Source organism: Pseudoalteromonas sp. XMcav11-Q (assembly GCF_040104525.1).
Lineage (GTDB): Bacteria > Pseudomonadota > Gammaproteobacteria > Enterobacterales > Alteromonadaceae > Pseudoalteromonas.
On record NZ_JBECOX010000005.1, the window covers coordinates 346,029 to 403,699 of the forward strand.

At 44.9% G+C, this 57,671-nt stretch carries 48 protein-coding genes (2 of these 48 cut by a window edge); 20 read left to right on the top strand and 28 right to left on the bottom strand.

Annotated elements, in window-relative coordinates:
* Positions 1 to 32, bottom strand: partial view of a methyl-accepting chemotaxis protein gene (locus ABMY45_RS10865; protein ID WP_010604080.1) — the start only. It extends 1,993 nt beyond the left edge of the window; 32 of the gene's 2,025 nt are visible here — the first part of the coding sequence; its start codon is at positions 30 to 32; its stop codon lies off the left edge, out of view.
* Between the two features lie 198 nt (positions 33 to 230).
* Between ABMY45_RS10865 and ABMY45_RS10870 the strand changes: the two genes are divergently transcribed.
* Positions 231 to 683 (top strand): pyridoxamine 5'-phosphate oxidase family protein, encoded by a 453-nt coding sequence (locus ABMY45_RS10870; protein WP_010604081.1) that lies wholly within the window; start codon positions 231 to 233, stop codon positions 681 to 683.
* 8 nt (positions 684 to 691) lie between these two features.
* On the opposite strand, the gene ABMY45_RS10875 is transcribed toward ABMY45_RS10870, so the two are convergent.
* The 17 genes from ABMY45_RS10875 to metA form a co-directional block, all read right to left on the bottom strand.
* Positions 692 to 1,108, bottom strand: coding sequence for a GNAT family N-acetyltransferase (locus tag ABMY45_RS10875; RefSeq protein WP_010604082.1), 417 nt, complete (start codon positions 1,106 to 1,108; stop codon positions 692 to 694).
* Positions 1,109 to 1,174: 66 nt separating this feature from the next.
* Entirely contained in the window at positions 1,175 to 2,149 is a 975-nt protein-coding gene (locus tag ABMY45_RS10880; RefSeq protein ID WP_010604083.1) for a helix-turn-helix domain-containing protein, read from the bottom strand.
* Positions 2,133 to 3,506: an MATE family efflux transporter gene (locus ABMY45_RS10885; RefSeq protein WP_349288881.1), complete on the bottom strand. Its 1,374-nt coding sequence runs from the start codon at positions 3,504 to 3,506 to the stop codon at positions 2,133 to 2,135. Before ABMY45_RS10885 ends, ABMY45_RS10880 begins: the two co-directional genes overlap by 17 nt.
* Positions 3,507 to 3,619: 113 nt before the next feature.
* Positions 3,620 to 4,888 carry an ATP-binding protein gene (locus tag ABMY45_RS10890; RefSeq protein ID WP_349288882.1) on the bottom strand — a complete coding sequence of 423 codons (1,269 nt, stop codon included), beginning with the start codon at positions 4,886 to 4,888 and terminating at the stop codon, positions 3,620 to 3,622.
* Positions 4,881 to 6,215 (bottom strand): sigma-54 dependent transcriptional regulator, encoded by a 1,335-nt coding sequence (locus tag ABMY45_RS10895; protein WP_349288883.1) that lies wholly within the window; start codon positions 6,213 to 6,215, stop codon positions 4,881 to 4,883. Before ABMY45_RS10895 ends, ABMY45_RS10890 begins: the two co-directional genes overlap by 8 nt.
* Before the next feature lie 40 nt (positions 6,216 to 6,255).
* The gene (locus ABMY45_RS10900; protein ID WP_349288884.1) at positions 6,256 to 8,682 is read right to left on the bottom strand and encodes an ABC transporter permease; all 2,427 of its coding nucleotides are present in this window, start codon (positions 8,680 to 8,682) and stop codon (positions 6,256 to 6,258) included.
* On the bottom strand, positions 8,682 to 9,404 hold the full coding sequence (locus tag ABMY45_RS10905; protein WP_010604088.1) for an ABC transporter ATP-binding protein: 723 nt from the start codon (positions 9,402 to 9,404) through the stop codon (positions 8,682 to 8,684). Before ABMY45_RS10905 ends, ABMY45_RS10900 begins: the two co-directional genes overlap by 1 nt.
* 11 nt (positions 9,405 to 9,415) lie before the next feature.
* Positions 9,416 to 10,609: a biotin/lipoyl-binding protein gene (locus ABMY45_RS10910; RefSeq protein ID WP_349288885.1), complete on the bottom strand. Its 1,194-nt coding sequence runs from the start codon at positions 10,607 to 10,609 to the stop codon at positions 9,416 to 9,418.
* A 324-nt stretch (positions 10,610 to 10,933) separates the two neighbouring features.
* A complete protein-coding gene (locus ABMY45_RS10915; protein WP_010604090.1) occupies positions 10,934 to 11,161 on the bottom strand; it encodes a DUF1496 domain-containing protein in 228 nt (75 codons plus the stop codon).
* 318 nt (positions 11,162 to 11,479) lie between these two features.
* Entirely contained in the window at positions 11,480 to 12,580 is a 1,101-nt protein-coding gene (locus tag ABMY45_RS10920; protein WP_174168490.1) for a hypothetical protein, read from the bottom strand.
* Positions 12,581 to 12,644: 64 nt separating this feature from the next.
* Positions 12,645 to 13,448, bottom strand: coding sequence for an MBL fold metallo-hydrolase (locus ABMY45_RS10925; RefSeq protein WP_174168489.1), 804 nt, complete (start codon positions 13,446 to 13,448; stop codon positions 12,645 to 12,647).
* 76 nt (positions 13,449 to 13,524) lie between these two features.
* A complete protein-coding gene (gene hrpB, locus ABMY45_RS10930) occupies positions 13,525 to 16,035 on the bottom strand; it encodes an ATP-dependent helicase HrpB (protein ID WP_174168488.1) in 2,511 nt (836 codons plus the stop codon).
* A gap of 76 nt (positions 16,036 to 16,111) precedes the next feature.
* Positions 16,112 to 17,980: a GGDEF domain-containing protein gene (locus tag ABMY45_RS10935; protein ID WP_174168487.1), complete on the bottom strand. Its 1,869-nt coding sequence runs from the start codon at positions 17,978 to 17,980 to the stop codon at positions 16,112 to 16,114.
* Positions 17,980 to 18,864, bottom strand: coding sequence for a hypothetical protein (locus ABMY45_RS10940; protein WP_102056404.1), 885 nt, complete (start codon positions 18,862 to 18,864; stop codon positions 17,980 to 17,982). Before ABMY45_RS10940 ends, ABMY45_RS10935 begins: the two co-directional genes overlap by 1 nt.
* Positions 18,865 to 19,074: 210 nt before the next feature.
* On the bottom strand, positions 19,075 to 21,702 hold the full coding sequence (gene metH / locus ABMY45_RS10945; RefSeq protein ID WP_349288886.1) for a methionine synthase: 2,628 nt from the start codon (positions 21,700 to 21,702) through the stop codon (positions 19,075 to 19,077).
* Positions 21,703 to 21,711: 9 nt separating this feature from the next.
* Positions 21,712 to 22,791 carry a homocysteine S-methyltransferase family protein gene (locus tag ABMY45_RS10950; RefSeq protein ID WP_174168486.1) on the bottom strand — a complete coding sequence of 360 codons (1,080 nt, stop codon included), beginning with the start codon at positions 22,789 to 22,791 and terminating at the stop codon, positions 21,712 to 21,714.
* Positions 22,781 to 23,728, bottom strand: a complete 948-nt coding sequence (metA, locus tag ABMY45_RS10955) for a homoserine O-succinyltransferase (RefSeq protein WP_130126639.1) — start codon at positions 23,726 to 23,728, stop codon at positions 22,781 to 22,783. Before metA ends, ABMY45_RS10950 begins: the two co-directional genes overlap by 11 nt.
* Positions 23,729 to 23,905: 177 nt before the next feature.
* Here metA and ABMY45_RS10960 point away from each other — a divergent pair, with 177 nt between their 5' ends.
* Together ABMY45_RS10960 and ABMY45_RS10965 are read left to right on the top strand one after the other, a co-directional pair.
* Entirely contained in the window at positions 23,906 to 24,796 is an 891-nt protein-coding gene (locus ABMY45_RS10960) for a DMT family transporter (RefSeq protein WP_174168485.1), read from the top strand.
* A gap of 170 nt (positions 24,797 to 24,966) precedes the next feature.
* On the top strand, positions 24,967 to 26,583 hold the full coding sequence (locus ABMY45_RS10965) for a tetratricopeptide repeat protein (RefSeq protein ID WP_349288887.1): 1,617 nt from the start codon (positions 24,967 to 24,969) through the stop codon (positions 26,581 to 26,583).
* Positions 26,584 to 26,614: 31 nt separating this feature from the next.
* On the opposite strand, the gene ABMY45_RS10970 is transcribed toward ABMY45_RS10965, so the two are convergent.
* Complete coding sequence (locus ABMY45_RS10970; RefSeq protein WP_174168483.1) at positions 26,615 to 27,085, bottom strand: hypothetical protein; 471 nt, start codon at positions 27,083 to 27,085, stop codon at positions 26,615 to 26,617.
* A gap of 368 nt (positions 27,086 to 27,453) precedes the next feature.
* On the opposite strand from ABMY45_RS10970, the gene ABMY45_RS10975 reads away from it, so the two are divergent.
* From ABMY45_RS10975 to ABMY45_RS10985, 3 genes are all read left to right on the top strand, one after another.
* Positions 27,454 to 29,055, top strand: a complete 1,602-nt coding sequence (locus ABMY45_RS10975) for a hypothetical protein (RefSeq protein WP_174168482.1) — start codon at positions 27,454 to 27,456, stop codon at positions 29,053 to 29,055.
* Between the two features lie 49 nt (positions 29,056 to 29,104).
* Entirely contained in the window at positions 29,105 to 31,093 is a 1,989-nt protein-coding gene (locus ABMY45_RS10980) for a hypothetical protein (protein WP_349288888.1), read from the top strand.
* An 89-nt stretch (positions 31,094 to 31,182) separates the two neighbouring features.
* Complete coding sequence (locus ABMY45_RS10985) at positions 31,183 to 32,628, top strand: metallophosphoesterase (RefSeq protein ID WP_349288889.1); 1,446 nt, start codon at positions 31,183 to 31,185, stop codon at positions 32,626 to 32,628.
* 16 nt (positions 32,629 to 32,644) lie between these two features.
* Here ABMY45_RS10985 and ABMY45_RS10990 read toward each other — a convergent pair whose 3' ends face one another.
* Positions 32,645 to 33,844, bottom strand: a complete 1,200-nt coding sequence (locus tag ABMY45_RS10990) for an MFS transporter (protein ID WP_174168479.1) — start codon at positions 33,842 to 33,844, stop codon at positions 32,645 to 32,647.
* A 107-nt stretch (positions 33,845 to 33,951) separates the two neighbouring features.
* Here ABMY45_RS10990 and ABMY45_RS10995 point away from each other — a divergent pair, with 107 nt between their 5' ends.
* Complete coding sequence (locus ABMY45_RS10995) at positions 33,952 to 34,530, top strand: TetR/AcrR family transcriptional regulator (protein ID WP_174168478.1); 579 nt, start codon at positions 33,952 to 33,954, stop codon at positions 34,528 to 34,530.
* Between the two features lie 30 nt (positions 34,531 to 34,560).
* Here the strand turns inward: ABMY45_RS10995 and ABMY45_RS11000 are convergent, their stop codons facing one another.
* The 3 genes from ABMY45_RS11000 to ABMY45_RS11010 form a co-directional block, all read right to left on the bottom strand.
* Positions 34,561 to 35,097 (bottom strand): hypothetical protein, encoded by a 537-nt coding sequence (locus ABMY45_RS11000; RefSeq protein ID WP_174168477.1) that lies wholly within the window; start codon positions 35,095 to 35,097, stop codon positions 34,561 to 34,563.
* A gap of 14 nt (positions 35,098 to 35,111) precedes the next feature.
* Positions 35,112 to 35,693, bottom strand: coding sequence for a hypothetical protein (locus ABMY45_RS11005; RefSeq protein WP_174168476.1), 582 nt, complete (start codon positions 35,691 to 35,693; stop codon positions 35,112 to 35,114).
* Positions 35,694 to 35,802: 109 nt separating this feature from the next.
* On the bottom strand, positions 35,803 to 37,929 hold the full coding sequence (locus ABMY45_RS11010) for a TonB-dependent siderophore receptor (protein WP_211868296.1): 2,127 nt from the start codon (positions 37,927 to 37,929) through the stop codon (positions 35,803 to 35,805).
* 327 nt (positions 37,930 to 38,256) lie between these two features.
* Between ABMY45_RS11010 and ABMY45_RS11015 the strand changes: the two genes are divergently transcribed.
* Complete coding sequence (locus ABMY45_RS11015; protein WP_174168475.1) at positions 38,257 to 39,411, top strand: PepSY-associated TM helix domain-containing protein; 1,155 nt, start codon at positions 38,257 to 38,259, stop codon at positions 39,409 to 39,411.
* A gap of 6 nt (positions 39,412 to 39,417) precedes the next feature.
* The gene (locus ABMY45_RS11020; protein WP_174168474.1) at positions 39,418 to 39,891 is read left to right on the top strand and encodes a hypothetical protein; all 474 of its coding nucleotides are present in this window, start codon (positions 39,418 to 39,420) and stop codon (positions 39,889 to 39,891) included.
* Between the two features lie 274 nt (positions 39,892 to 40,165).
* Here the strand turns inward: ABMY45_RS11020 and ggt are convergent, their stop codons facing one another.
* On the bottom strand, positions 40,166 to 41,908 hold the full coding sequence (gene ggt / locus ABMY45_RS11025; protein ID WP_349288890.1) for a gamma-glutamyltransferase: 1,743 nt from the start codon (positions 41,906 to 41,908) through the stop codon (positions 40,166 to 40,168).
* 303 nt (positions 41,909 to 42,211) lie between these two features.
* Here ggt and ABMY45_RS11030 point away from each other — a divergent pair, with 303 nt between their 5' ends.
* Together ABMY45_RS11030 and ABMY45_RS11035 are read left to right on the top strand one after the other, a co-directional pair.
* Positions 42,212 to 42,394 carry a hypothetical protein gene (locus tag ABMY45_RS11030; RefSeq protein ID WP_174168472.1) on the top strand — a complete coding sequence of 61 codons (183 nt, stop codon included), beginning with the start codon at positions 42,212 to 42,214 and terminating at the stop codon, positions 42,392 to 42,394.
* Between the two features lie 32 nt (positions 42,395 to 42,426).
* Positions 42,427 to 42,639, top strand: a complete 213-nt coding sequence (locus ABMY45_RS11035) for a hypothetical protein (protein WP_010604115.1) — start codon at positions 42,427 to 42,429, stop codon at positions 42,637 to 42,639.
* 46 nt (positions 42,640 to 42,685) lie between these two features.
* Here the strand turns inward: ABMY45_RS11035 and ABMY45_RS11040 are convergent, their stop codons facing one another.
* Positions 42,686 to 43,303 carry an HAD family phosphatase gene (locus ABMY45_RS11040; protein WP_206471248.1) on the bottom strand — a complete coding sequence of 206 codons (618 nt, stop codon included), beginning with the start codon at positions 43,301 to 43,303 and terminating at the stop codon, positions 42,686 to 42,688.
* A 96-nt stretch (positions 43,304 to 43,399) separates the two neighbouring features.
* Entirely contained in the window at positions 43,400 to 44,326 is a 927-nt protein-coding gene (locus tag ABMY45_RS11045) for a LysR family transcriptional regulator (protein WP_349288891.1), read from the bottom strand.
* 112 nt (positions 44,327 to 44,438) lie between these two features.
* Here ABMY45_RS11045 and ABMY45_RS11050 point away from each other — a divergent pair, with 112 nt between their 5' ends.
* From ABMY45_RS11050 to ABMY45_RS11090, 9 genes are all read left to right on the top strand, one after another.
* A complete protein-coding gene (locus ABMY45_RS11050) occupies positions 44,439 to 44,858 on the top strand; it encodes a lactoylglutathione lyase (RefSeq protein ID WP_227387299.1) in 420 nt (139 codons plus the stop codon).
* Positions 44,859 to 44,871: 13 nt separating this feature from the next.
* The gene (locus ABMY45_RS11055; protein WP_349288892.1) at positions 44,872 to 45,993 is read left to right on the top strand and encodes an alkene reductase; all 1,122 of its coding nucleotides are present in this window, start codon (positions 44,872 to 44,874) and stop codon (positions 45,991 to 45,993) included.
* Entirely contained in the window at positions 45,990 to 46,541 is a 552-nt protein-coding gene (locus tag ABMY45_RS11060) for a YbhB/YbcL family Raf kinase inhibitor-like protein (RefSeq protein ID WP_211868282.1), read from the top strand. The genes ABMY45_RS11055 and ABMY45_RS11060 overlap by 4 nt, the downstream gene beginning before the upstream one ends.
* A gap of 2 nt (positions 46,542 to 46,543) precedes the next feature.
* Positions 46,544 to 47,482, top strand: coding sequence for a polysaccharide deacetylase family protein (locus ABMY45_RS11065; protein ID WP_102056382.1), 939 nt, complete (start codon positions 46,544 to 46,546; stop codon positions 47,480 to 47,482).
* A 235-nt stretch (positions 47,483 to 47,717) separates the two neighbouring features.
* The gene (locus ABMY45_RS11070; protein WP_349288893.1) at positions 47,718 to 48,965 is read left to right on the top strand and encodes an HlyD family efflux transporter periplasmic adaptor subunit; all 1,248 of its coding nucleotides are present in this window, start codon (positions 47,718 to 47,720) and stop codon (positions 48,963 to 48,965) included.
* 18 nt (positions 48,966 to 48,983) lie between these two features.
* Positions 48,984 to 49,691 (top strand): ABC transporter ATP-binding protein, encoded by a 708-nt coding sequence (locus ABMY45_RS11075; protein ID WP_235368983.1) that lies wholly within the window; start codon positions 48,984 to 48,986, stop codon positions 49,689 to 49,691.
* Positions 49,688 to 52,075: an FtsX-like permease family protein gene (locus tag ABMY45_RS11080; protein ID WP_349288894.1), complete on the top strand. Its 2,388-nt coding sequence runs from the start codon at positions 49,688 to 49,690 to the stop codon at positions 52,073 to 52,075. The genes ABMY45_RS11075 and ABMY45_RS11080 overlap by 4 nt, the downstream gene beginning before the upstream one ends.
* A gap of 68 nt (positions 52,076 to 52,143) precedes the next feature.
* Positions 52,144 to 53,514: a sigma-54 dependent transcriptional regulator gene (locus tag ABMY45_RS11085; protein ID WP_349288895.1), complete on the top strand. Its 1,371-nt coding sequence runs from the start codon at positions 52,144 to 52,146 to the stop codon at positions 53,512 to 53,514.
* Between the two features lie 8 nt (positions 53,515 to 53,522).
* A complete protein-coding gene (locus tag ABMY45_RS11090; RefSeq protein ID WP_349288896.1) occupies positions 53,523 to 54,818 on the top strand; it encodes an ATP-binding protein in 1,296 nt (431 codons plus the stop codon).
* A 156-nt stretch (positions 54,819 to 54,974) separates the two neighbouring features.
* On the opposite strand, the gene ABMY45_RS11095 is transcribed toward ABMY45_RS11090, so the two are convergent.
* Positions 54,975 to 56,054: a tryptophan 7-halogenase gene (locus ABMY45_RS11095; protein ID WP_174168461.1), complete on the bottom strand. Its 1,080-nt coding sequence runs from the start codon at positions 56,052 to 56,054 to the stop codon at positions 54,975 to 54,977.
* An 11-nt stretch (positions 56,055 to 56,065) separates the two neighbouring features.
* Positions 56,066 to 57,671 carry the 3' portion of a LodA/GoxA family CTQ-dependent oxidase gene (locus tag ABMY45_RS11100; RefSeq protein WP_349288897.1) on the bottom strand. The gene runs 335 nt beyond the window's last position, so only the last 1,606 of its 1,941 coding nucleotides appear in the window; its start codon lies off the right edge, out of view; the stop codon is at positions 56,066 to 56,068.

Genomic DNA, 57,671 nt, shown 5'->3' on the forward strand with positions numbered 1-57,671 from the left:
ATTTTTTGTTTTATTGTTAGTTTACTTAGCATAATGTCATTGCTCTATTTTGAGTAAACAAACTATGTTACAAATGGGATAAAAAACCAAGTAAATACTCTAAAAATTACCAACATACCTTTTAAAAATGTAGCTTCAAATTTGCGGTTTTGCTTACTTAGTTTTTGATTTTATTTTTAGTTTTAGCGATCATTGCAGTTAGGTCTTTTATTATTTAAGAGCATAACAAGATGAGAGAAACCGCAATCAACGAAGCAAAGGCCTTATGCCAAAACCATAAGAGCGCATTTTTATCTACCTTCTCTAACAACCAAAAGGGCTTTCCTTTTTCTTCTATCGCTCAATATGTTTTTCTTGAAGATAATCACTTTTACTTCTTTATTAGTGATATCGCCCAGCACACCAAGAATTTAGCCAAGCACCCGGCACTTTCGTTTATGGTGCTCGGTGATGGTGCGGTTGAAGACGTTGAAAATGCGCGAGTTACTATTCTTGGGCATGCACACAAACTACCAAGAGCGGATAGCGAAAGCCTGATTGCACAATTCGTAATAAAGCACGAAAAAGCTCAGCAATATGCCATGCTCGGTGACTTTCACCTATGGCGAATTGAAGTGGCGAGGGTTCGATATGTAGGCGGTTTTGGCCGTGCATTTTGGCTAGAAAAACAGGAATGGTACTAACGTAGGTGCTACACTGCAAAAGCGTGTTCAAACTCGCTTTCTCGTCTATGCGATTGCGGTTGATTGGTCATCTCAGCCAAGGTTTTGCGCCAAAAACCGCACGAGCTTTCAAGCTTATCTTGCATACGCACTTTCCAACGACCTTTGTATACTGACCAAATGTGTGCCATAAACTCGGTGGCGTAACGCTTTCTGCGCTCGGCAGGAGTAATATAAAGCGCACAGACTTCAAACTCTCGGCGGTTTGAAATACCTATTACGGTAAAGCCAACCAACTTACCATCTGCATAAAAAAGATAAGCGATATTGGTTGCGCTACACAGTTCAAACGAGCCCACTTGCTTTTGATAATGGCTCGCTTCTAGCAAATGTGTAAAAGTCTGCTCGCTGTATTTATCAACTCGAATTAACTCTAGTTCAACCACTTTTTTAATCTCCCGCTTGGTGTACGGTTGATCATGCTTAAAGTTTGTGGGCGAATTGTGAAGTTTTTAGATTGATTTAGTAAATTTTAGCGGCTTGACCTTTAACCAAATTTCCAGCGCAATCACCTTTTCACTTGGCGAGCCTCCATTTTCTTGTGAAATTACTTCAGGATAATGTTCAATTAAGGGCGCATCTTCTGGCTCGTATCCGCTTTGTGGCAGCCACTTTGCGAAAATATCTAATTGGAAACTCAACAAGTCTTTAATTGCTCCACGGTAATCAAAAATTGCGTATATTCCCGCGCTGAGCACATTGAGTTGATATGGCCGAGTCACCGCAGATTTTAACTCGTCGTTAATCACAATTGCGCCATCGTAACGCGCTTTATCTAGTGGTGTAAAAACGGGATTATCATGACCAAAACCAAACTTTTGTACTTGGCTATAATCCAGTCCATGTGCACTAGCCCACGCTGCAAGCTGCTGCCAACAGGCGCTAATTCCTTGCAATTGGTAGCCTTGTGACGCGCGTAATGTACATAAAGGTAGCTGTGAAATGGAGTGTAGTTTAACCGGCTGGATAACACTGTGTCGCTCAGCTCTTAATGCGTGTATTCGGGTAAGTTGTGTCGTGTTAAGGGCCGGCTCAATGTTATTTTTTGTCACCAATTTACGTAGTTGTTCTGTTTTTCGCACACTTGAAGGAGTCACACCAAAATGCTCTTTAAACGCTCGCGAAAAGTTTGCGCTACCAGAAAAACCAAACTGTAGCGCAATATCTGTCACATTGTACTCTTCGGCTAGCAACAACATATTGGCCGCGCGCTCCAACCTCACGCGATTAGTGTACTGGCTCAAAGATTCACCAATCACAGCTGCAAAAATGCGCTGGAAATGAAACTTAGAAAAATGGCTCAGGCTCGCCGCTTGCTGTAACGAAAGCGGCGACTCTGGATTACTATGCACCCACTCAATGACAGGTTGTAACCGCCCTAAATATATCTCTTCAGCGCTTAACTTTTGCTCAGTTGATTGATGCAAGCTGTATCTCTCCCGATTGGCTCTTAGCCTGTTGATAGTGCCGCCAACACAGTATAAGTGTTAACCCTGCCGCTATAAAATCAGCCCCTACAAGTGCCATAAATACACCATTTAAGCCAAAGTAGTGCGGTGCAATAACGATTAATGGAACTAGAATAAACATCACCTTCAAGGCGCTGTAAAAACAAGCGCGTTTGGCATCACCTTTTGCTTGATAAAATCCAGATGCTAAAATTACCACGCCAAATAGCGGCATCCCCCAAAGGGCTGAGCGAAAAACGCGCTCTCCTATTTCGAGAAATTCACTCGCTTCGGTAAACAGGCTCAGCCATAGCCTCGGCAATCCCATCAACCCTAGCGTCAATAACAGTGCAAATCCTGTCATACCCAAAAAAGCAACTCGCGTACACGCTCTTACTCGCCCACTATGTCCTGCCGCTAAGTTATAGCCGACGATAGTTTGAAATGCGATCAACATTGCAATCGCGGGTAGAATTGCAAAATTAATGATACGTCCCAGCATGCCGTGGGCGACTACCCAATTTTCGTTTGCAAAAGACAACAGCTGCCAGTTAACCACCGCAGTTTGCACGCCAAGGCAAAATTGCGTGATCAAGATAGGCATCCCGATTGCGAGGATCGGTAGCCAAGCACGAGGTTTCCAACACACCTTAACCGCAAGCAAGTCAGTACGCTTTCTTTTTAGCTGAAGCGCAATAATCAATGCCCCCAATTGCGCTGCGATTGTCGCATATGCCGCACCTGCAACCCCCAAACCAAATTGCGCGATAAATAGATAATCAAGCAGTATATTGAGCACAGCCGAGACTAATAACAACAGCATCATCAACTGCGGTTTACCCTGACCACGGAACATATCAGCCACGATAGGTAATAAAACTCCGGTAATGGCACAAAGATATAACGGCTGTATGTAGCTAAGCGCATCCTTTACAAAAACCGCTTCCACTTGCAAAAGTGATAAGAGCTCAAGTGGATAAAGCCAACCAAGTACCAAGAATGCCACGCTAACTATACCGCCAATGATCAGTCCATGACCGATAACCTCTGCGGCTTTACCTACTTGCTTTGCTCCGATTAATCTTGTCATTGTGGCCGCCATACCTGCAGATACCATAGCGGTTAGCGCTATCATTAACACCTGCAGCGGGTAAACCATAGCCACGGCACCAAATGCCATCTCTGACACGTAGCGACTAATAAACCAGCCGTCAACCAAGGCATATAAACCCACAACGAGTAAACCGATACAAATGGGAATACAGGTTCGAATAAACAGCACTAATATGGGCATCTCGGCGAGCTGCACGAGCCCTAATTGATTTTTATCTTTCATGTAAACTACTCCTCAGTTGCCATAACATGGCAAAGTAAAACTACTTATCTGGAGAGGTTACAAATTCCAAAGAAAGATAAATATTCAAATATTGCGAAGTTGTTCAAAATTTACTAGAAAAGCAAAGTAACCACAGCTTGAGCCCCTTTATTGTCCGGCAAATTCGCTAAATGCAACTCCCCTTGCTGATTACGAATAAGCTCCCTGCTCAATACCAAGCCGATACCCGATCCCTTTGGTTTAGTAGAATAAAATGGTACAAAAAGGTTATCTGGATTGGCGATACCAGCGCCGTTATCTTCTAGGGTAAAGCGCCAATTTTTTGGTCTATCTATAGTTAGTGTTATGCCATCATTCCCCGCAGATTGATTTGCTTGCTCAGCATTATTGACAAGGTTGATCATAGCCTGCGTTAGCTGAGCTTCATCACAATAAACCAAGCCCTTATTAAGCGCCTTTATCTCAACACTGGGAAATAAAGCTTGCCAGCGCGATACCAGCAACTCTACCTCAATGTTTTGCATATCAACGGGTGGAAGCTGCGCTACTTGTGCGTAGTTTGCAACAAATTGCTGTAAATGTGCGGCACGACTTTCTATTACACCGAGCATAGTTTGCTGCATCTCAGGTGAAATGATATTGCCATCTTGTTGTAGGGATTGCGCCATTGAGTACACCGGAGTTAAGGCGTTTCGCACTTCATGATTGAGTACCGATAGTAGCTTTTTCCATACCTGCTTTTCATTATCTCGCAGCGCTTGCTCCACCGAGAAAAACACCAATAATTGATAGGCTCGCTGCCCCCGATATAGTTTATGAGCCGCAATGCTAAATCGAGAGATGTGCTGCGTATGCTGCCATTGTTCATCCACATACTGAAGCGCCAGAGCTTTAGCATGTGCACCATGTAACACCTGTTCTGGATACACTGTATTCATGGCATGATTGGCAAAATACACATGATGATGCGCATCAAGTACCACAATTGGCAGGGTGAGTTCGCTCATAAAATTAAATACAAAAGCTTCATTCTGACCATATTCTTGACGCTTTTGCTGTAATCGCTTGGCAGCTTCTTTGAGCTCAGCCTTGAGCAATTCAACCCGACCCTTGCGGTATTGCGCTAACTGCCATACACCAAACTCTTCATTGGTTACACCGTCCAACTGGACCGCCAAACTTTCAAGCACCTGCATTACTGATTGATAGCCGTAACTCAGTGCTAATACAGAGGGGATCATCACACCGAGCAACAAAGTGATTGCACTTAACAACGTAAGCTCAAAATAGCAGATCAACCCAAGCGCGAGCATAGCAAGTGTGATTATAGGTATCGCAATGCCAACAAGTAACTTGTGCTCAAGTGATGCCAGCTTAGCCATCAAGCTCTGCCTTTGGGCTAATATCGTACTTTTCTAGGCGTCGATAAATTGCAGATTTACTCAAACCTAAAAATTCTCCAGCGGCCACTACATTGCCATCGAAATGGCGGATCGCTCTTGCAATCATGCGTTTTTCGGCTTCTTCTAGGCTCAAAAGTGGGAGCTCTTGCTCTAGTACACCTTCCTCAAGCTCGATATCATCCGCGGTTACCTCAGGCTGAAGTCCTAAGATCACGGCCCGTTCAATGACATGAGATAGCTCACGAATATTCCCAGGCCAACTGTAACTCAATAATTTGTCTAGCGCCGCAGCAGTTAGCGAGCGCTCCCGTCCAGTATCATTACCATGGCGCTGGGTGTGCTTTGTTAAAAAATGGGCTGCTAAGCTTGGAAGCTCTGCTAATCTCGCTCTGAGTGGTGGCACCCTTAGCACCACCGTATTTAAGCGATAGAGTAAGTCCTGACGAAACTGCCCGGCGTTAATCGCTTCTGACAAATCCGTATTAGTGGCAGAAACAATCCGCGCGTTACTGCGGCGCGTTTCAGAATCTCCCACGACTTCATATTCACCCGTTTCGAGCACGCGTAATAGCTTGCCCTGAAGTGACAACGGCAAACTGCCGATTTCATCTAAAAACAACGTGCCATTTTCAGCCATTTCAAACCGTCCAGTGCGGTTTGCTTTTGCATCGGTAAATGCGCCTTTGCGATGGCCAAATAACTCACTTTCAAATAATTCCGTTGGAATAGCGGCCATATTCACGCTCACAAAAGCGTGCTCAGAGCGACCGCTATTATCATGAATATATTTAGCCAACTGACTTTTTCCGCAGCCATTTTCTCCCAAAATAAGTACGTTGGCATTGGTTTTTGCAACGCGCTGAACTTGCTGAAACAACTGAGTGGTTGCGTTATTGTCTGTGTGTGGTTCATGTGATGACGATAGCGCTTCATCACTTTTGGTGTAACGTCTAACGGTGTTCAGCAGTCGCTGGTTGTGCCAAGGTTTTTCAATGAGGTCACATGCGCCCAACTGCATTGCTTGGACCGCAAGTTCAACTTTGGCCCACGCGGTAATAACAACCACAGGCACACTTATTTGCGCTTGTCTCAGCCAACTAAGAAATTGCAGCCCTTCTTTTCCTGAGGTTGTATCTCTATTGAAGTTCATATCAAGCAAAATAAGCGCAACGGGCTGCTGCGATAAAATAGCTTTAGCTTCATCAGGGTGTGCGGCTTCGAGACTCATAAAACCATGACTTTGTAGCACTATGGTGGCTGACATTCGCACGTCAGGGTTGTCGTCGATGATTAAAACTGGCGTCATCACTTCCTACTTATATTCTGTTTGGGCTTACGCCCAAACTTTAATGTTTTAATGCTCGCATTGGTGTCGAGTTTATTAACTGCCTCATTGGGTAAATCGCCGTGGCTAACGCAAAAGCCAACATGGTAACAATCACTACAAACAACCAGCTGGATTTTGCCAACAACCAATCTGACGAAACACTCATATAAAATCCCGCAACAACCATAATGGCAGCTAACATCGCCACTAGCATGGGTGCGATGGTATCTGACAATAACAACCGATATAAGCGGTGTCGTTTGGCACCAAGTGCCATTCGCATCCCAAACTCGTAGCGTCTTTGTTGAAAGCTATAGTTAAGCACACCGTAAATACCCACCCCAGATAACAACAAACAAAAACCACAAAGCGCAAAGCTTAGCAGTAAAGTCAGGCGCTCCAAATAGGTAATGCTCTGATATGTCTTTGTTAAGTCTAAAAAACGCCATATTCCCGCCTGACCATTCACGACGCTGATGGCATTTTGGATCTGAGCGCGAGTAAGTGATGCTCCCGGTTCCATTTCTATCATAAATGGATAACCCAAAGGCAGCGCGGGTAGCCAAACGGTTTTACCTTGAAGTTCATGATGACGTTTAGGGTAATTGAAGTTTTTTGAAATACCTACGATTTCAGCAGGTACATCTGGGTTAAAAATAAAATACGTTTCACCAATCACATCCCCATCTGGTTTTAACGCCTGTGCCGCAGCCCAAGAAACAATAGCCTCTTCCTTTTCGCCTCGAATTGCAGCTTCGCTAAAAGTGCGCCCGGCAACGAGCTCAAGCCCAGTTAATGCAAAATAATCCGGCCCAACGTTACCTCTAACCATGCTCGGTGTCCATTCACCCGCCATATCTTGCATAGCAACCACAGGGACATCGCTTTGTAATGGACTTTCTCCATGGGCTACGCCTAACACGCCCGGAATGTTAGTCAGCGCGAGTTTGAATCTTTCAATATTGGCGTAACGCGCGGGAAATGGAGTGGGATCTGCGGGAATATGTAGCATCACGCTATACATATTGTCCAACTTTGTTCCGAGCGGTCTAAGCAAGGTATCGGCGCTTTTACACAACACTAAGGTCGCCCCAAGCACCAACACAGTGGTAAAAAACAGCTGTACCGCAACCAGTGTTTTTGTCGTCGCTATGCGTACCGCTTTTACGCTGCCTTTACCTGACGACTGCATGCTTTGCTTAAGCTGGCTAAAATCAATCATGCGTGAAGTTACAAACGCAAACAATAAAGCCAATAACAGTACGGTTAGGATAGCACTGAGCAGTACAGTGGTATCTAAGGTTAAGGTATCAATCAGCGGCAAATAACCACTGGTGAGCGATTTAACTAACCTCAGCTCCCACGCCGCAATAAATAACCCCACCAGCACAGCGCCTGACACCAATAACAGCGCTTCTAGCAAAATTCCACGAAACAACAGCTTACGCTTCGCACCGAGCATAGCTTGTAAGGCCAGTTGCTGCTGGATGGTGTGAGCTCGAGAGATAAACAAATTACTCACATTAAAAATTGCAATGAGTACCAAGCATGACACACTCAACAACACGATAATGGCAAGCTTGTCATGTCCCGCCAGTTCTACGTCACGGTACGAACGTACTATAGGTTCAATATCAAGTAACGCTTCGTCGGCCGATTTCCATTCGCTTTGGTGCAGTTGAGCATTTTGATATAGCTGCTCTACGAGGATATCCTGACCACTATTGACTGGTAATATCGCCAGTAACTTCAAGTTGTTTAGTCTGCTACTCCACGGATGATACTCGCCGCGCTGATCACCAAAAAATCGCTCATCTTCAGAAAAACTAAGCCACAGCGCCCCATTTCCTTCACTTAAAAAGTAAGGATCAATATGCGTACGCGCAGCAACACCGACGATGGTGTACAGTCTGCCAACAATCCGCAAACTCTCCCCAAGCACATTGTCATCACCATTGAAGTATTGTTGCCAAAGTTTATAGGAAATAATGACCTCTGGATTTTTCTGGCTAATGCTTTTCGTCGGCGTTAGGTATCGCCCCAGTGCTAGCGGCATTTTCACCATACTAAAATAATCCGAACTTGCAAAAGTCAGCGTAAGCTTTGGCTTGCCAGCTAGATTTTCAACCACATCGGAAAAGCTACTGATCAAAGCTCGTTTTTCAAATATGGAGGGGATCTGATACCAGTTCAGCATATTTTGAAAGCTTTGCAGCCCTTCAGACGCCCTGTCTTGGTATACGTTTTTTTGTTCGACCACCACAAATCGTGATTCATTTTCAATCTCAAGCGGCTTAATAAAAAAGCCACTAAACAGACTCAATGCGACAAAAAAGCAGCTTAACGCGAGTGCCAACGTCAGTACTAGCGTGATACAAAAATTCGGTACTTGAAGCAAACTTTTGATTGCCAGCCCTAGTTGACGCCGAAGTTGCAAAAACCCCATTACACCACCTCCGCAGTACAAATATCGCGTTTTGCAACGCTTGATGAAACCTGTACACCATCTAAAAGCTGAATTTGCCGCTTGGCATAACCTGCATAGCGAATATCGTGCGTCACCATGCAAATGGTTGTGCCTTGCCTATTCAACTCTCCCAGCAACGCCATTACCGCATCCCCATTTTTAGAATCGAGGTTTCCAGTTGGTTCATCAACTAATAAGATACTTGGCTCGCCTGCAAGCGCACGCGCAATAGCCACTCGCTGCTGCTGTCCACCAGATAGTTGGTTTGGTTTATGTTTTGCTCGGTGAGACATTTCAACTTGCTTAAGCGCGCCCATCACACGGCGCTCAATTTCGTCAGTCACAAGCGCAGGCTCTCGATACTGAAGCGGTAAAGCCACATTATCAAATACCGTTAACCCATCCAGTAGATTAAATGACTGAAAGACAAAACCGATATGCAAATTACGCAGCTCTGCTTGCGTGTCTGCGTCTAGCGTACTGGTTTCTATATCTTGGATGCGATAGCTGCCCGACGTGATGTCATCTAATAGTCCAAGAATGCTCAATAGAGTGGATTTTCCCGATCCTGACGGGCCAGTTATCGCAACATAATCGCCCATTTCAATTTCAAGGTTAATGTTGCTAATGGCGTGAGTTTCAACATCCTCGCCAAAGAACACTTTGCTCACTTGATGTAATGCCAAAATTGTCTTGTCCATTTGTTCTTCCTTTACCGATTGAGTGATTTAATTGTTATTTTTTCTAGGTGCTGGTAGTCAGACATTTCTGACACCACCACTTGCTCACCGGATACACCGCCTTCGAGTACTTCTATGGCATTGCCGGCTAGTTTACCAAACTTGAAACTTTTTTTGATAAGCATGTTGTTTTGTTTATCTAAAACAAATAACTGACTCTGAGATTGTGGAGTTGCACGCGGTGGCTTAATAAGTGAAAGTGCGGCGGTCTTTTTTGCTGTAAAAATTTGCCCTTCAACAGTCAAAAGTGGGCGAGCATTGCTTGGCAGTTCCCCAAGTAATGCCAGCTCTATCGCAATACGCCCGTCTTGTACGATGGGCACAATGCGGCTAACCTTTGCCTCAACCTGACCAACAAAGGTGTCTACTACTGCTCGTTGACCTAAGATAATCTCGCTTGCTTCTCGCTCTGGCACCAGTAAGTCGGCTACCAAAGTTCGCTCACTGCCCACCACGGCTAGCGCCTGCCCGCGTGTAATTGCTTGACCTTGACTAACATGTACTTGCTGCAACATGCCGCTGATCCCCGCAGTGACTTGTAATTGCTCCACCGTCTGAAGCGCGACCTGATAGCTCAGCTCATATTCTTTTAATAGTTCTAGCTCAATCTCAATTCTTTGCTTGTGTAATGCACTGGTTTGGCTAAGTTGCAGCTGAGCGAGCTTTACTCGCTCGCTTAACTGAGCAACAGTTAAGATTGAGCGCTGATGATCTAAGCTTGAAACTATGCCTTGAGTAACTAATTGGCGCTCAGCCTGCTCTCGCAATTTGGCATTTTCAAGCTCACTGCTGAGTAGGGTATTTTGTCCTTTCAATACTAGTCGCTCACTTTCTTGGCTTAGCCTTAACGCTTCAACATTGGCTTTTTGCCTAGCGAGTACTAGTCTTTCTCGGTGGAGCTGCTGAGTTAACTCAGGATTGGTTAACTGTAAAATAACGGTGTCTGGCTCTACCCTACTGCCTGGAAGATGCAGTATGGTTTCAACTTGAGCTGCAAATGCGGTCGTGATCTCTCTACTGATCTTTGAGCGTAACCTTCCATAGCCTTTAACACTAAATTCTATTGGCCCGGATTGAATAGAGGCAAACTTGAGTGTTTCTACATCTAGCTGGTGCTTGTCCGGTAAGAACAACATACCAAAGAGTATAATTAGGGTGACAGTCACAATTAATCGCCACCTAAAAGCCTTGACAGGTGGTTTTGTCAGAGTCGTTTTAATATCCATCGCTTCACTGTATTAATTTTTTATACGTAAAAGCGACATCCATGCCAAAGTTAAGCCATTGAATTATTGTGCTTTTTTATTTTTTGTTTGTGTTTCTTTCCCAACAGTGGGACTGTGGCAGAGCTTTTCTGGGAATTTTTGAAGTAAATAATGAATTGGAAGTCTAGAAAGTAACTCTTAGTTACGCTTTAACTTGGTCATAGTTAGAGGTGTATAACCGATGTAAGCTACACACCTATGATAGGTCGCGAAGTTTACAGCAAACTAGAGTGTCTTCCAGACCAAGATATTGTCCCCACGTCTAACACAACGCTGCACGACATCGCCGATATAGTGTTTTGCGCCTTCAGAGAATTGTTTATCTGCGTAGTAGCAAAACTTTGTTGAGTCGTAAGTTTTTGCTTGTTTGTTATTTACTTCAACATTATTCGCTTCAGCAGCAATTGAAAAAACAGGTGCTAATAGCAAAACTGAAAAAATATATTTTATCATTTTAATTTCCTTTTTATTCAGCCCACAAAGCCTATGGGGTGTTTCATTTACATGTTAAGACGGGTATATCAACCGCAACAGCCAAGCTCTTATTACATTTCAACCTGCGCAGAAATTACCTAAAACAACTTAAAAGCAATAAAAACTGACTAATTTTAAATCGTACCTATTTCAATTCCAATGTCAATTATTTAACACCGACCACCGAATTCTAAAACTCTATAGAAGTCTTTAAGAATGATGCTAATCATATTAACACTGGCCCTATTGAACTATATTTTATGTCTATATACGTGGAGGTATTCTTAGACTCTAATACTATAATCGCCAAATCGCTTTAAAGGTTTTGCTCGCCAAATAGAAAAATAACAGCGGCATCAATACTAACTTCAGTAGCAAAAGCGATACCACGTTTAAGAAGTCGATAAAGAGTGACTCAGCAGCGTCGAGCATATCGTTAATACCACTAGAAACGGCTTTAATTGCTCGACTTAACGTCCCCTCATTACTACCGTGTAGCTGCTCATTGAGCCTTTCTATTTGTTGTTGATGTTGATCTTTCTCTCTATTAATAAGTGCAATTTGAGTATCAATTTTAGCCTTATCACTAGCCAATCGTTGTTGCTTTTCAATCAGTGGTTTTGCCTCTTCACTTTTGGTAAATGTTAACCATTCGGATAAACTTCGGTTCGCTTGAACCGCTTCAATATCACCTTCCAACGCGGTAATTTCAGCATGTAGCTCGGTAGCTTCACCATGAAGACGGATCTGTTGTTTTGTCAATAACGCTATTTGTTCACTATGGCTTTGCTTTTGACCGGTGATTTGGGCCTTTATTTTTGCACTTTGCGCACTGGTCTTTGTTGCTTGAGATTGGAAGAGATCAACACTGCTCGACACAACTTCACTTTGTTTATTTATTTCTTGGTCCAGTAAGAGTTGGCTAGTGAGACCTGTCGATAGAATTACAAAGGGAACCACAAAACGGATCAATAGCATCGTGGCTAATATTTTAGTTCTAACCGTTTGCCAAAACCCTAGATAGCAGCACACGAAATATCCAATGACAGTGACAGTAAAAGCAACACTAAACAATACATGAGTAGAAATGGTGTAGAGAATTCGTTGTATAAACAAAGAGCCAATGGCTAGTTGCATCACATCAGAAATGTATTCAGCTAAATCATTGATAGGATCGAGTAGCTGCGCAGGTTGAATGCTTGCAACACCAATCCCAACCTCGGCAGATTGCAGCAAAGAAATAGCGCCATTTACTGTACGTGCTGAAGCATAGACGAGCGAGGATTGTAGCAGCGCTCCATCAATGAACTCCGTCATGGTGAGATTGAAAGCTGATGACCAACTTAATACCACCAAGATAGTAAGTAATACAAATTTACCTATTTTAGCCCAGACCATCTACATACACACCTAGAATGCTAAAGGTTTAGTATTGATGAACAAAGCTTAACTAAAACTGATCTTACTTGTGATTTTCTGGATAATTGGCTACCACAGATAATGTCCGCTTTACAAATGTATTCAGCGCCCGCTCTGGAAGAAAAGGTTGTCGCCCTTCAAGATTAAACTGTGATAATAAGCGCTTAATCTCTTCATCGTTCTTTATTTGCTCAACCGACTTACCCGCCTGATTCAAAATCTTCACCCGCTCAACCAAAGCGAATGTTTGAATTCTATGTTCTTCGAGTTCTCTTTTCGATGTAGGTTTGCCATGACCTGGCACAATCAACGTATTTTGATCGCCAATCGATAAAAGTAAGTCTACCGCTTTATTAAAACCCGTTAAGCCCCCAGCATAAAATGTTGGATGCCAGTTTGTGGTGTAAATGTCCCCGGTGAACAAAATATTGCTCGTAGGATGATAGAGAATGTTGTCATTGGCGGTATGTGAAACTGCTTGAGTATGCTTTATCACCCCAAGCTCCTTTAACCCTTGTGGGCTGTCAATAAGTGTAAAACCTTGTTGTTGGAAAAAAGCATTACCACTGGTGTGATCCGAATGACTATGCGTATTTAGCAGGTATTTTTTCTCGGTCTGAAAGCTATTCTGTATCAAATCATTGAGCTTTGGCAAATCCGCATCTTCAGCTGTGGGGTCAATGATCACCACTCCCCTTTTCGTTGCAAAGATCCCAATGTTTGTGCCATAACTTTTATCTCTAACGACTTTTGCTGTGTCAGATTGATAAAGCACTTCAAACTCACCGCTATAAGTTGGCTGAGCAACAATTAAGCCCAATAAGACGAACCCCGTAATAGACCGCATTTCACACTCCTTTCTACATTAGACTGTTCACGTTATAGCCATTATGACTTCTTTACAAGCCTATTGCTCCACCAGCCTACTTTCCTCTCGGTTTTATGGAGCGGCCAGGCTTTTCCTCAAGCGGTTTATCTGGCCATCGGTGTTTTGGATATCGACCACGCATTTCTTTGGCCACCTCAAAATAAGAAGTTTGCCAAAAGTTGCTTAAATCACTGGTGGTTTGGATTGGCCTTTTCGCTGGAGATAACAGCTCAAATCGCACTGCGACTTGACCATTGGCGAGCGTTGGCGACGTCAATTGACCAAACATTTCTTGTAACACCACAGAAACGGTTGGCCCTTGGTGCTCATCGTAGCGGATCGCGACTCGCTTATCGCTTGGCGTAACATAAAACTCAGGTGCTTGCGCTTCGAGTTGCTGTTGCTGCTCCCAAGTGAGTGTCGCTTGAAGCAGGTTAAAAATATCCAGTTGCTTCAGTTGTTTGATAGTGTTTACGCCCGTCAAATAGGGCAATAACCAAGTATCAAGCTGCGCTATCAAACTTGACTCAGATATCTGTGGGAAGGTATTCAATTGTTCACTTAACCATTTAGCTCGAGCGAGCCAAGCGTGACTTTTTACCGACCAATTGAGCAAACCAAGTCCTTCCGATGTGAGAATATCCTTCACACATTGGGCAAACGCTTCTTTGGGGATCTGACTCAGGTTTTGCTCTTTTAATACCAGAGCATGATATTTAACTTGTTGCCGGCCCTGAATCGCCTCTTTTTTACTATCCAGTTGATACTGCACCACCTCACTCAAATATGGCGCTAGCTGCTCAAGTAATGTGCTCTTTTCGATTGCGCAGCTTAGAAATACCAAGCCATCCTTATTTTTGCCATCCACATCACAAACAATCAAATAAGCCTGACCTTGCAGCGGATCGCCGTCACGTAATGTCACCCCCCGACCATTCGCAAGTAAGTAGCGATTGTCCCCTAAAGGACGTTTTTGTGCAGCTCTGTCAGGAAAGGCATGGAGCAATAAAGTAGGTGCTAAGGTTTGAATATCTACAAGGGCGATTGCTTCACTCTTGAGACTAATTCCCAGTTTGTGTGCAAATGATTTGGCCAATTTTACGGCCTGCTCTGCGGCAGCTCTGTGCAAGCGATATGCTTTGGCGGCACGGGTACGGTCTTGCACAAACTCTACCAATGCCAATACTCGTTCACATACATCACTTGTGTTAGCTTGTACTACAATATCTCGCTCGCTCAATATTGCCGCCAAAAAACAAGCAAGTTGTTGCGAAATTAGCGTCTCACATCGCAGTAGCATGCTGGCAAGACGAGGCGAAACCCCCAGTTGTAGTGCACGCTGCCCAGCAGTTAACACTTTATTATGCGCATCGACCAAGCCAAGCGACTGATTCAATTGACAGGCCACCGAAAAATGTTGCACCGGTGGCGATGTTAGCCAATTCGCGTCCTTGTATTGTGTCACGCCCCACGCGCTGAGCTCTAACGCTAAGTCAGAAAGGTCAGTGGTGGTTATTTCTTCTGGCTGAAAGTCACTTAAGTTATTATGCTCGCTTTCGCGCCAAAGACGTAAACAATGGCCCGCTTGTAGACGACCCGCACGCCCTGCACGTTGTGTTGCTGATGCCTTTGAGATCATCACCGTATCGAGCCGCGAGAGACCGCTTCTAACGTCATAGGTTAAGCGTTTTTCAAGGCCAGAATCTATAACCATAGTGATCCCGGTTATAGTCAAACTGGTTTCAGCAATATTGGTCGAAAAAATAATACGTCTTGATGCGCTGGCGCTTTTACTGAGTACTTTCTCTTGCTCAGATAAGGGTAACCCGCCGTACAAAGGCAGAAGCTCAATATTACTTTGGTCAAGCACTTGGCACGCCTCAATGCAGCGCTGAATATCAGCCTGTCCGGGAAGAAAAACCAATACATCACCATCGCTTTGTAGAGTGAAAGCGTGACGCAGCACACTTAACACATGATCTGCCAAGTAACGACTCGCTTTACCGACATATTCAATTTCAACAGGATAGGTTTTACCAGGGCAAGATAACCTTGGTGCACCATCCAGATAATTCGATAAAAGCTCGGAGTCTATCGTTGCAGACATCACCAGTAATTTGAGGTCGTCGCGATACGCTTGTTGCACTTCAAACGCGAGCATTAAAGCTAGATCCGCATGAATAGAACGCTCATGGAATTCATCGAAGATAATAAGTGCAACATCACTGAGTTCGGGATCCGCTTGAAGACGGCGAGTCAATACGCCTTCGGTGACGATTTCCAAGCGGGTGTTGGATGAAACACGTTGCTCGTTTCGGATTTGATAACCGACTCGCTCACCGACCGATTCCCCCAGCTGTTTGGCTAAATAAGTCGCGATAGATTTTGCAGCCACACGACGTGGCTCAAGCATAATAATTTTTTTACCGGAAAAAATATCAGCTTGCAGTAAACGCAGCGGCACTAAGGTCGATTTACCTGCGCCGGGCTCGGCTTGTAATACCAGACGGTTATCATTGTTTAAGGTGGAAATAATCTCGGGGATGAAGGCTTCAATCGGCAGCAAAACTATAGCGCTTTATTATTCTATCTTGTTCAATATGATACACCTAAACTGGATGTCTCCAAACAGCAGAATTCGCTTAACGAGTATTACAAGCATAAATAAGATCGGATAGATTTGACCACGTTTTTAGTTTGCCTGCTTGTAAATATGAGCGTAGATTTTGCACCATGTGCTCTGCCGGACTCTGTACTTCCTCGTCTCCAGTGTGCACGCCAACCCAGGCATTACGATGAGATTCTTTCGCAAGATATAAGCCACCGTCGGCTAACTCTAACACATGTTCCCAGTTAAGCTTGTCTGGTTGTGTTGGGTCAAACGGGAATGGAGCAAAGCCAATTGAGCAAGTACAGTTGATAGTTTGATCGTTCACCACAAATGGATAGCTCTCCACTTGGCGACGGATCCGTTCTGTCACTTCGTGCGCAGCCGCTCTGTCCATATCCGGCATCACCAACAAAAACTCTTCCCCACCCCAGCGCACTAATATATCTGACTCTCGTGTGCATTGCTTGAGGATTTCAGCAAAGTCTTGCAACACGATATCTCCTGCGGCATGGCCAAAACTATCATTGATATTTTTAAAGTGGTCGATATCAATAATCACAAAAATTAGATCGGCATTCTGTTGTGTTTGCGGAATTTGCCACTTTTGCCTGTACACTTCAATGGTGCCATCGATCACGCTAAAAAAATGATGCCGATTACTCAGACCGGTCAAGCTATCGGTGAAACTAAGGGTTTGTAACCGCTTATTTCGCTCTGCGAGTTCCTCAGTACGCTGCGCAACCTGACTTTCTAACAGCTTGGTGTAACGGCGATTTTGCCAACGCCAATAAAAGACCAGCGCTAAGGTAAATACAAGCAGGACTATCAATAACCAACGCTGCTGGCTTAATCTTGCATTTTCTATCTGTTGCTGATGCGCCATAATCTGCTTTGCCTGCTGGGCATTGTCTCGCTCAAGCTCATTAAGTGCCTGCTTTTGTTGGGCAAGAGAATATTGCGCTTCTAGCTTAAGTAGTTTGTTATTACGCTTTTGCAAATTCAGTGACTGCTCGGTAACGGCATAGCGTTTTAAATAACGATGCGCTTGCTGATAGTCTCCAAGCTGAGCATAGGCTGAGGCCAGTATCCACTGCAACTGAGATTGAAAAAGTAAAAAACGAGTGCCGAGTGTATCTCTCAGCCCAGCCTGAGCTAAATCAATTGAAGTTGCAAAATCGCCACTTTGTAAAGCCACTCTGGCACGCTGCACTGCCGACATAATCCGCATTCTTTGGTTTTGAACCAAATAATCCGCATTGTCTAACTCATCTAGAATTTGCTTGGCTGGTAAATATTCACCGAGCTGTAAATGAGCCCAAGAACGCGTCAGCTTTAACTGCGCAAGCGTCTCCTGCCGAATGCCTGAAATCTCTGGTACGAAAGAGGACTTAAGCGCTAAACGATAAGCGCCCTTATCCATATTCAAGCGCGACTGCCATAAACTGATATCGGCTTTTACCTGGGCATTATCATCAATTTGCTCAGCCAGCAATGAGGCTTTATCTAAATAGCGCTGCGCTAACTCATAGCTCTCTAAGTCAATATCAAGGTGAGCGATGGCGAGATAGGTGTTTGCCTTTAAAAATGTATTGTTATCGGCTTCGGCCAACTGCAACGCTTGTTGGTGCAAGTCGAGACCATCCTCAAACTCACCAAAGTGTTGAACTATACCACCCTCTAACAGTAATGCTTTGATTTGCAACGGCTTATTACCTTGCGCACGCGCTTGCTCTCGAAGTGCTCTGATGTCCGGTAATAAAGACAAGTCATAATCTTGTTCAGCCGACATTTGTAGCGCATTTAAGTTGCGCTGTATTTGTTCTGATGATTCGTAAGCAAAACCACAAAATGTAATTAGCGCACTTACCAATATGCAAAGCGATACCACAGCTGGCTGCATTAGTCTCCTCCCACCAGCATTTCAGCGTTAGCCACCTGCCAATTCGCCACTTTTTTGTTGATAAAACCAGATTCTGTCAACGCCCGTTTGATCACGCCTCGTCGTTTAAGTATTTTTAACCCACGATTGAGTGCCGCAAATATTTGCACGCCTTCAGGATGATTTTTACTGACGACAAAATGCCGAGAGTCTGGCAAGACAACCTTAATATTTTCGATTGGGACATATTCTTTACCTTCAAAATTTAAAGTTAAAGAATCACTCACGCTAAAATTAATCAACATAGTGTCGACGACATCACTTTCTACCATTGCCAACATGGTTTCCCACGGGCCAATAAAGCTCACCATGTGTAAATCTGTATTCATCAAAGCACGCCAATCCACTTCCCATTGCGGGTTAGATACCACATTCAGCTGCCGAAGCTGTGAAAGCGGCGTTTGCTGCAGTGCGACATTACGCTTGGTGACGTAAAGCCCAGCTTCGTAATCTCCTACTTCAACAAGCGGATCTGAGATAAATAATGAGCCGCGATAGTCCACGATATTTTCATGCCAAACACTGCGAGCAAGGATTAAACTTTCCCCAGCGATCAGATCGGAAAACTCTAAAATATTCACCGAAGGTTTTGGATTAAATACAACTTTGCGCGTCTCACCACCAAGAAACAAGGCCTGCTGTAGTAACACCATTTCGATGATTTCAATATGAGAACCTTTGGTGGTTGGAAAAAAAGAATCAACGTCTAAAACGTCACGACCAGCAAGAAAGTGCTCATAACGCTGACTGAAATTTTCACTACTGATAATGTCAACAACCAGCTGATTGCTCCCCCAACAGAGATTGGAAATAAAAAGGAGTGAAAACAGCCACTTCATCTTCATTGTTGAGTAAAGCCTTATTATTAACAGTTATTCAACTCAGTATACTTGAATTTAGCGTGCTCTGTTAACTACTAAACAACATATTCTAATGAATTTGGATTTGAAATTTATCAGCCCGCCAATAAACGTTAAAACTCAAGAAATGAAAGCAATAAAAAGCCCAGCTAAACTTAATCTCAGATTAGGTTTAGCTGGATGCCAATTCAGCTATTATGCGGTTTCATATCCTAAGTTAGGACCAAGCCAACGCTCCGCTTCTTCCAGCGACATCGCTTGACGCGCAGCATAGTCTTCTACTTGATCTCTTTGAATACTGGCAACGGCAAAGTACTTAGAATCTGGATGTGAGAAATACCAACCCGACACCGCTGCTCCCGGCCACATGGCGTATGAGCTAGTCAGCTTCATACCGATACGGTTTTCGACATCTAACAACTGCCAAATTTTTTGTTTCTCGGTGTGTTCAGGGCACGCTGGATACCCTGGCGCAGGACGGATCCCTTGATAGTTTTCACGGATAAGTTCTTCGTTACTTAGCGCTTCATCCGCTGCAAATCCCCAGTACACTTTACGCACTTGCTCATGTAAATATTCAGCAAATGCCTCGGCTAAGCGATCTGCGACCGCTTTAATCATGATCTTGTTGTAGTCATCTTGCTTGGCATCAAATGCATCTGCTAAGTCATCTTCTTCAAGACCACCAGTGACGGCAAATGCACCGAAATAATCAGGTGTGCCTTTAGGTGCAATATAATCCGACAAACAATAGTTAGGGAAATCGGTTTTTTCGGTTTGCTGACGCAGCTGACATGACGTAACCAAGACTTCGCTGCGCGACTCATCGGTATAAATTTCAATATCATCACCCACGCGGTTAGCAGGGAACAATCCAATCACACCCAGTGGCTGTAAAGTGCCCGCTTGTTCTAACTGATCTAACATGGCATTGGCATCATGAAACAGTTTTTGCGCCTCTTCACCAACCACTTCGTCTTGTAGAATACGTGGATATTTACCGGCCAATGACCAGGTCATAAAAAATGGCGTCCAGTCGATATAATCGCGTAGCGTTTTAATGCTCACGTCTTTAAACTCGGTGATCCCCAACTTATTTGGCACCGGTGGCGTGTAGCTTTGCCAATCAAGTTTTACCGCATTATCGCGCGCACGCGCCAAAGTAACCGGTTTTGAACGTGGTTTTTTACGCGCCTGCTGCTCCCGTACTTTGACGTATTCGTCCGCGGTTTTTGCTAAAAACTCTGGCTTTTGGGTTTTACTTAGCAGGCTAGATACCACACCAACCGCCCGACTGGCGTTATTGACGTAGATCACACCTTTATCGTACTGAGGTTCAATTTTAACCGCAGTATGCGCTTTCGATGTGGTTGCACCACCAATGAGTAGAGGAATATCGAAGCCGCGACGCGTCATTTCTTTCGCAACATGCACCATTTCATCAAGGGATGGCGTAATAAGGCCAGACAGACCAATGACATCAGCGTTTTCGTCAATGGCCGTTTGCAGAATTTTCTCTGCTGGCACCATCACACCCAAGTCCACGACTTCGTAGTTGTTACATTGCAGTACCACGCCCACAATGTTTTTGCCAATGTCGTGTACATCGCCCTTAACCGTGGCCATGATCACTTTACCGTTACTAGAGCCTTCTTCTTTTTCAGCCTCAATGTAAGGGTCAAGATAGGCAACCGCGCGCTTCATCACTCGAGCAGATTTCACCACTTGAGGCAGGAACATTTTGCCCGCGCCAAACAAGTCGCCAACCACGTTCATACCATCCATCAGTGGCCCTTCAATCACTTGAATTGGCTTATCAAACTGTTGCCGACAGGCCTCGGTATCCTCGTCGATAAACTCGGTGATCCCTTTAACTAAGTCGTGCTCCAAGCGTTTTTCAACTGGCCAAGAACGCCACTCTAAATCTTCCTGCTTTTCGGCTTGCGCCATGCCCGAGTATTTAGGCGCGATCTCAACCAATCGTTCGCCAGCACCGGCGTCGGTATTGAGGATCACATCCTCAACGGCATCACGGAGCTCTTTTGGAATATCGTCATACACGGCTAACTGACCGGCATTGACGATCCCCATATCCATGCCTGCTTTAATCGCATGGTAAAGAAACACAGAGTGGATCGCTTCACGCACCGGGTTGTTACCACGGAATGAGAAGGATACGTTAGATACCCCCCCTGACACTTTACAGTGCGGCAGGTTTTGCTTAATTCTGCGCGTGCCCTCTATAAATTCTACGGCATAGTTATCATGCTCTTCGATACCCGTAGCGACCGCAAAAATATTAGGGTCAAAAATAATGTCTTCTGGCGGAAACCCAAGCTCGTCAACCAAGATTTTGTAAGAACGCTGACAGATCTCAAACTTTCGCTCTGCGGTTTCCGCTTGACCAACTTCATCAAATGCCATCACCACCACAGCAGCACCAAAGCGCTTGATGATTTTGGCTTGGTGGATAAATGGTGCCTCACCCTCTTTTAAGGAGATTGAGTTTACAATGGCTTTACCTTGAATACATTTCAGACCCGCTTCAATGACTTCCCATTTAGACGAGTCGACCATGATGGGGACTTTAGAAATATCCGGCTCTGACGCTATCAGATTAAGAAACTTCACCATCGCAGCTTTTGAGTCCAACATGGCTTCATCCATGTTGATATCGATCACTTGCGCGCCGCTTTCAACCTGCTCTCTGGCAACATCCAGCGCGGTTTCGTAATCTTCTTCTAAAATTAAGCGCTTAAATTTTGCCGATCCCGTTACATTGGTACGTTCACCGACATTGGTAAATACTGCTGTTTGTGTCATGGTGAATTCCTAATTTAAGTTACAGGCTTCAAGACCTGCCAAACGCATCCGCACTTCGATGTTAGGCAAGCTACGCGGCTGGGTTTGCTCAAGGCCTCTCGCGAAGGCGCGAATATGTTCGGGCGTGGTGCCACAGCAGCCGCCAACAATATTGATAAACCCTTCATTGCCCCAATCGATAATCTCTTTTGCCATGTCATCGGCTTCTAGGTCGTATTCACCAAACTCGTTAGGAAGCCCTGCGTTTGGATGTACAGAGGTAAAGGTCTCACAAACCCGTGACAGCTCTTCTACATACTGTCTTAATAAATCTGGGCCTAGCGCGCAGTTGAGGCCAATAGAGATTGGCTTAATATGACGAATGGAGTTATAAAACGCCTCGGTGGTTTGCCCTGATAGCGTGCGACCGGAAGCGTCGGTGATCGTGCCCGAGATCATAACAGGCAGAGTGAGGCCCGCTTGCTCGAACGCTTCTTCTACACCGTAAGACGCGGCTTTGGCGTTGAGCGTATCAAAAATAGTCTCAATCAAAATAAGGTGAGCACCGCCTTCAATAAGGGCAAGCGTTGATTCGACATAGGCTGCAACCAACTTGTCAAAAGTGATATTGCGAAAACCAGGGTCGTTTACATCAGGAGAAATCGAACAGGTTTTTGACGTTGGGCCAAGTACACCTGCCACATAGCGAGGCTTGCTGGGATCTTTGGCGGTAAATTCATCACATACCGCACGTGCAAGCTTCGCCGATTCAAGATTAATCTCGCGGCTTAGGCTTGCCATGTCATAATCTTCCATCGAGATGGTGGTGGCGTTAAAAGTATTGGTTTCAATGATATCTGCGCCAGCAGCTAGATAATCGCGATGGATCTGTTTGATTATCTCAGGCTGCGTCAAACTTAGCAGATCGTTGTTGCCTTTGATAAGGACATGCCAATCTTTAAAGCGCTCACCACGATAGTCTTGTTCTTCTAATTTGTGCTTTTGGATCATGGTTCCCATTGCACCATCTAAGATCAGAATACGTTGCTGCATTGCTTGCTTAAGCTGCTCTGCTATTTGCTCACCGTTTACGGCTACATTATTCGGCATAATTGTTAGTCCTTACATCTTGGCTAACTAAGTTAATATCATAAGGTGTGGTTTGGTAAACATAGTAGTTTAACCAATTTGAGAATAACAAGAATGCATGGCTTTGCCATGTCTTAGATGGACGTTTGCTGGTGTCATTCTCAGGAAAATAGTTCTCAGGCTGCGGTGCGTTGGCCATTTTTTCACAATCGCGAAGATATTCTTTTTGTAGCGTATCGGCGTCGTATTCAGGATGACCGGTAATGTATACTTGGCTACCTGAGTGATTTTTAATTAAGTAAGCGCCCACTTTTTCAGAGCCTGCTAACACCACTAGGTCTTTACACGCATTAATTTTATCGATGTCGATGTGGCCATAACGTGAGTGTGGCACCAAAAACTCATCATCAAAACCGCGAGTGAGCGCCCCGTGGTCAAAATAACAGTGGTGCTTAAATACGCCACACAGTTTGTCATTTTTGAGTGCTCGCTTTAACCCATAATGGTGATACAAACCGGCATGTGCGGCCCAACAAGAAAACAGGGTTGAAGTAACATGGTGCTCAGCCCAATCAAAAAACGCCTGTAATTCCTGCCAATACACCACATCGTCATATTCAAGATGCGCCAGCGGCGCACCGGTGACTATCAAAGCATCATAGTTTTGATCTTTCACATCCGAAAAATAGCGGTAAAACATATCTAGATGTTGCTCTGAGTTTTCAGAGCTACGGTGGGTGTCCAGTCGCAACAAATCAACATTCACCTGCAAAGGGGTATTTGCCAGTAATCGGATAAATTGCACCTCAGTCTCCACCTTATTCGGCATCAAGTTTAATATCGCGAGCCGCATTGGGCGGATCTCTTGCGTTGATGCACGACTTTGTGGCATCACGAACACATTTTCATGACGCAATTGGGCAATGGCTGGGAGTTCGTCGGTGACGGTGATTGGCATGCGCTGCTCCAGACTAATCGAATGGCATTATTATGGACAAAAACTGGAAAAATTCAACCTCTAGATGTGTGGACGTCTAAACATTTGTGATAATAATTTGATGCCTAACCTCTCACTGATTATTTCAATTTATGTATACTTGCCATCATATAAATAAACACAAGAAACTTGATATTTATGATTGGTATTGGCGAAGCGGCAGCGATTGCGGCGGCTGGGGTATGGGCTGGCTCAACCATACTGTATAAACGATTTAGCCATCACCTTAGTCCATTTGAGTTGAACGTTAGCAAAGGCGTCATCGCTTCTGCTTTGATGATCTTGTGTTTGCTCATCGCAGGTGATGCTATGTATCCGACCTTACTCTCGAGCTGGGGCTGGCTGATAGCCAGTGGGATACTGGGCATAGCGATTGGTGACAGCGCTTACTTTGCCGCACTCAGAAATATAGGCCCTGCTCGCACTTTGGTTATTGAAAGTCTTGCACCTGCCATCGCGGGGATCTTAAACATTGTGCTCCTTGGTGTTTATCTCAGCGCATCCGCTTGGCTCGGCATTGCAGTGACAACCGTTGGTGTGATGTTGGCGATTAAGCCAAGTAGAAGCCAGCCGGTATTAGACAAAAAACATTATCTCTTGGGAGTCTGTTTTGCACTCACGGCTGCCATTTGCCAAGCTGCGGGTATGGTGCTTTCCAAAGGTGCGCTAAATAACGAAAGCATTAGTAGTTTGTGGGCGGCACTTATTCGCTTGGGATCCGGCACCCTATTTGTGGCCTTTATTGTTGTTTGTTTGAAATCACAAAGCCTGTTTAAAGCACTCACACTTAAACAAATCGACGGTAAAAACTGGTTATTCGTTGCAGTGTTTTTTGGCACCTTTATTGGGCTTTGGCTACAGTTAATTTCCGTTAATCATACTGATCCCGCTATCGCACAAACCATCTTTGCAACGGCACCGCTTATGGTGATGACAATTGGACTACTGCGCAGAGAAGCTATTACTAAGTCTATGATGTTTGGAGGCCTAATTGCTTTAGCTGGGGTGTTTTTATTGCTAAAGGGATAGCCAATATCACACTTAATATGTGTGCATATTGGCCTGAATTTGGGGTTAATTTACCACCGAAACAGAGGCAAAATACAAAAAGTAGTCAACCTAAGATTTATTAAAGGCAGACACGACTTTTTGTTACCACTATATTAATATGTAAAAACAATGTATATAGACTAATATTTATGCCTTTGCTTGCTTTGTTTTTCGCATTACTGCTCGTTGTGTTACCGGCGCATGGTTCAGAATGCCCAGGTGCCAATAATGCTAATCTCACAAGCCAGATTTTGTCTTGTAAGCAACATCTTGAAACGCTTGAACCCAACGGTGCTCAAGCTTTTGATGCACATCTTGAGCTTGTTAGCTTGTATCGTCGAGCGGGTGACATAAAGCTCAGCAATCAAATACTGGATGAGTTGATGGCATGGAAGTTAACCACACTCCAACGCTTTCAGGTGTTAAGACAAAGTGGTATTAATCGTTATCGCCAGCGCAATTATATTCAAGCGCTGGAGAGCTTCCACGAAGCGCAAACGCTTGCGGCTAAGTTGCAACAAAACGAACTCCTGGGTAAATCGGCAAACGATTTAGCTAATGCCTATCAGGCACTCGGAGATTTAGACACCGCCCTTACTTTATTTTTAGAAAGCTACCAAATAGCGAAAGCAACAAATGACCTACAGAGACAAGCGATCACGCTTAACAATTTAGGGAATGTATCGAGGGATATTAATCAGTTGGATGATGCCATCCTCTCGTTTCGTCAAGCCCACGCGCTCCACCAGCAAGCTGGCGACCAAACTAAAGCGAATCACACCTTGCTAAGCATCGCGGAGGTATTTTACAAAAAGCGCGACTACAACAAAGCAACTGAAATAATTGAAGATTTACTTCAACCTTTGACACAAAGCGGTGCCTATACCCAATTGTCTCGAGCCTATTTATTATTGGCCGAAATTGCCATTGCTCAAAATCATATCACTCAGGCACAACAGCAACTTGCTTCATTTAAACGTACTCGGCAACTAATTCAACACGGTAAAGTGGATCAGCGAGCACTGCTTATTGAGGCCAAACTCAAGCAGCTTGAGGGCGATAACCTAACAGCACAAACGATACTTAAACAGGGGCTTGAAGCACATAATCAGCAAAATAGTCAGCTTACGGAGTTATTTTACATTGCCTTATTGCAGTCCCAACTACAAACACACGCTTATAAAGAAGCGGTAGAGACCGCACAGCGTTATAATGACACGCTTAAAACTAGTCGTGTACAAAGTGAAAACCTTTATCAATTTCGCCTTCAAAGCGCTAACGTCTTGACCGCGCCTAAGCGCCAAACAGAGACAAGCATGTTGTCTCATGTACTCGTCGGGTTTATCACATTTTTAGCAGGTGTTTTGGTTACTTACTGCTTTATTCGCAATACCGCCCGCGCCGATACTCATGGCGTGCACAGTAAACATACGAGCATTGATGAACAGGCCGCTAGACAATTAATGGTTGAGGTAATGACACTCACTTTGACGCTTTGGGAGCAAAGTAGTGGCAAAACTCGTGTCGAATTAGCGGAAGAAAGCAAAGTGTGGAAAGTGAATATCGATGATGGTCGCTTACGAGTGCGCACTCTTGAACGCTATCTTAATATCAAAACGCTGCCCAAAAAGCCGCGTATTCGAAATATTGTTACCACGGCACAATATGTACTCACTCAATGCCAAGACGCTAATTTCGATACTGCGCCCCTTTCTCAAAAAGTTGCACAACTGGAGCTAATCATAGCGTGCTCCAACGCTACTTGATGTTTACAACAAAGGGGCTTTTGCCCCTTCTCTAGTTATCCGTCGCGGTCTCACATAAATAGCATGCTAAAGTCACGCCCATACCGGCCTCATACTCTTGGTGATGACGGTCTCCTTTGAATTCAAAAGGTCCTTCAAAGCGAGGATACACTGTCATATCAGGCTTTAGGCTATTACTAAAGCCTTTCATATTTTGATGTAGAGATTGACACATTTTATTACCCATATCATAAGCAAGTCGCCAATCATCAAACTGGCCACAATCTAGTCGTGGTGTAATACGACCAGGAATACTCTGCTTAGGACTGGTACAAACGTTACTTCCTTCACTATGTAAATATTTAAAGGTTCCAGCAGTTAATGTCATTTTACCTAGCAGAATCGTTTGCCGCTTTGGACATTTCGCCCCATCAGCAACTTCGAGCTGCGCTATCATTTCTGGGCTATGGGCTTGTACAAAGCTCGCAATCAAAGTTGCTCCCAACACTATTACTCGTCTCATAACTGTCTCCTTATTGGTTATGACACCGTTACTCGATTGCGAATGTACTCACGCTGAGACTCCAATAACGGCGATAGCAAAATCCTGCCTCAAGCGAATATTGATTGCAGCAAAAGTTACGGGGCAATTGGGTAAATTCGGGTAAAAATATAAGCAGACCTTTGATATTTAAGTTTTTATTTACCACAGCTTGATATCAAAACTTACCTAACCCAACGCGTCCGTTTAATATCAAAGGTTTTACCCAAGTTGACCCTAACTGGCCCTACAACCTCCTATTCAATCGCTGAAAAAGTTTCCAACATCACAAGGCAAGTTAACAATGCATGAGGCATGTTGACTCTGCACAACGATGAAGGAATAGAAAAATGAAACAGAGAAATTTCACCCCCAAATTAGTCAGCCTAGTTACCAGCACGTTGTTACTGGGTAGTATTTCGCTACAAGCCGCAGAAGAATATGGAGAAATGGCCCCCTCTCAAGTAAGCCCAGAAGCGTGGCAAGCCATTTCAAACTGGTCTCAAGACCGTGTTTCCTTGCTTGAATATATCTCCGACAACGACGAAGAATATGAATTAGACCGCTATGTCGATAGCTTGATCCGCGACTATCGAGATGGAGAGATGCTAAGCCAAGCAAAAGCTTTAGATCAAAACGTATTATCAGCATGGGAAAATGCTTTTACCGAACAAACGCCTGAAGATAACTTTTTCTTTACTCGATATCTTATTCAATTTAAACCGACGGTATTCGAAAAATGGACACAACAGCAAAAAGTGCCAACGCTCAGCCAACATTTAGAGCGAAATGCATCGCAGCTTTACAGCACTTGGCACATGGAGTACGCAGCTCCTAAACGTAAAGGGCTCTCGGTACTTGAATACGATAGGACGCTACCGTCAGATATTCTTGCCGAATTAAAAGAATTGCTGACTAAAAAACCCATCTTCGGGCCTAAGTCACAATGCTCATGTCAGATGGTGACCCCTTCAACCAGCACAGGCCAAGTAGTCACTAACTACCCATCAACCCAAACGCCTTGGAGCACATCCACCAGCGATGGTAGTGGTTTTTCTAAGCACCATGCTTATGTCAATACCTCAGCCTACGGCGCCTTTCACTCAGCTAAGGGGAAACGTTGGTCAAAAAATAAAGCGCTCAGTTTCGATAACACCTCAGCCCATAACTCGACAGAGTTCCACGTCAAAATGTTGTGTGCAGACACCGGGGGATTTGCATGTAATCAAAGCAATGCCTGTTCGGGCAATTTAGAAGTCAGAGGCACTTATTCAGCTCGCTACCATGTAACTGGGCAAGCTAAAAAAATCTGGTCAAAAGGTACCAACTCACACGCAACCGACGGCGCAAAATTTGCGGTCGATTTGCCAGGAGCTGCACCTGAAGTCATCTTGTTTAATAAAGCCGGTGGCGCAGCCATGGGATATAACACCACATGGAATTTAAACTCCACCATTGGAGTCGTTAAAGCCGCACTTGGCATTACTTCTGCAATCGTCAATGGCAACCCTGGCAGCTTGCTTGATGGTCAATTGGCCGATGCGCTCATCACCAACTTGGCAGGCATGATCACGCGTTCGGGTAATCAAGCCAGTGTTACCACCACAATGCGCGCGCGCTTTGATTCGTCCGACGTCAGCCCTTTCTTGTTGCAACCCAATGAGGTGTATCACTTTACCCTTGATTCAAAAGGTCGGGTGCAAGCCAGAGGCTACGGTGGTTATTCGGACAGTCATTACGAATATGGTAGCTCAGGCGCGGTGATGTATGCGGCAAATCACTTTACCTGCGGCAGCAATGTCAATGCCCCAGCACCAACAGGGTTATGGTTCTATTCGTCACAATCCGGTCCAGATAGCGACGCATCATTACGTAGTGACGTTGAAAACTGGCTCTCTGTGCAGCTCAACAAACCCGTTAATGCAGGCCAACGCCAAGGCATCATTCACTAGGTTTTGCTAAGGGTGGCCATGCGCTGCCCTACTCCAATAAGGAAAGATTATGAATAAGTTCATCGCCACTACGCTTACCTGCTGGGTTTTGTCTTTAAGCGTTAACGCCTCAGCAGAGTCAGGGCACTACGATACATCAACCCTACCGCTATTATTTCACGCAGGACAACAAGGTTATCAAGCCCTTTCACCTTGGTATTCTTTTCAGTATCAGAACCAACGGATCACCTTACAAACATGCGCAGAAGATGCCTGCAAACAAACGCTGCAATTTCCCCAATTAGAGCAAACTGCACCATTCAATAGCGAGACGTATGAGCCCAGCTATCAAGGTGAAGCTGGAAACATGAAAAAGTTAGAGAGTTACTCTCAACTCCAGCTCGGTTATCTAAAAGAAAACAGACTCTATGCCAGCGGCAATCAACGGCGCTTACTGTTCACGTTACAACTCGCGTCGGGTAAAGCTGAGTTACCCTTTGTATTTAATGATAACTATGACGAATCTCTGGCAAAAGATAAGTCATCCCTTACTCGAAGTTTCTCCTCCTGCGCCAAAGCCTGTAATACCACTTGGCAAGCATTTAGCGTGGATAAATCTGGTCAATATAGTCCGGCTATTTTTGTTCGAGATGAAACCGGAAATTGGCTTATTCAAAGTACTCGCGACGCAATTCGCATTGAACTTACCACCTTAATCGGACAATATCAGCCACCGGCGCTGCGTCATCACCACAATGACACCACACAGTCTAGCTATTCGTTGAATGACGATAGTTTAATTGTTACTCGCCAAGCTGATAGCGTATCTCGTCACATACTTAACCAAACTCAGGTTGTGGGTCTAAGTGATAAGCATTGGTTGCTGCTTCAAAATACCGACCTCACCCTCACGGATAACAACTCAAATATACAAGCCAAGCGTCCAATCGCGCAACTTGAGCTATCACGCTTACTGGCAAGCTATCTTGATAATGATCGCTTATATTTATTAGGGTTATCACCAAGAGACGCTGTGATTAAACCATCGCAGCAAACGATTATGACGCAGTATCCAAAGCTTCATGAAGACGCCCTCGTTGCCACCTCTCTACTGGAACTAGATTTAGGACTACAGGTTATTTCGGCCACAACGGTATTTATTCCTGACACCGAGTTTGCTGATATTCGCATTACTCGCAAGGCGTGGGGAATATTGGTTAGCTCCGGCGAAGTTTCGGCACGTTCAACAACACATACATATGAAAGCAACCAATCGGCATCGGCAATGTCTGGCTGCCCGATGATAGCCAGTGGCTATGGTTATGGCTTGCTATGCTGGAAGGCATTAAATAACCCAACACTCGCCTATACTCCCAATGCCGCAAGCACAATGATCCCAACGACGGTGGTTGACAACACAACGCCAAATCTAATGAATCAATTAGAAAACAATCAATATGGGATTATTTTTAAAAATGGGGCAACGCCAACCGATCCGGGTGGAGTGTGGACTCATCCAGATAATGTTGCCACCAGTAAGGAAGATTTAGGATTGGCTGTGGCCATGTACCATTATCGCTGGGGATCACCTGTCGCGGCAAATATCGTCTACCCATCAGGAAGCCCCGCACATCCTGTGATGTTTAGAAAGGCGGAGTATCAAGCGGCGAATAGCAGTAATTTGCCACATAATGTTTGTAATCATTTTGCTGCCAGCTCAGGTTACCCTGAGTATCAGGCGGCTGATGCTTGTATGACACAGCCAGGTTTTGGCCTATTTAGCCTCGAAGATCTTACCTTCGACCGTTGGCAAGGAGGGAATTATTATCCGAACCAAACAGTCAGTGGGCAGGATAATTCTTGGTTTCCTTGGTATACCAACTTTGTTGGCGATCCACCGGTAACAGAAATCTTTGAGCAGGCCTCGAGTGCTGAAATGCTTGCACGATTGCAATATAACCTAGCGCAGTTTGGTAAAATCAACCAAGACACCTATGTTAACGGCACACGCTTTAGCCAAGACACAGTCACCGGCTTCTACCGCTGCAGCCACCAATAACCAGCAGAAGCAAGATATTCGTATTCGAAACTCGCAAATTGTTAACAATGCATTAAACTTCATTCAACTGTTCAAAAAGGAATGAAGTCATGCGCATCATCATCGCCATTGCGACGCTCAATTTAATTGCTTGTAGCAGCACGTTTGCAGTCCAACAAGCGAATACCAAAGTATTAGGCGCTTACTCAATGTTCGCGCCTTCCACTACAGAAGCCCCAAATATCTACGCGCGCGTCGTTGTTGACGGCGTGCTCAGCGACGCCAACCAATGCCCAAGCTTGCTCTTTGGTAAAAAATCCATGCCGATGCAGTTGCGAGCAATGCGTCCAGACCAAACACATTTTCCAGTCTCTGTATGCGAAGCGAAAATCTCCCCAAACACGGCTTATACCGTCAGTGATAGTCAATTCTCGTTAGCGCCCGTGACATTCGATCCGAATAAAATTGCGGTTTTTGGCGACACTGGCTGTAAGTCATCAGTTTGCGAAAACAACACTGCTGCCGAGCCGTTTAAAACCCTCGCAGAGCAAGGGGCAAAGCAACAACCACAATTGTTGCTCCATATGGGGGATTTCAACTATCGAGGTACCGGAGGTGCGATTTCCGGTGATACCTATGCTTATGACGCTGGCGATGGTGGATATGGTGGTACTAGCTGCGGTCTCAACGATACCTACTACAGTCAAAACGCGATAAATAGCCCAAGACCAGATACATGGAGCAACTGGCAAGCCGACTTTTTTGCCGCAACAACCGATCTTTCAGCAACCGCACCATGGATTTTTGCACGAGGCAATCATGAACTTTGTAGCCGCGCAGGAATTGGCTGGTTTTACTTTTTTGGCCCGGGAGCCAGTCTTCCTGATGCCATTGACCAACAGCAATGTCCATCTCAAGGGGATTATAATCAACCGCCACAATCTGCAAGTGCCCATATCATTGTGCAAAACTCCTATACCATCAACTTAAAACCGCTCAGTGTTTGGGTAATGGATAGCGCCAATGCCTGTGATGCCAGTGCAGACAATGGCCTAACAAAAGTCTACCAACAGCAATATCAACGACTCAATGTCAGAAGCGAACTACTCAAAGCCAAACCCATGTGGATTATGAGCCACAGACCTATTTGGGGCGTTGAAGACCCGGCAACCAAAGACACACTAAACGTGATGTTGCAAACCGCGCTGAAGAACACCAGACAAGGTAAGTTGCCTGCTCACGTAACTTTATCACTCGCTGGACATATGCATATTTATCAGTCTTCAACCTTTGCTGCCAGTACCGCGCGTCCTGCGCAAATCGTTGTCGGCAATAGCGGCGTCAGCCTCAGTGATACCAATGCCTTTAGCGAATTTGATTATGCACTTGATAGCCAAAACGCAATCGTTAACGAACAAGGTAAGTTCGGCTTTTTATCCATTAAGCTTGGCAAAGATGGCGCGTGGCAAGGAGAGTTTTTGGATGAAAGTGGTGCCGCTTTTCTAACCTGCAGCAGCGAAACTACAGATAAACAAGCGGTATGTCGGGCGAAGTAAGCGCGACTCTTACATCCTAATCACTGGCAACTTGAGTTGCTCGCCTTGTATCATCGTGTTTTTGATACCAGGCGAGTAACACCACGGTAGCAGCAGCGACCACTGCAACCCCAAATCCAAGATCCACGGTAAAGTGTTCAACGACCCACCCGGTCAACGCAGCCCCACCTGCAATCCCTACACCGAGTCCGGTAATTAGCCAAGTTAAGGCTTCAGTGAGTAAGTGTTTTGGTACGCTTTGCTCAACCAGACCCATGGCAATGATCATCGTTGGAGCAAACGCGAGTCCCGAAATAAACATCACTACCGCCAAGCCATAAACGTGGTTAACACTGAGTAATAGCACGCTCGCGATCAATGTGAACATCGCAAAACGTACAAGCAGTACTGGCATAGACAGACGCCACTTAACGGCTCCAAATCCAAACCCAGCGATACAAGAACCAAGCGCGTACATCGACAATACTAAGCTGGCCGCAATTGGCATACCTTGCTGCTGAGCAAAAGCGATACTTAATACATCGATTGCACCAACAATTACACCGAGTGCCAATAACACTAAACTAAGCAACTTAACCGTGGAATTAGCCAGTGCGGAAGTTCGGGTCTGATTTTCACTTTGTTCTATTTTTGGTTCGGTGTCCTTTTGCGACACTAACCAGATACTGCCTATCACAAACAAAATAACCGCTAGCAACGGACCGGCTTGAGGAAAGAGCAAGCTGCTCAGTGCAATCGCAAGTGGAGGTCCTATCACAAAGGTAATTTCATCCAGTACCGACTCAAAAGAATATGCCGTATTAAGTAAGCCTTGATCTGATTGTATCGCGCTCCACCTGGCCCGAACTAAAGCCGGAACACTTGGCATAATGCCCGCACACATGGCTAAAACATAAAGGCTCCAAAGTGGCGCTTGCAAGTGACTCAGTAGCAACAATGCCAGCGCAGATACAGCACTGAACAAGGTCGCAGGGATCACAACCTTGCGTTGCCCTACCCTATCAATCAGTCGCGACAACTGCGGCGCAGCAAATGCCATGGTGAAGGTAAATAGCGCAGCAATGGAACCTGCAACCCAATATGAGTCATAGAGTTGCGAAAGCATGGTGATTAACCCAATCGCCATCATAGAGAGCGGCATACGAGCAATAAAACCAGCACAGCTAAAATGCTTAGTTCCTTTTATCTTAAAAATTTCGGAGTAAGGATTATTCACTGATCTCTCCTTGAGATTATTTTCACATACAGTGTGTATGTTAAAATAATTGACATACACACTGTATGTCAATTATAAATTGCGTAGTTCTTAATAAGGATCGCAAAATGACAACAAGAAGCAGCATGATGGAGAAAACCCGCAGCGAGCTATTGGCCCAAGCCAGAGTGCTTTTTGCAAGTAAAGGATTTGCAGGGACGGCGTTAGAAGAGCTGACAGCGGACGTAGGACTCACTCGAGGAGCGCTGTATCATCACTTTGGCAACAAAAAAGGGTTGTTTTACGCGGTCGTACAGCAACTAGATAGTGAAATGGATATCCGGCTCCGTGATATTGAACGTAGTGAAACCTCACCTCAGCAAGCGCTTTTGAAACGTGCAGAAACTTACTTGGATATGGCTACGGAGCCCGAGATACAGCGTATCATATTACGTGATGCGCAGTCGGTATTAGAGCCTGAACAACTCGAAAAGGCAGCGTCAGGGTGTGTGGCATCAATCACACAGTTACTAAGTGTAATCGCACCGCAACAGAGTTCTCAAGCGCATAAAACTAGCGCTCAATTTATCAATGGTGGATTAACGAGTCTCGCACTTTGGATTGCAAATCATCAAGTACCCGATCAAGCCGTAGATGATGCAAAACGTACCGCATACGAATTATTAAACCGTATTATGTTAGCTTAGGTTTTACTTAATCAGTAACAACGCGCCGAATCATTCGAACTGTTCTAGCGTATGCATAAGACTAAACGGATGCTGTAAAAACTCGGCTTGGTAGGTTTTATTGCGAACACTTTCTGGTAGCTGGTTAAACTCCAGCTCCGTTTCAACATAATCGAAATAAACGCTGGAGCTTACCGTGTTTAACGTATTCACGAACCTTAAGACTTCTGACTGCTTTTGCACCGCTAAATTCGCGGCAACAAGTCTGGCGAATTCGCCATATTCTTCGGCTTCACATTCCCTTTTTTGGTGAATATAAAAATAAGATAAAACGATACCTCGCTGCTGCGAGGTAATATTAAGACTGCGCAATTGCTCTTCTGTAATAGCACGCTCACTTTCGCATGCCGCTTTTCTATCACCCAGTTGTGTTACTCTATTTAACAGCTCACTAAGCAGCGTCTTTTGAACTGGTTCAAGTTGTTCGACTGGATACTCAATAGTCGGCGTAAGATCTACTGACATTGTTTCAGCGTTAGTTTGCGGCGCGAACGCAAACAATATCAAAACTAATAGCAGGGATTTCACAAATATTCCTTTTATCACTCGTGTCCGTGAACTTGCTCCAAGCTTTGAAACAAATTAAAGTTATCTCGAAGAAAATCCGCTTTTAGCGCGGCCGTTTTAACGGTCTCAGGTAAAGCGTTAAACTCAGCCTCAAACTCAATAAAATTTGCGTAACGCCCAGAAGATAGCACGTTCATTGCTTTCACCAGCTTAAGCTCCCTCGGGCTCTTATGCATCACATAATTTATAGCGACTGTCCTTGTAAAAGCGCCAAACTCCGCAGATTCACACTGATTTTTGTTCAAACCATCAACATAAAAAAGCACAGTGGTGTAGTACTCTACATCCATTTTGAGTGAGTCCAATTGCGACCTTTTCAACACAGTCGCAACGTTGGCACATTCTATCCGTTTGTTGTGTAATCGGTTATAGTCCTTAATTAATTCAGCCATAGCGTGCTGCTCAAGGCCATGTAGTGCTAGGTCATGCAGTAAAGTGGTAAGTTCATTAGGTGGCAGCGGTAGCTGGTTAAGCACATTTTGATAGTCCGGTGTGGCGGACGCTGTACTCATATTTACTATAAAGCCAACGACCAAAAAAGCAGGGGATAAATTCATTGCAAAATTCCTTTTTGACTGTATTGCCTCCAAGCGTACAGTTCTTGCAATAAATAGACAATGAACAAAAGCGTGGCTCACTAGCCACGCTTAGTTAGTTTATAGTCTGCTAAAAATCATAGCTAAAACTTAAGCTGTAATTTCTCGGCGCACCATAGCGATACTGATCAAAGAAGCCTATTTGGCTGTAGTACTTTTCATCGAAGAGGTTTTCTACGTTGAGCTGTAGCGCCATATTGTCTGCCAGAGCGTAGTTTGCCATCAAGCTAACCAGTGCATAAGCATCTTGCTCTAGCCTATCGTTGCCCGTTACTGAATAAGTGTCATCCTGCCAGTTCACGCCACCGCCAATCGTCAACTCAGGTAAAGCATTCACAAATTGGTAAGTCGTATACAACTTAAATTGCTTTCTTGGATTATCCGTATTCACTTCAACGCCGTTGGCATCTTCTGCTTTGTATTGTGAATAACCCAAATGCACATCAAAACCGTCAGTTAACTGACCCACCACTTCAAATTCGAAGCCTTTACTGGTTGTGCCTTCAGCAGCATATTGCGCGACTGTATTTACCGAACCAGGAACTATGTATCCAACATCATCTTGAGCTAGGTTATCTTGTTCGATTTGGAAAATCGCCAATGTTGTTTGCAGCGTGTCGTCTAGATAGGTACTTTTTAGCCCCACTTCGTATGATTTTCCTTTGATTGGCTCAAGGAAATCACCATTACGGTCTTGGGCATTTTGCGGCTGGAATATTTCAGTGTAACTTGCATACACTCGCTGCGTTGTCGACAAGTCGTACAAGGCACCAGCGTAAGGTATAAATACGCCATTGTCGCCAAAATCAGTGATGACGCCATAGCTTTCGCCTTCGCGCTGCCAGCTCGACAACCGACCACCCGCTATTACTTTAAGTTCATCGCTAAGATTTAGCCTTGTTGCGGCGTAGAACCCTTTTTGCTCGGTATCCATATCTTGAGCAACTGAGGTTTCTGTGCCCCACGTCGGCTCAGGAAAATTACCATCCCACTCGTAAAAATTGCCAACTGGCAAAAAGGCATTATCGAGCGTAGCGAAAGTGAGTGTATCGGCGCTTTGCTCACTGTAAAGCGCGCCAGTTACGAAATCATGCTCACGACCGGCGAGTTGATAAAAACCTTTAAGCTGGATATCAAAGCTGTCTTGGTTACTTTCACCTGTACTTTTATAGGGCCAAGACGCTAAGCCCTCACCTGTTGTTTTATCCAATGTGCCAAATAAATACAGCAGCTCTGTATCTTGCTCGTATTTCAGCTTGTTGTAATTGGCGACCAGTTCCCAACCATTTGCAAAGTTGTGGCTAAAGTTCACAAAAGCATTGGTGCCAGTAGTTTGCCACTCAGTCCAATTTGCAGCTGTGGTTTTTTCGACTTCCCAGTCTGTCTTACTTCCATCGGTAAAGAAAGTAGGTAATGCCCCCCAAGTTGGACTGGTAGGGTCGTTACGCTGATAGCTTGCACCAACGCGGATCGTCGAATGCGTGCTTAAATCCGCTTCTAGTACCCCATAAAGCACGGTACTTTCGTCAGAGAAGAGATCTAGATACGAGTCACCTTCTTCATACTTCGCGACCACTCGTCCACGCACACTGCCATCGTTAGTTAATCCATTGGCAACGTCCACCATCACTTCTTTATTGTTCCAGCTTCCCAAAGAGACACTGGCAAAACCTGTGAGGTCGGTGCTATTTGCATGTTTGCGTACTAGGTTAATAGAAGCTGAAGGATCGCCCGCGCCGGTTAATAACCCCGTCGCACCACGCACAAACTCCACGCGCTCATATATCGCAACATCCGCGATGGTTTCACCTGAATCACCTGCCAAACTCCATGACAAAGGAACGCCGTCAATTTGATAATTGGTAATGTCAAAGCCACGTGACTGCAACGTATTACGAACATTATCAACTTCTTTCGCTGACACCCCAATCGCATTTAACACAGTATCGGTTAATGTATCGAGTTTTTGCTCTTTGATCCGTGCTGCGGTAATAACACTAACAGATTGCGGCGTCTCAAGAAGTGATAACCCTAAGCCAGTTGCGGTGTCTATCACTTCATTGACGGTGTATTTTCCCGTCACAACTATTTTTTCAATTTCTTCTTTATCTTGCTGTGCTGCTTGCACCTGTAATGCTGACGTGCCGAGCGCTGCCATAACAGCAAATGAGAGCGTTTTGAGAGGCAGAGTGTTCACTGGGTTCATCCTAATATTGTAAAAATCGAAACGATAATAATGCAGATGATAACCATTAGCAATAACATTAAAGTAAATTACAACCAGTTTCGAACCCGATTTAAGGAACGTTCCCAAAATAAGTAACTAACTAATTTAAAACAACTTTCCTATAAAAGAAACAAGAAAGATAAACCGCTAAACGAATAAAACATGCCATTTAACGCACATCCAAATGAATATAATTGCCATTTACACTTTTAAAAAGATATACTTTATTTACATTTTTGCGCAAATACTCCCTCAGCTTTAATTTGTCGCCGTCATTCAAAGAACTAGGAACACACAATGGCAAAGAAAATAAGCAACAAGTTTTGGTTTCAGTTGCATGGTTGGTTTTCACTGCCAATATGGCTACTGTTTTGCTTTATTTGTATCACAGGTACCATTTCCGTTTTCAGCCATGAACTTACATGGCTTACCAACCCTGATTCTCGGGCATATAACCCCAGTCAGGTAAGTGAGATGTCAGCGGGCTCAGTGTTACGCACGTTTAAAGATGAGTACCCAAGTGCAGATGTCATGGGGCTCAATGTGAGAGAGCCCTATTTGACCTATGTGGTGATGTTTACCGACGTCGACAAGCCCTATGCGCTTGCATACGTAAACCAGTACACAGGGGCTGTTCAGGAAATAAATGACGGCAATACGTTTATTAACTTTATGCGTTCATTACATGGCTGGCTGCTATTTCCATGGCAAAACGGCTACAGTGTTGGTTACTATTTAGTGGCGTTTATGTCACTGATCCTACTGGGCGCGTTGATCACAGGCCTGGTGGTATACAAAAAGTTTTGGTTGGCGTTTTTTCAGTTTAAGCTGCGTAAATCACAAGGAGGTCGTACCCTTGCCGCTGACATCCATAAACTCAGTGGAGTATGGTCGCTTTGGTTTATGACCGTAATGAGCCTCACCGGACTGTGGTATTTAACGCAAGCGGTGCTGTGGCATGCTGGTGTTGAACTAGAACATCATGAAACATTAAATGCTGCGGATATACCCAACTCAACAATAAACGCGAATGCAGTGGAAACCAGTGTTGACCTAGCGCTCGGTGAAATCCAACAGCAGTACACTGACTTTCGCCCAAGTTACATCATGCTACCTGAGCATAACCGCGATACGCTCAAAATCAGTGGCGCAAACGACTACATACTCTATGACGATTACAGCATAAATATCGCCTACAACACTTGGAATGATACTGTCGTTCATCATGCAAACCCTGATTCAATGACAGGCTTACAAACGGTTATGCACATCACAGATCCACTGCATTACGGCACCATAGGAGGGATCTGGACCAAAGTCATCTGGTTTATTTTTGGCTGTATTTTATCCGGGATGTCGGTCACTGGATTTATCATGTATCAGCTTCGGACCAAACGCGCGCGTAGCCAAGAACGGAGCAATGCAAAACAACTAAAAGCACAGCAAGGGTAAATCGCCATGAATGCAGTCAAACGCTTTATACAACACAATAAATATTGGTTAAATGCCCTATTGCTGGTGTTGCCAGCTTGGTTTTATTATCAATCATTACATCCAGAGTTTCCCGCTCCATTGGCGGAGCAAACACTTGGAGAGTACAGCATTACACCAATGCCTTTTGACGACAAGCCACCATACATCCACGATAACTTATACGTCAAAGACTTCTTACTACTGTTCAATAAAGGTGACGTTGAATCTGTGCGCCAAGGCTATCTCAATATCGGCCCCAACGCGATGCCACTTGCACAGCTTATGAAGCATGAGCTCGGGATCCTTCACGGCACAAAACACGGTCAACACGTACATGCTTTAGCAAAGAAAACATTATCAAAAGACGACAAGGTTTGGCTGACGATTGAAACTTGGCAAGGCGAAGTCATCGTCATGAATTGGCCACTGCCAGAGTATTTAATCAAAGAAAGCGCATAGAAAAGGGGCATCTCGCCCCTACTCGAATTAAATTGCACTTAAGACTCAATAGAAATCAGGATATTATACCAGTTGTATTAAGTAAATGATCTATCTTGAAGCGGGGAAATAGCTTTAGTAGCACCGCTCTCGCGTCCTGCTACCGCTAAGGTACCTATATCCATATAGGCAAGGCAAAAGTTATGCTATTTAGTTGTTCTAAATGAGAAATTTTTAACGAAGCTAATATGCTATTTCACCCTTCAAATTGATTAGAGAATTAATTCAATTGGTATTAGTACCCCACCGCAGCGCTATCTGCACGCCTTGGATCTGAGGAGCCAAATAGACCTTTATCGGTAAGCATGATTGACTGGGTTGAGCCCATCGCATTCTGCTCTGAAAGTGTGTGTCCTTTGTTTTCAAGTAGATGTCGAGTATCCACATTTAAGCTACGTTCAATACGAATTTCATCTGGTAACCATTGGTGGTGAATACGCGGAGCCACGGTTGCTTCAGCGATGTTCAAGCCATGATCAATAACATTCATAATGATTTGTAGCGTGGTGGTGATAATACGCGAGCCACCAGGACTACCCGTTACCAAAAAGGGTTTACCCTCTTTCATTACAATCGTAGGTGTCATTGAGCTCAGCGGGCGCTTTTTTCCTTCAACGGCGTTAGCTTCTCCACCAACCAAGCCAAAACCGTTTGGTGTGCCGGGCTTTGCCGAGAAATCATCCATTTCGTTGTTAAGTAGAATGCCTGTGCCAGCCGCGACAATACCTGAGCCATAGCTAAAGTTGAGCGTATAAGTGTTACTCACTGCATTGCCCCACTTATCTACCACAGAATAATGCGTGGTTTGGTTACTCTCATAAGGTAATAATTTACCGGGCTTAATCTCACGACTTGGCGTCGCTTTGTCTGCGTTTATTTGTTTACTGCGCTGCTTTGCATATTGCTTATCCACCAATGCTTTAACAGGTACGTCGTAGAAATCAGGGTCGCCCAAATATTCACTGCGGTCAGCATACGCACGCTTCATGACCTCAGCCATTATATGGACGGTAGCAGCGCTATTATGCCCAAGCTCACCAATAGGGTATTGCTCCAGCATGTTTAGCATCTCTATGATATGCACACCACCAGATGAAGGAGGTGGCATAGAAACGATGTCGTAGCCGCGATATGTACCTTTTACTGGTTCACGTTCTACCGCTTTATAGCCTTTTAAGTCATCCAGCGACATAATGCCACCAGCTGCTTCTACCGCAGCAACAATTTTCTTTGCTGTCTCGCCCTGATAAAAGCCCGCGCTGCCTTTTTCAGCGATCAGCGCTAAAGAGTGGGCAAGATCTGCTTGCACCAGCCATTCATTTGGCTTATAGCTGCTACCATCTTTTTTATAAAACACGGCCTTAGATGCCGGCACATCGAGCATTCGTTCTTTAATATAATTATGAGAAAGCGAGTTAGCTAAGTCAGAGGTCACTTTAATGCCATCACGCGCCAATTTGATTGCAGGCTGGATAACCTGACTAAGTGTCATGGTGCCGTATTTCTCGAGTGCTAACTCCATCCCCATAACCGTTCCGGGAACGCCCACGGCAAGGCCGTGCTGAAGGCTTAGCTTTGGGTTTACCTCGCCGTTTTCATCAATAAAGATGTCTTTGTGCGCACGGCTCGGCGCCATTTCGCGATAATCAATCGCAATGGTTTTATTCTCTTTTGCCAGATGCACTAGCATAAAGCCACCACCGCCGATATTTCCGGCCCTTGGCAAAGTCACGGCCAGACTAAAACCTACTGCGACAGCCGCATCAACGGCATTACCACCTTGCTTTAAAATCTCTACACCAACCTGACTAGCAAGTGCCTCTTGGCTAGATACCATGCCGTGTTCAGCCCATATTGGCTGTGCCGTGGCTTTAGAACTAAATATTGGTGACTCGTCAGCTTGCGCCGTGTTACCAAACGCAACACCCGTACATAAGGAAACAGAGCAAGTCCACACCAAGGCTGTTAATTTACGCATCTTCATCCCGTTTTTTAATTATTCTCATGTTGCAGTGTTGCATGATTAAAAAGACCAAACAATATCGATGCGTTGGGCGACTGACAGTGCAAATTTACGTTACACCATAGTTACTGCACTCAAGGCTAAAAAGCAGCTTGTCATCGAGCATTGAAGTTACACAGGGTTGAAATAAGGCAATTGAGAAAAACACAAATTTAACCTTTAAAAAGCATATTTGACAAATAATTTACGTTAGGTACAGTCAATAATGTAGTTTGTTTTTTGTACGACAATTCAAGCTTTCACAATAAGGAAAATAAGATGAAATTAACACTAACAAAAAGAAAGATAAAACAACTGAACCATACTGCAGGCTTGGAAAAAGCCCAAACACCAAACATCGCGGGAGGTTATTTAACCGCGGTTTGTGACAGAGAAATAACCGAGTTATGCAACACGAAAGCATTTGGTTCTTGCTATAACTGTGGCTCTCTTCGCTGTTAATACGCTTTCTTACCACCCAAAGGGAATGAAAAATGAAAATTAAACTGAATAAAAAGCCGCTTAAAAACTTAAACAATGCTCAAGCTATTGCACCACAAGCAACCCCCCAAATTGGTGGTGGTGTAAACCGTTTGACTGATTTGGACTGTGTACCGACTAACCGCCACGATTGTCGTACAGGTGCTATCTCTTGTTACGGTGATCACGACTGTGCTTTCACAAATAGACAGTATATGTGCGATTAATTCTTTTTAGGCCCGTACTTGGGCCTATTTTGGAGTCTCGACCTGCTTAAAACACTAATCCTAGCTCACGCAACTCGCGCTCAGCTTGAGCCGCATTAAAGAACTGAATGCCATGTAACCCAACCTGCTTTGCACCTTCGACGTTCGCTAAGACATCATCAAGAAAAACACAGTCACCTGCCGCCAGTTGGTAGCGCTCCAGTAAATGAGTAAAAATAGCTTTGCCGGGCTTCATGCAGCCAAGCTCAGCAGAAATAATTTCTCCGTCAAAGTGTTGCCAGAAAGTATGACGCGCTTTTAGGTGGCTCACAATCTCGTGCACATTATCGGTTAGGGCATAAGCACTATATCCAGCCGCCTTTAGGCGCTGCATCAGTGCAAGCGTGCCATAAAGTGGGATCAGTGATTCTTTGATATAAAAGAACAGTTCGTCAGCTTGCTCAGAGGTTAAGTGACAGGTTTGCATAAAAGCGTGCTTGGTGTCTGCTTCAGTCAGTTCGCCTCGATTAATCGCAAACCAAATCTCACTGTGGAACAGCTGCTTAGCTAGACTCTCAACGTCGCATTGGTTGCCAAAGGTAAGCCGAACTATCTCCTCCGGTGACCACCTCACAAATACGTTACCGACGTCAAAAATTACGTGTTTAATATTGCCAATTGCCATCCTTGAACCTCTTTAGTTAGTTTGAATATGAGCGTTTATTATGCATATCTTTATCACTTACGCACGGCTAATTCGGTAGACTCCGATGAAATAAACTCAATTCTGCATTTGTTGTAAATACTCGCTAAAAAAGGCCAGAAATGCTTTGACTTGGCGAGGTTGAAACTGCCTAGATGGATAAATCGCTTGCAGCGCGACTTTGTCTGAGTCCGTTGGACTAAATCCCAATGTTTGAGTTGGCAACAACTCCACCAATCGCCCCGCTTTAATATCTTTGTGAACATCCAGCCATGACTTGATGGTGATCCCAAGTCCTTGAATAGCCCAGTTTCGTAGGACTTCGCCATCTGAACTCACTAAACAAGTAGGCACGGTTTCAATGATGGTTGCTTGCGTGTCTTTATCGAGAAAATACCAATCGTTTAGCGCCTGTCCCGCTCTTTCCAGTACTAAACAGCGATGTTGCTGTAATGCTTGATAGCAATTTGGTGTACCATACTGTTCGAGATAGTTTGGGGCGACCACCAGCACTCTGCGGTTGTTTAACAGAGGCCGAGATATCAAGCTGCTATCATTTAAATTACCATAACGAATGGCGATATCAGTGCCAGACTCAACTAATTTGACTAAGCCCTCCCCTAAGCTCAAGTTAACCACCACCTGTGGATGCTGCGTGGCAAACTCCGCAACGGCGGGAACCACGTACTGACGGCCAAAGTCTGAGCTTGCTGCAATTTTGAGTGTGCCTCTCAAATCGGGATCGGCATCTTGCAGTAGTGCCTCCGCCGCCGCAACCTCCTCAATAACTCGCACACAGCCCTGATAAAACCGCTCTCCCGCTTCGGTCAGTTTGATACTTCTGGTGTTTCGAGTAAGTAAACGGGTTTTATAGTGCGCTTCAAGTGCATTGATCCGTGCGGTCATGCTCGCTGGAGAAAGCCCTAATACTCGCCCTGCCGCAGCCAGGCCATCAGAGCGCACCACTTGAACAAAAAGCGCCATATCGTCTGCTTTGCTTTTCATTATTCACCTTTTACGAAAAGTAATTTTATATAAAAGCCAATTATCAAATATTAATAAACAAATAGACTGTTCTCAACACATAAATCGCTAACACCAATGGAGGTAACACACCATGCAGTTAGATCACTTTTTGTTTAGAGCACATGACATGGCAAAAATGGCGACCTTTTTTGAGCAAGTGCTTAGGCTTAAAGAAGGCTTACGTCCACCTTTTCCATTTCCAGGAAAGTGGTTTTATGGCGACCAACAGCAACCTTTCATTCATCTGGTTGAACAATCACCACATACCCAAGCACAGGCTGAATACCTTGGTTCTGCGCAAACCGCAAGCATGAGTACTAGCAACATAGATCATATTGCATTTCGTGGTGACGATTACCCCGGGTTAATCGCCCGACTAGAGCATTTTGGCGTTCGTTACGTGGAACGAGATGTCCCTATTAGCAATGAGCATCAGGTTTTTATCTTTGCACCTGAATCTCTAAAAATTGAAGTGCTGTTCCCACGCCACATCAACTCACTTGTCCAATAATTAGGAGAATACTATGTCTGATCCATTGTTATTTACGCAGAAAAAACTCGGTAATTTAATCTTACCAAACCGCATTTTGATGGCACCAATGACCCGCTCTCGAACAACACAACCGGGAGATATTCCAAACCAGTTGATGGCAAGGTACTACGCCCAACGCGCTTCGGCAGGGCTTATCATTAGTGAAGCCACACAAATCTCTTGTCAGGGTAAAGGATATTCATTTACTCCCGGAATTTATACTGCTTCGCAGGTTGCTGGATGGAAAGAAATCACCTATGCAGTCCAGCAAAAAGGTGGCCGTATTTTCTGTCAGCTTTGGCATGTCGGTCGTATGTCTCACTCCACTTTTCATGAAGATGGCCAACCCGTCGCCCCCTCAGCATTGGCGCCCGACGCACAAGTGTGGGTGGTCAATGAAAAAGGAGTCGGTGAAATGGTCGATTGCCCAACACCACGTGCACTGGCAACCCAAGAAATACAGAGCATAGTCGAAGATTATGTCCATGCGGCTGAGAATGCCATGATGGCGGGGTTTAATGGCGTCGAGATCCACGCAGGTAATGGCTACTTAATTGACCAGTTTTTACGCCGCAGCTCTAATCAACGTCATGATCAATATGGTGGCTCGAAGGAAAACCGAATTCGCTTTGCGGTTGAAGTTATCACCGCGATTAGCCAAGCAATTGGACCTGAAAAAGTAGGGATCCGATTAGCGCCTTTTATTACCCAACGTGGCATGCAAGACGAACAAGCCATTGATACTATCTTGCTCGCCGCGGAGCACTTTAACCGCTTAGGCATTGCCTATGTGCACTTAGCAGAAGCGGACTGGGATGATGCGCCGGTCGTGACGGAGAGCTTTAGGCAAGCACTAAGAAGAAAATTTCACGGCGCCATTATTGTGGCGGGCAATTACGAACCAGAGCAAGCCGAAGCCCTTATTGAGCAAGGTCTAGTTGACTTTGTGGCTTTTGGTCGCAAGTTTATCTCCAACCCAGACCTCGTATACCGTCTAACTCATCAATTGCCTTTGAGTCCAATCAACCCTGATGCGCCTTTGTTTGGTGGTAGCGAGCAAGGCTACACCGACCATGCAGATTTCCAACAATTAAGAGCAAAAGGTGCAATATGAAGCCATTATTACTGCATTTATCCCTAGCCTCTATGGCATTACTCGGTGCAACCGATGCAATTTCAGCATCTGAGTTTACACTAGAAAGCCCAGATCTTGTTGCCGAAAAATCTATTCGACCATTTCAATACTGGGATCAATTTGGCTGCGAGGGAAACAGCACACGGCCAACCTTAGTTTGGTCAAATGCACCTAAACAAACCAAGAGCTTTGCGGTGACGTTTTACGATCAAGACGCGCCAACCGGCAGCGGATTTTGGCACTGGCAAGTGTATAACTTGCCCAAAGACACGACTCGGCTTGCAGAAACTTTACCAAGCCAAGCCATTGAAGGTAATACGGATTTAGGAAAGCCTGGGTACTTTGGCCCGTGCCCGCCTATTGGCCGCAAACATAAATACACCTTTACCGTGCATGCACTAGATGTAGATACACTCCCCGTGCCAGCTGGTGCAACGGCACCACTTACTGGGTTTTTTATCCACCAGCATAGCTTAGCGCAGGCAACACTTTCTGTGTATGCCGGCCCAAGAGCCGCAGGAGAATAACCATGCGTACCACGTTGACCACAAGTATTCGAGCGCTACTAACAGCAACTGCCCTGCTTGCAGGCACAGCCCACGGCGCTGAAATAGAGTCTGGCCATTACTGGCCTGATGATGCTCAATTGGTGATCTCTATCTCCATGCAGTTTGAAGCAACCGCGCAAGACCCAAGCGATCCTGGGCCATTTCCTCAGCAAGAAGCGGGCTACCCCGACACCGTCGCTCCTACTTGGTATCAGTATGGCATGAATGAAGGGATCCCACGATTGCTTAAGCTTTGGGATAAGCACAACATCAAAGTGACGTCCCACATGGTAGGAAAAGCTGCAGAGCTTAATCCTAAGCTTGCCAAAATGGTGGCAGAAAAAGGGCATGAAATTTCAGGTCATGGACAAAACTGGACACCACAATACTCGATGACACCCGAAGAAGAACGTGCATCTTATATTCACAGTGCAGATGTGCTTGAAAAGATCACCGGGCAAAGGCCAAAAGGCTTTAACGCATTTTGGATGCGCCATTCACAGCAAACTCTAACTATTTTGCAGTCCCTTGGTTTTGTCTATCATATTGATGACTTATCTCGGGATGAGCCTTCGTTAACACCGGTCAATGGCAAGCCTTTCGTTGTTGTCCCCTACACCTTTAGAAACAACGATATCGTGCGCTATGGCGGCAGCTCCGCAATGACAGCAAAAGCCTATTTGCAAGAGTTAAAGGACGAGTTTGATGTGCTTTATGAAGAAGGAAAATCCCAGCGCCGCATGATGTCTATTAGTGCACACGACAGACTCGCAGGCAGCCCTGCACGCGTAAAAGCACTTGACGACTTTATTCACTACGCTAAATCGCACCCAAAGGTTAAGTTTATGCGCAAAATAGACATAGCGAAATGGACCCTAAAACAGCAAGACGTACCAACCAACCCAGAACGCGTGTTTTAACAAATAATAACGCTGCAATTCATAGGCTCTATTGATGAGCCTATTTTCTTCTGCGCACTTGCAAATACAATCGAGCTTCCCAAAACCACAATTTTTATTTTCGAAACCGCAAAAAGCACTCCTTCCATGCAAACAGACAAAACAAAAAATCTAATAATTTCAGTAAATTAAATTTTGGCATGCGACTTGTTATCTACTGAGTAATAACAACCTTCATTCCACCAGAGATATCAACATGGATATACAAGTCGAACATAAAAAGCGCAACAAGGTTAACTGGATGTGGGCTGTTGGCGGAACCATTTTCGCCATCGTTATTATATGGCTGCTAATACAGCCCTCAGCGCAGGCATCTTTGCCTATGACAAAAACATGGATTGCGGAGGTCCAGCAAGGAGATTTAGAAGTCAGTGTATCTGGATATGGTCAGCTTAAATCGAAAACGCCGCGTTTGATAAGTGCCGCGAGCGATGCCACGGTTGAAGAAATTGTGTTGCGCCCAGGTGCACAAGTTAACCCCGACAGCATCATCATGAGATTACAAGATGCAAATTTGGCCCAATCTTTAAAAGATGCCAAACGCAGTTTGGCGCAATCGCAAGACCAATATCTACAGCTCGATATCAATCAACAACGAGAACTGCTGTCTCATCAGGCGGATTTAGAAATTCTGAGATCTGAGTTAGAAAGTGCCGAGCTGGAGGTTAGCGCTCAAGGAGAATTGGTTGAAGATGGGGTTGTTTCTAAACTCGACTACCAACGCGCGGTACTTACCCATCGCCAGCTGAAACGTCGCATTAATATAGAGCAACAGCGAATAGCGCAATTACAGACCTTACACAAAGCCAACCTGCAGCTTGCGCAGTCAAATATTGATGCCAGTAATGAAGCATTTTTATTGGTGCAAGATAGGGTGAATAAGCTCACTGTACGGGCTGGGATCAAAGGAGTATTGCAGCAACTTCATGTGGAACTTGGACAAAGTGTCTCTCTTGGCACTCAATTGGTGTTAGTTGGCAGCACCACTGATTTATATGCGCAATTACAGATCCCACAAGCCTATGCCCAGCAAATAAAGCTGGCTCAGCATGTGAGCATCAATACCCGTAACGACTTAATTGAAGGCCAAGTGTCGCGCATTAATCCAATGGTACAAAATGGCAATATTGAAGTTGAGGTGACACTGCCTAAAAGTCTGCCCGCGAGTGCTCGCCCCGAGCTAAATATTGAGGGAAAAGTCTCTATCGACAAATTGAGTTCCGCACTGTTCATCGACAAACCCATCGGTGCAAAACCTTATAGTCAAGCAACCTTATATCTTGTTGATAAAGAAAAACAACAAGCCCATGCAATTCAAGTACACTATGGCGCAGAAACGTCACAGCACATTCAACTGCTCAGTGGCGCTTCGACAAATCAGCAGTTTATTTTGTCGGATATGGCATCTTATGCCGACACACCCTTAGTGACTTTGAGCAAATAACAAACCAAAGGAAGAACAATGAATAATAAACACGTTATTGAACTTAAAAACATCACTAAAAAGTTTGTCCTCGGCGGAATGGAAACACTGGCACTACGTGGCGTAAACCTCAATGTGACTCAGGGCGAATATCTGTCAATTTCAGGCCCATCGGGCTGCGGCAAATCAACACTTCTAAATATTCTTGGTTTATTAGACAGCCAAAGCACCGGCACCTACACAATTGCGGGTAACGATGTCAGTAACCTTGACGTCAACCAAAGAGCCACACTAAGAAATAAACATATTGGCTTTGTGTTTCAGTCATTTAATCTCATTGATGAATTGAACGTCTTTGACAATATCGCCTTACCTATCAAGTACAGTAGCACCGCACTTTCAAGCACTGCGTTAAAAGAAAGAGTAATGACTTGCTTGGAGTTAGTACAAATGACCCACAGAGCAGAACATAAGCCCAATCAACTGTCAGGCGGACAGCAGCAACGTATCGCCATCGCCCGTGCACTCGCCAATCAGCCAGATATTCTGCTTATTGACGAACCTACAGGAAACTTGGACTCAAAAAATGGCGATGCCGTAATGAACATGCTGAGCGACCTAAACGCCCAAGGCACAACCATGTGTATGGTTACCCACGACCCTAGGTATGCAGACATGGCAAAACGTAAACTGTTCTTGTTAGATGGGGTGATGGTGGATGAAATGAATTTGGAGATGGTGGGATGATAAAAGAGGAATTTAAGCTCGCACTGTCAAATCTGAGGAAGCTTCCGGGATTTAGTCTTACCGTACTTGTCACCCTAGCATTAACCTTAGCAGCGCTAACGGTAGTGATTAATATCAACCATAGATTGATCACGCAACCGCTCCCCTACCCTGATGCAGATAAGCTGTGGGTGACCGATCAAAGCGAAACCATTAATGGAGAAACCCAATATGGATTCCAACTGCTCTCCACCCAGTTTCAGCTATATCAAGATAAGCAATTTATCGACAAAATGACGATGATGCACTTGGTATCATCTCGTTTTATGGACATTAAGGATATGCCCACGGTAGACATAATTCGAGTGACTCCCGAATTCTTTGAGTTGTTAGGCACGCCACTGCATCTTGGTCGCGCGCTAAAGCAAGACGAAGGCGTCAGCGATGAACAAAAAGTTTTAGTCCTGAGTTATCATTCTTGGATAACGCACTTTAATGCCGATCCAGATATCGTTGGTAGCTACACCTCCATAGATCGTGAACGCTATCAAATTATCGGAGTAACGGGAGAAGCGTTTGAAGTGCCTGAGATCTTTGGTGGCTTTCCCGTTAGCGGCTTTAGTAGCTTTCCGGAGCCTGTCACCACCACCTCGCACTGGAATAACATCAGTAGCCAGTTTAACGGTATCGCTCGACTGAAAGCGGGTGTAAACATTGAGCAGATGAATCATGCGCTGGGCGAACAGATTAACACGCTTTACCAATCCCGTGAAAACGTAGCGCCTAACACGCGAATTGGCGCTCAGTTTACACCACTGCGCGACAAAATAGTTGCACGAAGTGATGGGCTCGCCATTACCTTGTTGTTCTCAGCTGCGGTTTTGGTGCTCATTGCCCTGACCAATGTTGTTAATTTATTTCTCTCAAGGGCTGCGCAAAAACAGCGCACCATGGCAATTCAAGCGGCACTGGGGGCAAAGCCTACTCACATTTTTGTCAGTATGTTTTGCGAAAGCGTCCTGTTAGTGGGGGCAGCTACTATACTCGGATTATTGCTTGCCGAGTGGTTGAATGTTTGGTTAGCAAACGACTTGAGCTATTTATTTAGTCGCATGCAGGGCTTAACTCTAGATTGGCCGACCATAGTGGTTGCTTGTGCACTGAGTCTGATAATGGCGCTACTCATCGCCTGGTTTACCAGCAAACAAGTAAACTATCATGCCCTAACAGATGCGCTACACAGCAGCGGTAAAGGCACTGGCGCGCAAATTTCCAAGCGTACTCGTCAAGTGTTGGTGGCATTACAAGTATGCTTTGCCAGTATTTTACTCTTTCTTGCAGCCAACAAATTAGTTCCCGCATACGCGCAAATGACCCATCCCACTGGGTTTGATACTGAGCATTTGTACTATGTCCGTATCGACGGCAGTGCCACAGGAATCGATAACTTTGAGCTTGGCAAGCAAATCAAACAGCTTTTAGCCAATCAAGCGAGCATCACATCGATATCGGCAAGTTATGCTTCGCCTTTGCAAATGGGATGGCAAAATTATTTGTATGACCAAAATATTGCGCTGATCGGTATCGTCAGTTTGTCCTTTTACGACGAAGACGGTTTCACTGCGCTTTCACTACCACTTGAGCAAGGAAGCCGGTTTACACCGATCATGGCCTCAGGCTCAGACAACAATGAAATAATTCTCTCGGCCTCACTCGCTAAGCGTTTGTACAAAGATGAAAATCCAATCGGTCAAACCCTCTATGCTGACAGAGAGGTGCCAAGAAAAGTGGTTGGGGTTGTGAGTGATATTTACGTACCTACGGGCAACCGAGGCTATACCTTAGAGCGCTATTACTTGCCTGTCACTGAAGGCAGCACATCTTTTATTATCAAGGGGAATTCTGCACTGTCAAAAGTCCAATTAACTCATGCTCTCAAGGTCATTCATCCGAGTCTAAACTTTGCTTTTTTTGAGCCTGTAGATGGCATGCTAACCCAGAGGTTAAGACAAACTTGGCTGCAAGCAATGTTGACTGTCGCTCTATTAGCCCTTACCTTAAGCCTAGCTGGCGCCGGGATCTACGGCGTGCTCAACTACAGCGTACAAATGCGTCGCTATGAGCTTGGCATTCACTTGTCGTTGGGCGCACATACACACAAACTGATAGCACAAGTGCTCAAGCAGAGTCTAACACCGGTAATGATTGGCCTTGGAGTGAGTGCATTAACCGTTGCAATCGGATATGGGATACTGACAAAGATAAGTACAACAGCTATTTCCGTGAGCTGGTTCGCTGTTATCGTGACAATCCCTATCATGCTGCTGATTGCGCTCATCGCAAGCTATTTACCTGTGCAAAGGGTGATAAGCCAAGATCCCATTAAAGCGCTAAGAGACGAATAAGTTAATAATAACAACAGGAATGCGTAGGCAAAGCGTGGCGTGTAAACGCTCTTTGCCTACAACACACTATGCAAGGTTCAATTTTAATCGTTGATGACAAGGCCGATATCCGCCTTAGCTTACAGTTTTTACTAAAAAACCACGGTTTTACCATTTTCCAAAGTAGTAGTCTTTATTGTGCCGCTAAGCAGCTCAATGCGCACGACATTGATATTGTACTGCTAGACATGAACTATGAGCTCGATACGACATCCGGCGATGAAGGTCTCGCTTTTTTGAGTCAGTATGCAAGCCAAAGTAGCGCAACCTTTATTGCGATGACCGCTTGGTCTAGCGTCGAACTCGCCGTCGAAGCCATGCAGCGCGGCGCCAAAGACTTTTTTGCCAAGCCTTGGGACAACCAAGCCGTAGTAATGATGGTGAAAAAGCATTTAGGGCTAAAGCAAATCGCTGCAAAACAACAACCTGCTCCCCTCCAACAAACTACAGCTAAAATAGTGCCAAATGCAGAACCAGCTGATGCATTACTCTGGTTAAGCCCTACGATGCAAGCGCTAAAAAGCCAACTTGATCGCATTGCCAAAACCAAAGCGAATATATTGCTTAGAGGAGAAAATGGTACGGGAAAATCACAGATTGCCAGCTACATCCACCAGCAAAGTAACATCACAGGCAACTTTGTGAGTACCAATATGGCGGCTATTCCAGAGTCACTGTTTGAAAGCGAAATGTTTGGCCATGTGAAAGGTGCGTTTACTGACGCTAAACAGGATAGACAAGGTCGTTTCTCAATGGCTGAGCAAGGGACTTTGTTTTTGGATGAGGTAGGTACACTCACAGAGCCTCAACAAGCGAAGCTACTACGAGTATTAGAAACAGGGGAATATGAAGCTGTTGGCTCGAGCAAAACGCAGCATGCAAGCTGTAGAATTATTAGCGCAACTAATGCAGATTTAGAGTCGCAACAACAAGCAAGTCAATTTCGTAGTGACCTGTATTTCAGACTAAATACAATGGAGTTTGAGATCCCACCACTGCGCTTGCGTCGTACAGAGATAATTCCGCTGGCCGACTTTTTTATTCAAAAGCACGCAACGACCTACGAACTAGACGTAAAACCCTTGTCTCATGCAGCACAAACAAGACTACAAAGTTACGCATTCCCGGGTAATATCCGTGAACTTAGCCATATAATGGAACGTGCGATTTTGCTGTGTGATGGCACTGAAATTGAAGAAAGCGCGCTTTCTTTAAAATCTGTGGTAACCACAGAGCAGAGTGAGCCCGAAATGATGACGCTAGATCAAGCCGAGCAAAAGTTGATTAAAATGGCGCTGTGCCAATGCCATGATAATGTGGAAGATGCTGCTGTTTTACTTGGGATCAGTAAAAGTGCCCTATATCGTCGCCTTGATAAGTTTGATATCAAAACACGATGAGCTTGCCTATGAAAAAGCCTAACTTTGAACAGACTATCGAGATTTTTTGCCTGGTTATTTGGTTGCTGTTCACCGTGCTCAGCGCTTTTTTTATGGTCATCCTTGAGGCATCAACACTCAGTGTTATCACCTACTTTATCCTTGTCCTTTGTCCGCTCGCACTGCTGCTGTATCATTTTAAACAGCGCGTAATACAACCTTTTTATCACCTCTCAACCACCATAGAGGCGATCAAAAACGAAGAGTATGGGCAGCGCTTTTACACCTCTGACAGCTCAGGCACTCTTCACAGTTTGCAGCAGGAAACACAGCAATTATGTCAGCAGCTGCAATCATTCAAATCAGAGCGAGACCACCAAGCCATATTACTGTTCAGACTCATTGAACAACTGCCCAGCCCCATCGCGATTTTCGATAACAATACTGCACTGGTGCATGCCAATGAAGCCTTCTCAAATTGGATTGGCAAACCATGGCAAAGCCTTCGTTTATTAAAAGCGCATAAGTTTAGCCTTGAGTATCATAGTGGTCATTGGCACTTTAACCACCCCACCTTAGGTGATGAGTGGCAACTTCGCTATAGCGAACTTACCATTGCAGGCATGCAGGCGCACTTAGTGCTCTTAACCGATGTGCAAGCGGTTGTCAGTCAAGCTCAGCGCGACGCTTGGCAAAAAATGATCAGAGTGCTCAGCCACGAAATTCATAATTCTCTCTCGCCGATTAAGTCACTTGCTCAAACCTTGATAGAAATTCCCACCACGCAAGAAAATCAAGCCGATTTTGAACAAGCGCTTGGCGTGATTGTGCAGCGCAGCGATGGCCTGATGTCATTTGTTAATCGCTATGCAAGCGTTGCAAAACAGCATCAACTTCATATAGAAGCGATATCAATAAGTGACTTACTAACGCCGCTCGTAGGGCTTTTTGACAATCGCGTGAGATTAACCATTGAACAGAACTTTACGCTGCAAATTGATCAAAGCTTACTTGAACAGGCACTTGTAAACCTGATTAAAAATGCCTTGGAAGCTGGAGGTGAGCGCAATACTGTTTATGTCAAAGCGTACCACAATCATAAATTCGCAGGTATTGAAGTACTCGATGAAGGTCATGGCATAAAGAACGCTGACAACCTATTTGTACCTTTTTACACCACTAAAGCAGCGGGTAAAGGGATTGGTCTCATCTTAGCTAAAAATATCGTTGAACAGCATAACGGAAAACTGAGCTTAACCAATCGTAAAGATGCGCAAGGCGCAATTGCTCATATTCAGCTTCCACTGGTGGCAGTGAATAAGTGAGTGTTCACCGCCACTTCTAGGCAACATTTATTCAGACATTTTAAGCATCGTAATCAACTGACGGCCAGCAGCAATGGTATTGGTTTCACCACTATAGATGTTGCCGCATTCTTTCGATTCAAACTTTGCTTTAGTCCAAACAAGTAATAATAAGTGTTAACCGATTAACTTTGAGCCCTCGTAAAAGTGCTGCCGATGCTCAAGGTAGCGCATCCACACTCTATCCATTTGCGACTGATATAATTTTGCGCCATGTTTGTAATCCGTACCGTGCAACAGCAGCATATCCGCAAGTTGCATGCTGCTGGTCATGGCATGCAACATACCTTGCGAAGAGAGCGGATCAAAGCTCATGCTCGCATCACCCACCGCATACCAGCCTTTTGCTGCGCAACTATCCAAACGGGCCGAATTTGCACTTACCATTGGGTGCAGGTGTGCTGTTTCTATATTCACCAAGTCCACTAAGGTGTTAAATCCCCTCACCTGCTTTACTTTGGCTAAAAAATCTTGAGCGTTGGTAATGTTGCACTTTTTGATCGCATCAGCGCAAGCCTGCCAAGAAAACACCCGAGGCTGCATATTAGGATCGAGTGAAGAGCATGCCGCGCTCGGCGCACTATACCACCAGCCATTTTCTTCATCGCTTATCACCGCAAACTGTTTCGTCGTGGCAACCTCTGCGGTAAGCCACAGTGCCATTTGCTTATCAAACTGTTGTAGTTTTGCACCGAGTCGCCTCGCCAGATGACAGGCGCGACCGGTGGCATCAATAAGCAGTGTTGTCGTGATAGACATGTCAGTGTCGCAACCTTCAACCCTAACTTGCCACCCTGATTGTGTTTGCACCACATCAGTGAGCTTTGTAGGAGATAATAAAGGGATACCACGAAGCACTAATTGATCACGAAGCTGCTGTTCAAAATGCTGCCTATGAATGTGCCACCCCAAACCATCGGGGTTTTTAACGTTATCCACTATGGTAGGCGATTCACTACCCCAAAACGAAATCATACCGTGACAAGTGAGATGTTCCGGGCTTTGTAGTAAGTGCAACAAGTTAAGCTTTTTGAGAATTCTAGACGCCGCAGGCGGTAAACACTCGCCCACTTTGTCTTTAGCTGCGGCGAGCTTATCGACTACTATCACCTGATAGTGAGGATGCAAGGCAAGTGCAGCAATGCATCCTGCAATGCCTGCACCTACAATTACAATATCCGATTTCCTTTCAGCCATATTAGCCCTTATTATTTGCGATTCCGGCGGTGTGCTTTGTCGGTTTGTGACAAATCAGGACGACAATCTCGCATGCTTTCATTACGACTTGTTGTCAGCAGTTTTTCTGCTTTGTGATCAGCTTTGACTGGTGTTAACCCTACTTGCATGGTGGTTGGAAAACCTGTTACGCCTTTTTCTGTCTTCGGTAATACCACCGCCAATTGACCAAACCCAGTGATCATACTGTTGATCTGCTCAATATAGTTGTTTGAAGGGCCTATCGGCAAATCGTTTAGCCACAGCTCCCGGTCATTAAATGCTGCTTGTCGCTCTGCAAATGGCCTAGTTTCATCAACTACCCTGTGATAATTTTGCTCGCTAAGCATATTATTTGGCACTCGTGCAGGCCAAAAGGTCGGTAAATAAGGGTCGTAAGCTTCATTGTAGCCATCGCGACAACTCGCGGTATCTGTTTGCCAAGGAATGGCCATCCAACGCGTAATGCCACCAGCAACCTGCCCCGTTTTTAATGGGCCGCTCGAATGCAGCGCGATTTCTGATGTCATTTCCACGCCATAATTGGTGCCGTGGGTCGGTGCAGTATCTTCTGAATGCTTAAGACGGAAAGCCTCGCTATACATGCCCGCTGTACGCATTGGCCAAGTCATTTCACATCCAGGATGGAAAGCATCCGCTAAACAGAACTCCATCGCCGCTTTAGTTAACATCTCTGGTTGCTCAGCAACCGGAATTTCATCAATGCTGGTTGGGGGGCGATAACAAGGGTCGTAATCAGAATCAAATTCGCCATTCGACCACTGCTGTAACATATTCAACTGAATTTCTGTCAGGGTGACAAACTGCCTTGGCGAGTCATCGGCATCTACACTCATCGCATCGCCGTACAACCAAGGCCACAGCTGCGGTGCGGTAGCAGCAAATTTAGGGTTCCAACTATGTTTTTCATCCGCTGTGGTGACTTTTTCTATCTGTCTAAAGTTATTAAAGAGATTACGTCTTGCTTCTTGCCATGTGCGTGAGTTGTCATTTAAACGGCTGATCCAAGTCTCTGAAGTAAAATCAAAGGGGCTATTCCAGCCAAACCCTGCGGCAAATCCCGCATTAACCCATTGTAAATCGGTTAACCTTTGGAAAATTGGCAGAATGTCTTTACTAAAGGAGGGGTTACCTTCAGGTGCTGGTAGCATCTTGGCATCAACTGCAACCTGGCGCATTAAATCCCACATGGTTCGCGGAGATTTTTGCACTGGCGCGTAATCTGGTGGCGCACAAATAACCCATGCAGGTTTCACATCAAGTGCTTTGCCTTGATATTTCACCTCAGCAGTTACAGGGCCGTCCGAAGTATCGTCGTACCAGCCTTCATTATTACCGAACGTGATCGCCTCGTGGCCTTGAGGATTTTCTGACACCCCGTGTCCACCAAGCATAAGTAAGCGGCCCTTGTCATCGGTACGCATTTCGCCTAAGTACACTTTTTTACCAGCAAAGCATCCTTCAAAGCGACTACAACCACACCCAGAAGCAATACCACTGATCTGCTGCGCCCCACCATCAATGAGCAAGCTGTCACGGTCATTTACATTGAGGTTGCGCAGTAAACTCGGCTCGGCC

Bases quoted from the DNA above. Each gene is read 5' to 3' on its own strand.
- ABMY45_RS11075 (WP_235368983.1), top strand. From the start codon at position 48,984: ATGAATAATAAACACGTTATTGAACTTAAAAACATCACTAAAAAGTTT.
- ABMY45_RS11080 (WP_349288894.1), top strand. From the start codon at position 49,688: ATGATAAAAGAGGAATTTAAGCTCGCACTGTCAAATCTGAGGAAGCTT.
- ABMY45_RS11065 (WP_102056382.1), top strand. From the start codon at position 46,544: ATGCGTACCACGTTGACCACAAGTATTCGAGCGCTACTAACAGCAACT.
- ABMY45_RS11045 (WP_349288891.1), bottom strand. From the start codon at position 44,326: ATGAAAAGCAAAGCAGACGATATGGCGCTTTTTGTTCAAGTGGTGCGC.
- ABMY45_RS10940 (WP_102056404.1), bottom strand. From the start codon at position 18,864: ATGAAGATGAAGTGGCTGTTTTCACTCCTTTTTATTTCCAATCTCTGT.
- ABMY45_RS11090 (WP_349288896.1), top strand. From the start codon at position 53,523: ATGAAAAAGCCTAACTTTGAACAGACTATCGAGATTTTTTGCCTGGTT.
- ABMY45_RS10935 (WP_174168487.1), bottom strand. From the start codon at position 17,980: ATGCAGCCAGCTGTGGTATCGCTTTGCATATTGGTAAGTGCGCTAATT.
- ABMY45_RS10960 (WP_174168485.1), top strand. From the start codon at position 23,906: ATGATTGGTATTGGCGAAGCGGCAGCGATTGCGGCGGCTGGGGTATGG.
- ABMY45_RS11015 (WP_174168475.1), top strand. From the start codon at position 38,257: ATGGCAAAGAAAATAAGCAACAAGTTTTGGTTTCAGTTGCATGGTTGG.
- metH (WP_349288886.1), bottom strand. From the start codon at position 21,702: ATGACACAAACAGCAGTATTTACCAATGTCGGTGAACGTACCAATGTA.
- ABMY45_RS10985 (WP_349288889.1), top strand. From the start codon at position 31,183: ATGCGCATCATCATCGCCATTGCGACGCTCAATTTAATTGCTTGTAGC.
- ABMY45_RS10970 (WP_174168483.1), bottom strand. From the start codon at position 27,085: ATGAGACGAGTAATAGTGTTGGGAGCAACTTTGATTGCGAGCTTTGTA.
- ABMY45_RS10980 (WP_349288888.1), top strand. From the start codon at position 29,105: ATGAATAAGTTCATCGCCACTACGCTTACCTGCTGGGTTTTGTCTTTA.
- ABMY45_RS11060 (WP_211868282.1), top strand. From the start codon at position 45,990: ATGAAGCCATTATTACTGCATTTATCCCTAGCCTCTATGGCATTACTC.
- ABMY45_RS11095 (WP_174168461.1), bottom strand. From the start codon at position 56,054: ATGGCTGAAAGGAAATCGGATATTGTAATTGTAGGTGCAGGCATTGCA.
- ABMY45_RS10890 (WP_349288882.1), bottom strand. From the start codon at position 4,888: ATGGCTAAGCTGGCATCACTTGAGCACAAGTTACTTGTTGGCATTGCG.
- ABMY45_RS10915 (WP_010604090.1), bottom strand. From the start codon at position 11,161: ATGATAAAATATATTTTTTCAGTTTTGCTATTAGCACCTGTTTTTTCA.
- ABMY45_RS11085 (WP_349288895.1), top strand. From the start codon at position 52,144: ATGCAAGGTTCAATTTTAATCGTTGATGACAAGGCCGATATCCGCCTT.
- ABMY45_RS10950 (WP_174168486.1), bottom strand. From the start codon at position 22,791: ATGCCGAATAATGTAGCCGTAAACGGTGAGCAAATAGCAGAGCAGCTT.
- ABMY45_RS10870 (WP_010604081.1), top strand. From the start codon at position 231: ATGAGAGAAACCGCAATCAACGAAGCAAAGGCCTTATGCCAAAACCAT.
- ABMY45_RS11050 (WP_227387299.1), top strand. From the start codon at position 44,439: ATGCAGTTAGATCACTTTTTGTTTAGAGCACATGACATGGCAAAAATG.
- ABMY45_RS10885 (WP_349288881.1), bottom strand. From the start codon at position 3,506: ATGAAAGATAAAAATCAATTAGGGCTCGTGCAGCTCGCCGAGATGCCC.
- ABMY45_RS10900 (WP_349288884.1), bottom strand. From the start codon at position 8,682: ATGGGGTTTTTGCAACTTCGGCGTCAACTAGGGCTGGCAATCAAAAGT.
- metA (WP_130126639.1), bottom strand. From the start codon at position 23,728: ATGCCAATCACCGTCACCGACGAACTCCCAGCCATTGCCCAATTGCGT.
- ABMY45_RS10965 (WP_349288887.1), top strand. From the start codon at position 24,967: ATGCCTTTGCTTGCTTTGTTTTTCGCATTACTGCTCGTTGTGTTACCG.
- ABMY45_RS11020 (WP_174168474.1), top strand. From the start codon at position 39,418: ATGAATGCAGTCAAACGCTTTATACAACACAATAAATATTGGTTAAAT.
- ABMY45_RS10995 (WP_174168478.1), top strand. From the start codon at position 33,952: ATGACAACAAGAAGCAGCATGATGGAGAAAACCCGCAGCGAGCTATTG.
- ABMY45_RS10975 (WP_174168482.1), top strand. From the start codon at position 27,454: ATGAAACAGAGAAATTTCACCCCCAAATTAGTCAGCCTAGTTACCAGC.
- ABMY45_RS11035 (WP_010604115.1), top strand. From the start codon at position 42,427: ATGAAAATTAAACTGAATAAAAAGCCGCTTAAAAACTTAAACAATGCT.
- ABMY45_RS11005 (WP_174168476.1), bottom strand. From the start codon at position 35,693: ATGAATTTATCCCCTGCTTTTTTGGTCGTTGGCTTTATAGTAAATATG.
- ABMY45_RS11040 (WP_206471248.1), bottom strand. From the start codon at position 43,303: ATGGCAATTGGCAATATTAAACACGTAATTTTTGACGTCGGTAACGTA.
- ABMY45_RS11030 (WP_174168472.1), top strand. From the start codon at position 42,212: ATGAAATTAACACTAACAAAAAGAAAGATAAAACAACTGAACCATACT.
- ABMY45_RS10920 (WP_174168490.1), bottom strand. From the start codon at position 12,580: ATGGTCTGGGCTAAAATAGGTAAATTTGTATTACTTACTATCTTGGTG.
- ABMY45_RS11070 (WP_349288893.1), top strand. From the start codon at position 47,718: ATGGATATACAAGTCGAACATAAAAAGCGCAACAAGGTTAACTGGATG.
- ABMY45_RS11055 (WP_349288892.1), top strand. From the start codon at position 44,872: ATGTCTGATCCATTGTTATTTACGCAGAAAAAACTCGGTAATTTAATC.
- ABMY45_RS10925 (WP_174168489.1), bottom strand. From the start codon at position 13,448: ATGCGGTCTATTACGGGGTTCGTCTTATTGGGCTTAATTGTTGCTCAG.
- ABMY45_RS10905 (WP_010604088.1), bottom strand. From the start codon at position 9,404: ATGGACAAGACAATTTTGGCATTACATCAAGTGAGCAAAGTGTTCTTT.
- ggt (WP_349288890.1), bottom strand. From the start codon at position 41,908: ATGCGTAAATTAACAGCCTTGGTGTGGACTTGCTCTGTTTCCTTATGT.
- ABMY45_RS10895 (WP_349288883.1), bottom strand. From the start codon at position 6,215: ATGACGCCAGTTTTAATCATCGACGACAACCCTGACGTGCGAATGTCA.